The organism is Pseudomonas fluorescens group sp. PF-69 (genome assembly GCF_054481235.1).
Genome location: NZ_JBTMNC010000001.1, coordinates 5,267,408 through 5,325,078, shown reverse-complemented (window position 1 = coordinate 5,325,078; position 57,671 = coordinate 5,267,408). Strand labels below are relative to the sequence as shown.

48 protein-coding genes (2 of these 48 running past the window's edge) are annotated in these 57,671 nt (G+C 60.6%); 26 read left to right on the top strand and 22 right to left on the bottom strand.

The genetic code is table 11. From position 1 onward, the window contains the following. From ACX3YF_RS25010 to ACX3YF_RS24995, 4 genes are all read right to left on the bottom strand, one after another. A protein-coding gene (locus ACX3YF_RS25010) for an AraC family transcriptional regulator (RefSeq protein WP_448647843.1) crosses the window boundary here: on the bottom strand, window positions 1-75 show its 5' portion. 831 nt of this gene lie to the left of the window's left edge; only the first 75 of its 906 coding nucleotides appear in the window; it begins with the start codon at window positions 73-75; its stop codon lies off the left edge, out of view. A 79-nt stretch (window positions 76-154) separates the two neighbouring features. Beyond that, a complete protein-coding gene (locus ACX3YF_RS25005) occupies window positions 155-1,045 on the bottom strand; it encodes a phospholipase (RefSeq protein WP_458974492.1) in 891 nt (296 codons plus the stop codon). Window positions 1,046-1,171: 126 nt separating this feature from the next. After that, window positions 1,172-2,482: a glycosyltransferase gene (locus ACX3YF_RS25000; protein ID WP_458974491.1), complete on the bottom strand. Its 1,311-nt coding sequence runs from the start codon at window positions 2,480-2,482 to the stop codon at window positions 1,172-1,174. Between the two features lie 78 nt (window positions 2,483-2,560). Next, window positions 2,561-2,920: a response regulator gene (locus ACX3YF_RS24995; RefSeq protein ID WP_130209379.1), complete on the bottom strand. Its 360-nt coding sequence runs from the start codon at window positions 2,918-2,920 to the stop codon at window positions 2,561-2,563. A gap of 254 nt (window positions 2,921-3,174) precedes the next feature. Between ACX3YF_RS24995 and ACX3YF_RS24990 the strand changes: the two genes are divergently transcribed. The 5 genes from ACX3YF_RS24990 (at window position 3,175) to ACX3YF_RS24970 (ending at window position 9,716) form a co-directional block, all read left to right on the top strand. Further along, window positions 3,175-6,663: a response regulator gene (locus ACX3YF_RS24990; protein ID WP_458974490.1), complete on the top strand. Its 3,489-nt coding sequence runs from the start codon at window positions 3,175-3,177 to the stop codon at window positions 6,661-6,663. Then, entirely contained in the window at window positions 6,663-7,496 is an 834-nt protein-coding gene (locus tag ACX3YF_RS24985) for a CheR family methyltransferase (RefSeq protein ID WP_130209375.1), read from the top strand. The genes ACX3YF_RS24990 and ACX3YF_RS24985 overlap by 1 nt, the downstream gene beginning before the upstream one ends. Then, window positions 7,493-8,086 (top strand): chemotaxis protein CheB, encoded by a 594-nt coding sequence (locus tag ACX3YF_RS24980; protein WP_130209373.1) that lies wholly within the window; start codon window positions 7,493-7,495, stop codon window positions 8,084-8,086. Before ACX3YF_RS24985 ends, ACX3YF_RS24980 begins: the two co-directional genes overlap by 4 nt. Beyond that, on the top strand, window positions 8,080-9,261 hold the full coding sequence (locus tag ACX3YF_RS24975; protein WP_196586149.1) for a hybrid sensor histidine kinase/response regulator: 1,182 nt from the start codon (window positions 8,080-8,082) through the stop codon (window positions 9,259-9,261). Before ACX3YF_RS24980 ends, ACX3YF_RS24975 begins: the two co-directional genes overlap by 7 nt. A 77-nt stretch (window positions 9,262-9,338) precedes the next feature. Continuing rightward, complete coding sequence (locus tag ACX3YF_RS24970; protein ID WP_130209369.1) at window positions 9,339-9,716, top strand: response regulator; 378 nt, start codon at window positions 9,339-9,341, stop codon at window positions 9,714-9,716. Between the two features lie 46 nt (window positions 9,717-9,762). On the opposite strand, the gene ACX3YF_RS24965 is transcribed toward ACX3YF_RS24970, so the two are convergent. From ACX3YF_RS24965 to ACX3YF_RS24955, 3 genes are all read right to left on the bottom strand, one after another. Beyond that, on the bottom strand, window positions 9,763-11,433 hold the full coding sequence (locus ACX3YF_RS24965; RefSeq protein ID WP_458945334.1) for a response regulator: 1,671 nt from the start codon (window positions 11,431-11,433) through the stop codon (window positions 9,763-9,765). After that, on the bottom strand, window positions 11,430-12,932 hold the full coding sequence (locus ACX3YF_RS24960) for an ATPase domain-containing protein (RefSeq protein ID WP_448647849.1): 1,503 nt from the start codon (window positions 12,930-12,932) through the stop codon (window positions 11,430-11,432). Before ACX3YF_RS24960 ends, ACX3YF_RS24965 begins: the two co-directional genes overlap by 4 nt. Window positions 12,933-13,048: 116 nt before the next feature. Continuing rightward, window positions 13,049-14,104: a tetratricopeptide repeat protein gene (locus ACX3YF_RS24955; protein WP_448647850.1), complete on the bottom strand. Its 1,056-nt coding sequence runs from the start codon at window positions 14,102-14,104 to the stop codon at window positions 13,049-13,051. Between the two features lie 195 nt (window positions 14,105-14,299). Here ACX3YF_RS24955 and ACX3YF_RS24950 point away from each other — a divergent pair, with 195 nt between their 5' ends. The 3 genes from ACX3YF_RS24950 to ACX3YF_RS24940 are packed head-to-tail and all read left to right on the top strand — an operon-like array spanning window position 14,300 to window position 17,595. Then, on the top strand, window positions 14,300-16,435 hold the full coding sequence (locus tag ACX3YF_RS24950; RefSeq protein ID WP_458974489.1) for an FUSC family protein: 2,136 nt from the start codon (window positions 14,300-14,302) through the stop codon (window positions 16,433-16,435). Next, window positions 16,425-16,625 carry a DUF1656 domain-containing protein gene (locus tag ACX3YF_RS24945; RefSeq protein ID WP_047528674.1) on the top strand — a complete coding sequence of 67 codons (201 nt, stop codon included), beginning with the start codon at window positions 16,425-16,427 and terminating at the stop codon, window positions 16,623-16,625. The genes ACX3YF_RS24950 and ACX3YF_RS24945 overlap by 11 nt, the downstream gene beginning before the upstream one ends. A 4-nt stretch (window positions 16,626-16,629) precedes the next feature. Further along, window positions 16,630-17,595 (top strand): HlyD family efflux transporter periplasmic adaptor subunit, encoded by a 966-nt coding sequence (locus tag ACX3YF_RS24940; protein ID WP_458974488.1) that lies wholly within the window; start codon window positions 16,630-16,632, stop codon window positions 17,593-17,595. Window positions 17,596-17,864: 269 nt separating this feature from the next. Here ACX3YF_RS24940 and ACX3YF_RS24935 read toward each other — a convergent pair whose 3' ends face one another. The 4 genes from ACX3YF_RS24935 to ACX3YF_RS24920 all read right to left on the bottom strand — a co-directional run bounded on the left by ACX3YF_RS24935 (window position 17,865) and on the right by ACX3YF_RS24920 (window position 24,727). After that, the gene (locus ACX3YF_RS24935) at window positions 17,865-19,286 is read right to left on the bottom strand and encodes an efflux transporter outer membrane subunit (protein ID WP_458974487.1); all 1,422 of its coding nucleotides are present in this window, start codon (window positions 19,284-19,286) and stop codon (window positions 17,865-17,867) included. Continuing rightward, the gene (locus ACX3YF_RS24930; protein ID WP_130209356.1) at window positions 19,283-22,474 is read right to left on the bottom strand and encodes an efflux RND transporter permease subunit; all 3,192 of its coding nucleotides are present in this window, start codon (window positions 22,472-22,474) and stop codon (window positions 19,283-19,285) included. Before ACX3YF_RS24930 ends, ACX3YF_RS24935 begins: the two co-directional genes overlap by 4 nt. Window positions 22,475-22,489: 15 nt before the next feature. After that, the gene (mexE, locus tag ACX3YF_RS24925; protein ID WP_130209354.1) at window positions 22,490-23,743 is read right to left on the bottom strand and encodes a multidrug efflux RND transporter periplasmic adaptor subunit MexE; all 1,254 of its coding nucleotides are present in this window, start codon (window positions 23,741-23,743) and stop codon (window positions 22,490-22,492) included. A gap of 402 nt (window positions 23,744-24,145) precedes the next feature. Next, the gene (locus ACX3YF_RS24920) at window positions 24,146-24,727 is read right to left on the bottom strand and encodes a helix-turn-helix domain-containing protein (protein WP_448647853.1); all 582 of its coding nucleotides are present in this window, start codon (window positions 24,725-24,727) and stop codon (window positions 24,146-24,148) included. 155 nt (window positions 24,728-24,882) lie between these two features. Here ACX3YF_RS24920 and ACX3YF_RS24915 point away from each other — a divergent pair, with 155 nt between their 5' ends. Continuing rightward, window positions 24,883-25,776, top strand: a complete 894-nt coding sequence (locus ACX3YF_RS24915; protein WP_130209431.1) for a DMT family transporter — start codon at window positions 24,883-24,885, stop codon at window positions 25,774-25,776. A gap of 329 nt (window positions 25,777-26,105) precedes the next feature. On the opposite strand, the gene ACX3YF_RS24910 is transcribed toward ACX3YF_RS24915, so the two are convergent. Next, a complete protein-coding gene (locus ACX3YF_RS24910; protein WP_130209350.1) occupies window positions 26,106-26,597 on the bottom strand; it encodes an acyl-CoA thioesterase in 492 nt (163 codons plus the stop codon). Window positions 26,598-26,896: 299 nt separating this feature from the next. Between ACX3YF_RS24910 and ACX3YF_RS24905 the strand changes: the two genes are divergently transcribed. Beyond that, on the top strand, window positions 26,897-27,391 hold the full coding sequence (locus ACX3YF_RS24905) for a putative ATP-dependent zinc protease (protein ID WP_130209348.1): 495 nt from the start codon (window positions 26,897-26,899) through the stop codon (window positions 27,389-27,391). A gap of 51 nt (window positions 27,392-27,442) precedes the next feature. Here the strand turns inward: ACX3YF_RS24905 and ACX3YF_RS24900 are convergent, their stop codons facing one another. From ACX3YF_RS24900 to ACX3YF_RS24870, 7 genes are all read right to left on the bottom strand, one after another. Beyond that, window positions 27,443-28,204, bottom strand: coding sequence for an aspartyl/asparaginyl beta-hydroxylase domain-containing protein (locus ACX3YF_RS24900; RefSeq protein WP_130209346.1), 762 nt, complete (start codon window positions 28,202-28,204; stop codon window positions 27,443-27,445). Window positions 28,205-28,223: 19 nt separating this feature from the next. After that, a complete protein-coding gene (locus ACX3YF_RS24895; protein WP_130209344.1) occupies window positions 28,224-29,189 on the bottom strand; it encodes a hypothetical protein in 966 nt (321 codons plus the stop codon). Between the two features lie 9 nt (window positions 29,190-29,198). Continuing rightward, the gene (locus ACX3YF_RS24890) at window positions 29,199-30,176 is read right to left on the bottom strand and encodes a diacylglycerol/lipid kinase family protein (protein ID WP_130209342.1); all 978 of its coding nucleotides are present in this window, start codon (window positions 30,174-30,176) and stop codon (window positions 29,199-29,201) included. Window positions 30,177-30,184: 8 nt separating this feature from the next. Continuing rightward, on the bottom strand, window positions 30,185-31,264 hold the full coding sequence (gene lptG / locus ACX3YF_RS24885) for an LPS export ABC transporter permease LptG (protein ID WP_130209340.1): 1,080 nt from the start codon (window positions 31,262-31,264) through the stop codon (window positions 30,185-30,187). After that, window positions 31,261-32,334: an LPS export ABC transporter permease LptF gene (gene lptF, locus ACX3YF_RS24880; protein WP_130209338.1), complete on the bottom strand. Its 1,074-nt coding sequence runs from the start codon at window positions 32,332-32,334 to the stop codon at window positions 31,261-31,263. The genes lptG and lptF overlap by 4 nt, the downstream gene beginning before the upstream one ends. 67 nt (window positions 32,335-32,401) lie before the next feature. After that, the gene (locus ACX3YF_RS24875) at window positions 32,402-33,232 is read right to left on the bottom strand and encodes a nucleotidyltransferase family protein (protein WP_130209336.1); all 831 of its coding nucleotides are present in this window, start codon (window positions 33,230-33,232) and stop codon (window positions 32,402-32,404) included. Continuing rightward, window positions 33,216-34,340 (bottom strand): N-acetyltransferase, encoded by a 1,125-nt coding sequence (locus tag ACX3YF_RS24870; protein WP_130209334.1) that lies wholly within the window; start codon window positions 34,338-34,340, stop codon window positions 33,216-33,218. Before ACX3YF_RS24870 ends, ACX3YF_RS24875 begins: the two co-directional genes overlap by 17 nt. 363 nt (window positions 34,341-34,703) lie before the next feature. On the opposite strand from ACX3YF_RS24870, the gene ACX3YF_RS24865 reads away from it, so the two are divergent. The 8 genes from ACX3YF_RS24865 to cptA are packed head-to-tail and all read left to right on the top strand — an operon-like array spanning window position 34,704 to window position 43,786. After that, a complete protein-coding gene (locus ACX3YF_RS24865) occupies window positions 34,704-36,443 on the top strand; it encodes a fatty acyl-AMP ligase (protein ID WP_130209332.1) in 1,740 nt (579 codons plus the stop codon). Window positions 36,444-36,454: 11 nt separating this feature from the next. Beyond that, window positions 36,455-37,351 (top strand): NAD-dependent epimerase/dehydratase family protein, encoded by an 897-nt coding sequence (locus tag ACX3YF_RS24860; protein ID WP_262984257.1) that lies wholly within the window; start codon window positions 36,455-36,457, stop codon window positions 37,349-37,351. A 32-nt stretch (window positions 37,352-37,383) separates the two neighbouring features. Then, window positions 37,384-37,647, top strand: coding sequence for an acyl carrier protein (locus ACX3YF_RS24855; protein ID WP_130209328.1), 264 nt, complete (start codon window positions 37,384-37,386; stop codon window positions 37,645-37,647). Continuing rightward, window positions 37,634-38,833: a serine palmitoyltransferase gene (gene spt, locus ACX3YF_RS24850; RefSeq protein ID WP_448647858.1), complete on the top strand. Its 1,200-nt coding sequence runs from the start codon at window positions 37,634-37,636 to the stop codon at window positions 38,831-38,833. The genes ACX3YF_RS24855 and spt overlap by 14 nt, the downstream gene beginning before the upstream one ends. Then, window positions 38,830-40,569, top strand: a complete 1,740-nt coding sequence (locus ACX3YF_RS24845) for an ABC transporter ATP-binding protein (protein ID WP_458974486.1) — start codon at window positions 38,830-38,832, stop codon at window positions 40,567-40,569. The genes spt and ACX3YF_RS24845 overlap by 4 nt, the downstream gene beginning before the upstream one ends. Before the next feature lies 1 nt (window position 40,570). Beyond that, entirely contained in the window at window positions 40,571-41,305 is a 735-nt protein-coding gene (locus ACX3YF_RS24840) for a nucleoside/nucleotide kinase family protein (protein WP_223272709.1), read from the top strand. After that, entirely contained in the window at window positions 41,305-42,048 is a 744-nt protein-coding gene (locus ACX3YF_RS24835) for a nucleoside/nucleotide kinase family protein (RefSeq protein ID WP_458974485.1), read from the top strand. Before ACX3YF_RS24840 ends, ACX3YF_RS24835 begins: the two co-directional genes overlap by 1 nt. Then, on the top strand, window positions 42,041-43,786 hold the full coding sequence (cptA, locus tag ACX3YF_RS24830) for a phosphoethanolamine transferase CptA (protein WP_223272708.1): 1,746 nt from the start codon (window positions 42,041-42,043) through the stop codon (window positions 43,784-43,786). The genes ACX3YF_RS24835 and cptA overlap by 8 nt, the downstream gene beginning before the upstream one ends. 8 nt (window positions 43,787-43,794) lie before the next feature. Here cptA and ACX3YF_RS24825 read toward each other — a convergent pair whose 3' ends face one another. Beyond that, entirely contained in the window at window positions 43,795-44,724 is a 930-nt protein-coding gene (locus ACX3YF_RS24825) for a LysR family transcriptional regulator (RefSeq protein WP_130209320.1), read from the bottom strand. Window positions 44,725-45,039: 315 nt separating this feature from the next. Here ACX3YF_RS24825 and ACX3YF_RS24820 point away from each other — a divergent pair, with 315 nt between their 5' ends. The 3 genes from ACX3YF_RS24820 to ACX3YF_RS24810 all read left to right on the top strand — a co-directional run bounded on the left by ACX3YF_RS24820 (window position 45,040) and on the right by ACX3YF_RS24810 (window position 47,455). Next, window positions 45,040-45,723: a lactonase family protein gene (locus tag ACX3YF_RS24820; protein ID WP_458974870.1), complete on the top strand. Its 684-nt coding sequence runs from the start codon at window positions 45,040-45,042 to the stop codon at window positions 45,721-45,723. A gap of 135 nt (window positions 45,724-45,858) precedes the next feature. Then, window positions 45,859-46,176, top strand: a complete 318-nt coding sequence (locus ACX3YF_RS24815; RefSeq protein WP_130209316.1) for a helix-turn-helix domain-containing protein — start codon at window positions 45,859-45,861, stop codon at window positions 46,174-46,176. Continuing rightward, the gene (locus tag ACX3YF_RS24810) at window positions 46,169-47,455 is read left to right on the top strand and encodes a type II toxin-antitoxin system HipA family toxin (protein ID WP_458945322.1); all 1,287 of its coding nucleotides are present in this window, start codon (window positions 46,169-46,171) and stop codon (window positions 47,453-47,455) included. Before ACX3YF_RS24815 ends, ACX3YF_RS24810 begins: the two co-directional genes overlap by 8 nt. Window positions 47,456-47,594: 139 nt before the next feature. Here ACX3YF_RS24810 and ACX3YF_RS24805 read toward each other — a convergent pair whose 3' ends face one another. Beyond that, window positions 47,595-48,509, bottom strand: coding sequence for a LysR family transcriptional regulator (locus tag ACX3YF_RS24805; RefSeq protein WP_047528682.1), 915 nt, complete (start codon window positions 48,507-48,509; stop codon window positions 47,595-47,597). Window positions 48,510-48,778: 269 nt separating this feature from the next. Between ACX3YF_RS24805 and ACX3YF_RS24800 the strand changes: the two genes are divergently transcribed. From ACX3YF_RS24800 to pgm, 4 genes are all read left to right on the top strand, one after another. Beyond that, on the top strand, window positions 48,779-49,801 hold the full coding sequence (locus tag ACX3YF_RS24800; RefSeq protein WP_047528683.1) for a zinc-dependent alcohol dehydrogenase family protein: 1,023 nt from the start codon (window positions 48,779-48,781) through the stop codon (window positions 49,799-49,801). Window positions 49,802-50,370: 569 nt separating this feature from the next. Next, window positions 50,371-51,855 carry a hypothetical protein gene (locus tag ACX3YF_RS24795; protein WP_458952476.1) on the top strand — a complete coding sequence of 495 codons (1,485 nt, stop codon included), beginning with the start codon at window positions 50,371-50,373 and terminating at the stop codon, window positions 51,853-51,855. A 37-nt stretch (window positions 51,856-51,892) separates the two neighbouring features. After that, a complete protein-coding gene (locus ACX3YF_RS24790) occupies window positions 51,893-53,293 on the top strand; it encodes an aminotransferase-like domain-containing protein (RefSeq protein ID WP_130211485.1) in 1,401 nt (466 codons plus the stop codon). Window positions 53,294-53,404: 111 nt separating this feature from the next. Beyond that, complete coding sequence (gene pgm / locus ACX3YF_RS24785; RefSeq protein WP_288095480.1) at window positions 53,405-55,051, top strand: phosphoglucomutase (alpha-D-glucose-1,6-bisphosphate-dependent); 1,647 nt, start codon at window positions 53,405-53,407, stop codon at window positions 55,049-55,051. Between the two features lie 104 nt (window positions 55,052-55,155). On the opposite strand, the gene ACX3YF_RS24780 is transcribed toward pgm, so the two are convergent. Beyond that, window positions 55,156-55,851, bottom strand: coding sequence for a pirin family protein (locus tag ACX3YF_RS24780; protein ID WP_196586896.1), 696 nt, complete (start codon window positions 55,849-55,851; stop codon window positions 55,156-55,158). Between the two features lie 277 nt (window positions 55,852-56,128). Here ACX3YF_RS24780 and ACX3YF_RS24775 point away from each other — a divergent pair, with 277 nt between their 5' ends. Then, window positions 56,129-57,671 carry the 5' portion of a UvrD-helicase domain-containing protein gene (locus tag ACX3YF_RS24775; protein WP_458974484.1) on the top strand. The gene runs 932 nt beyond the window's last position, so only the first 1,543 of its 2,475 coding nucleotides appear in the window; its start codon is at window positions 56,129-56,131; the stop codon falls past the right edge of the window.

Sequence of the window (57,671 nt, the reverse complement as noted above, 5' to 3'; positions counted from 1 at the left end):
GTAGATGATGGACAACCCATTGTGGTCGTCCATCAGTTCGTAGGACGGGTCGGTCACTCTGGCGGTACGAGTCATGGCGGCACACTTTTCTTGTTATCGCGCTGTGATCATGCCCTGTGCACAGTGGGGAATGCCAGTTTCCGGCAGTACGACACTATCGAGAACCGGTCGGCTCATGCAAGGAATGGCCATAGACAGCCTTCATACTGCTGGCGCTCCAGCAATAACGGACGATGTCGGACTCTTCGAAGAAATCGGTGTTGATGATGCTGCAACGCGTGACCCAGCTTTGTGTGGTGCTGAACCAGTCGTTGATCTGGTGCTTTATGTCCTGAGGTCCGCCCAGCAACGAGTAGCAAGTCGCCGACAGCGCCCACAAAAAACCATCGTAGGGCGCATCTGCCAGCGTGGTGGCGATGTGGAGGTGCAGTTGCGTGGTCGAGGTAAAGGCCTGGCCATGCCACTTGTGCGTTATTCGCCACCAGAAGTATTGACCGTCCATGTCCGGGTGAGCGGGGGCCGCCATCACGATCCGGCGATAGGGGCTGGAGCGCTTGAGTTGCGCAACGGTGTTGTAACCGTCGACAGGGAGGATGGTCCGCGGTCCGAGTCGGCGCACCAAGTGCTCACTCAGTTTTTTGAAATCAAAGCTTTTGTCGCCGTCGGCCAGTTGGTGAAAGTCCAGCACGATGAACTCATCCGGATTCCGCTCAAGGAATGACAGCACCGCCTCGATCAGTTCATCCAGCACCCGACCTGAACGATAGCCGTTGTGGTGAAAGTAAAACCCCGGCTGATCGGCGTCGGTGTCATGGCCCAGGCGAATATCGAAAGCCCGCGCACCATTGGCAAGCTGGAAGGCAAAGGTATCGTTCTGGCAGTTTGTCCAGTGGCCTACAAGCGCTGAATCATTGGGGGCCTGTTTATCCATGCCCGCGTTATGGGCGCCGGGCCAGACAATGTCGGTCAGTTTAAGTTTGTCGATATCCAGGACATTGCTCATCCATGTTTGCCTGTCGAGCCATCCTGTTGTGTTATCCGTCATGATCATTCCTTTGGCTCAATAAGCCCGCTCCCTGGAAAAAAGTGGCTTCACGTTTATAGGAAGCCAGACATTAGTCCAGGGAAAAAAGGAAGGGTGTTATCTATGTATTGTGTTGTTACGCCCTGGTTATGTTAGAGACCCTTTTTCTGGCGCGCGATTCTTTGCCTCGATCCATTGCGCCATGTACTGAGTGCTCTTGTGATGATGGTGACGCAACATGCTGCCGGTAAAGTTGTCCCGGCGGATCTGCGCCAACTGCCGTTGGCAATGAACCAGTCTTTCAATCAGGGCGGGCCCGTGAATGGATTGCTGGTAACGGCTGGCTAGCAGAGCCTGCGCTTGAACCTGTGCACGCTGCCACAGAGCCTTGTCGGTATACAGCCGCACAGCGTTGTCGGCGAAGTCGCGAGCGGACCGGGTCACGGCGCCGGGCCACGCTTGCTCGCCGTGCATGGCTTCCGCCCCCATCGGGGTGGTGACATTGGGCGTGCCGCAGAGCATCGCATCGACGATTTTGCCTTTGATTCCCGCACCAAAACGCAGCGGCGCCAGGCACACTCGTGCCGCTGACATGACTTGCAACGCGTCTTCCGCCCAGTTCATCACGTGAAAGCCCTGGGCGGCATTGTGCAGCGCGCTCGCCTTGGGCGGCGTGTAAGCGCCATAGATGTGCAACTGCGCGCCAGGTAATTGCTCGCGGATCATTGGCCAGATGACGGTTTTCAGCCAGAGCACCGCATCCCAGTTGGGCGCATGCCGGAAGTTGCCAATGTGCAGGAAATGCGCGCGATCTTCGAACGGTGCCGGCGGTTGGTTAGGCAGATCAACCATCAGCGGACACCAGTGCAGCAGGCTTGGCGGAAGATTGAATTGCTCGACCAGCAACTCGATTTCCATCTCGGAAATCATCAGGTTCAAGTCACAACGATAAATCGCTGCGATTTCCCGTTTGGCCAGATCGGTATCGGCCATGAACTCGAACTCTTCACGCAATGCAGGCGCGAACAGATCACTGAAGTCGTTGCTGTCGTCACTGGCCTTCAAGCGCTCCTTGAGTCGTTGCTGGCGGGCATCACGCAGGCTTTGCAGATCGGACGTTTCAAGTACGCGCACGGCATCGGGGCAGTGTTTTTCCACGCGCCAGCCGAACTGTTCTTCCATCATGAAGCGATCGAACAACACCACATCCGGTGCCAGTTCGTGGATGAACGTGTCAAAACTGCTGTTGTTCAACTCGATCGGCACTTCGCGAATGCCCAGCGCCGTGAGGTCGGCCCGGTGCTCACCGCTGCCGGCCGGGCTGCTGAAAGTGATGTCCCAGCCTTGCTGCAGGAAAGTCTCGAGGATTTGCATCATGTGCCCACCGGCCGCGGAGGAGCGGGGCTCGGGCCAGACGTAACCAATGACCAGGACTTTGGTTGCGCGAGGTTGACTCATGTACGGGGTTTCCTTGAAGCGTGCAGGGGGCAGGCAAGAATAAGAGAGGGCGGTATTAGATCATGGCGGGTAGCAGGTTCATTCGAGAATGCTCTTGACCTTGTCCCGCAACTGATCAATGGAGAAGGGTTTGCCAATCACATGCATGCCTTCGGGCACTTCGATGCTTTCGGCATAGCCGCTGGCGAACAGCACCGGCAATTCGCGGCGCAGCATTCGCGCTTGAGCGGCCAACTCCCGGCCATCCATCTGCGGCAGGCCGACATCGGTCATCATCAAGTCGATGTGCTGCTCTGCATCCTTGAGAAACGCCAGCGCCTGATCGCAGCCGTCGGCCTCAAGCACCTTGAATTCCAGCTCCTCCAGCACATCGACAATGAGCATGCGCACGATGTCATCGTCTTCGACGACCAGGATGATGGAAATGTTGGCGGACATGGCGGACTTCTCGAAAAGTGATAGGGGGGGGCGGGCGATCGAATCTCCGGCCTCTTGCATGAGTAAATGGCGACTCCCGACAAGTTCCCGACGGGCTATAAAAAGAGTAGCGGCATGGAGAGAAAGGATAACCGCTCCTTTGGCGCCAAAGCAGCTGTATGCAGGATTTTGCGTAGATATGCATCAGAAAATTGGATCAATGCGCCGGTTTTGGGGCAGACTCCTTGGTTTCACACGTTCGACAAGGCTTGACTATGACCTCTGCGTCTTCGGTTGATGAGCAACGATTCCGTAAACTCCTGAGCCGCAACATCAGCCTGCCGCTGGGTGTCGGCGTCATCAGTGCAGTGTTTTTTGTTTCGTTGATCATGTACCTGCTGTCGACGATCCAGTGGGTCGAGCACACGGACCGGGTGATCAATAACGCCAATGAAGCGCTCAAGCTGACGGTCGATCTGGAAACCGGCATGCGCGGCTTCCTGCTCAGCAGTGACGAAAAATTTCTCGAACCCTATGAAACGGCGAAGCCGAGAATCGAGGTCGTCCTCAAAACCTTGCTCGAATTGACAGGCGACAACCCGGCCCAGACCGACCGTCTGCACCGGCTGCAGGCGTTGCAACAGGAATGGGCCGATTATGCGCAAACCATGATCGATCTGCAGCGATCCAGCGGCGATTATCGCAGCGCGGTGAGGGCTGGAAAAGGCAAACGCTTGACCGATGAGATCCGCAAGCAGTTCGAAGACGTGATCGACATGGAGCAGCAACTGCGCACCACCCGCAACGATGAGGTGCGGCGCACGACGGTCTGGAGCATCGGTCTCTACCTGTTGTTCATCGCTGGCATCAGTGGCTTGCTGGCTTACATCGGCCGTCGCGACCTGCTCAATCTGTCCAACAGTTACAGCGCCAACCTTGCCGCGCAGCAGGCCAGCGCCCATCGCCTGGAGCAGCAAGCCTGGTTACGCAATGGCCAGACCGAACTGGCCGAACAAGTGCTGGGGCAACTGAGCCTCAATCTGCTGGGGCGCAACATCCTGCAGTTCTGTGCGCAGTACCTGGGCAGCGCCGTGGCTGCGCTGTATGTCCGCGAAGAGCACGGCGGCCTCAGGCGCGTGGCGTCCTACGGCTTTTCCCGTGAGCAGGAAGCCATCGATCAGCAGATCTACAGTGACGAAGGCATTGTCGGCCAAGTGGCGCAACAGGCACGCCTGATCCGCCTGGACAACGTGCCGAGCGACTATTTCAAGGTCAGTTCCGGCCTCGGCCAGGGCTTGCCGCACAGTGTGCTGGTGGTGCCGACCAGCGACGACGATCGGGTCAATGGCGTCATCGAACTGGGTTTCCTGCGTCCACTGAACGACCGCGACGTCGAACTGCTTGAGCTGATAGCGGCCAACATCGGCACCTCCATCGAGGCCGCGCGTTATCGTCAGCGCCTGCAGGAAGTGCTGGCCGAAACCCAGCAACTCAACGAAGAGCTGCAGGTGCAGCAAGAAGAGCTCAAGACCGCCAACGAGGAGCTCGAAGAACAATCGCGAATCCTCAAGGAGTCCCAGGCGCACCTGGAAACCCAGCAGGTGGAGCTGGAGCAGACCAACGAACAACTCGCCGAACAGGCAACCATTTTGGCCGAGCAACGCGACGCCATGGACCTGAAGAACACCGAGCTCAATCAGGCCCAGCGTCAACTCGAAGAGCGCGCCGAAGAGCTGCAGCGTTCCAGCAAGTACAAGTCGGAATTTCTCGCCAACATGTCCCACGAACTGCGCACGCCGCTGAACAGTTCATTGATCCTGGCCAAGTTGCTGGCGGAGAACCCTCAGGAGAACCTCAGCGCCGAACAGGTCAAGTTCGCCGAATCGATCTATAGCGCCGGTAATGACTTGCTCAACCTGATCAACGACATTCTCGATATTTCCAAGGTCGAGGCCGGCAAACTCGAGATCCGCCCGGAAAACACCAGCGTCGCGCGTCTGGTGGATGGCTTGCGCGGGATGTTCGAGGCATTGGCGGCAGACAAGCAACTGGCGTTTCACATCACGCTGGAAGACAGCGCTCCCGCGTTGATCTTTACCGACCGCCAGCGGCTGGAGCAGGTCATCAAGAACCTGCTGTCCAACGCGGTGAAGTTCACCGAAAAGGGCAGCGTCAGCCTCAGCGTTGCCTCGGCGCCCAACCACGCCATTGCCTTTACTGTGCGCGACACAGGGATCGGCATTGCCGAGGATCAGCAGGAAAGCATTTTCGAAGCCTTTCGCCAGGCCGATGGCACCACCAATCGCCGTTACGGCGGCACCGGGCTGGGCTTGTCGATCTCCCGCGACCTGGCCGCTTTGCTGGGCGGTTCCATCAGCGTCAGTAGCACACCGGGAGAGGGCAGCGTGTTCACCCTGGTGTTGCCGCAACAATACGTCGAGCCGGGGGACGATCCTGTCGAACCGATGCGTCCAGTGGCGGTAGCGGCAGCCCCGCCCGTGGCGCCAGCCACCCCGGCTCCGCTGATCGTCGAAGACATTCCGCGCTTCGACGATGACCGCAACCGGGCGCCGTTCGCTACCCGCTGCATTCTGGTGGTGGAGGACGAGCCGAACTTTGCGCACATCCTCTACGATCTCGCCCATGAGCTGGGTTATCAGTGCCTGGTGGCCCACGGTGCCGATGAAGGCTACGATCTGGCCCGCGAGTTCAGCCCCGACGCGATCCTGCTGGACATGCGCCTGCCCGATCATTCCGGGTTGACCGTCCTGCAACGCCTCAAGGAGCACGCGAAAACCCGACACATACCGGTGCACGTGATTTCCGTCGAAGACCGGGTCGAGGCGGCGATGCACATGGGCGCCATCGGCTATGCGCTCAAGCCGACCACTCGCGAAGAGCTCAAGGACGTCTTTGCGCGCCTGGAAGCCAAGCTGACCCAGAAAGTCAAACGCGTGCTGCTGGTGGAAGACGATGACCTGCAGCGCGACAGCATTTCCCGCCTGATCGGCGACGATGACATCGAAATCACCGCCGTCGGCCTGGCCCAGGACGCACTGGAGCTGCTGCGCACCACGATCTTCGATTGCATGATCATCGACCTCAAACTGCCGGACATGCTCGGCAATGACCTGCTCAAGCACATGTCGACCGAGGACATCTGCTCGTTTCCGCCGGTGATCGTCTACACCGGGCGCAATCTGACCCGGGACGAAGAAACCGAACTGCGCAAGTATTCGCGCTCGATCATCATCAAGGGCGCGCGTTCGCCCGAGCGCTTGCTGGATGAGGTCACACTTTTTCTGCACAAAGTCGAATCCCGGCTGTCCCATGAACGACAGACAATGCTCAAGACCGCCCGCAGCCGCGACAAGGTGTTCGAGGGGCGCAAAGTGCTGCTGGTGGACGACGACGTACGCAACATCTTCGCCCTCACCAGCGCACTGGAGCAAAAGGGCGCAGTCGTGATCATCGGGCGTAATGGCCTTGAGGCGATTGATCGATTGAATGAAGTCGAGGACATCGATCTGGTGTTGATGGATGTGATGATGCCGGAGATGGATGGCTTCGAAGCCACCACCGAAATCCGCAAGGACCCGCGCTGGCGCAAACTGCCGATCATTGCGGTAACGGCCAAGGCCATGAAGGACGACCAGGAGCGCTGCCTGCAGGCGGGCGCCAACGATTACCTGGCCAAACCCATCGACCTGGATCGCCTGTTTTCGCTGATTCGGGTGTGGTTGCCGAAGATGGAACGTATCTAGTGGAGCGCCATTATTCAGTGGAGCGAAACAGTGAAATCGAGCTGCGCTTGTTGATCGAGGCGATCTACCTCAAGTACAGCTACGATTTTCGCGATTATTCCGGCGCTTCGATCAAGCGCCGGGTGACGCACGCGCTGAGCCAGTTCGAGTGCGGCACCATTTCGGCCCTGCAGGAGAAGGTCCTGCACGATCCGAAGGCATTCATGCAATTGCTGCAACTGCTGACGATTCCGGTCAGTGAAATGTTCCGCGATCCCTCGCACTTTCTGGCCATACGCAAGGAAGTGGTGCCGCTGCTCAAGACTTACCCGTCGATCAAGATCTGGATCGCCGGCTGCAGCACGGGCGAAGAGGTCTATTCGATGGCGATTTTGCTGCGCGAAGAAGGCCTGCTCGATCGCACCATCATCTATGCCACCGACATCAACCCGCGCTCCCTGGAAAAAGCCAAGCAAGGCATTTTTTCGATGGAGAATGTCCGGGCCTATACGTCTAACTACCAGCACGCGGGAGGCCAGCGCTCCTTCGCCGATTACTACACGGCTGCCTATGGCTACGCGATTTTCGACAAGTCGCTGTGCGAGAACGTGACGTTCGCCGATCACAGCCTGGCGACCGACAGTGTGTTTTCAGAGACTCAGTTAATTTCTTGTCGTAACGTATTGATTTATTTCAATAAAAAATTGCAGGATCGCGCGTTCGGTTTGTTTCACGAGTCACTGTGCCACCGTGGATTTCTGGTGCTGGGGAGCAAGGAAACCCCGGATTTTTCGGCTTATGGCAATCAGTTCGAGCCCTTGGCCAAACAGGAGCGGATCTACCGTAAATCATGAACGACACCATGGGCTTGCCTTCTATAGAAGCAATCGTGATCGGCGCGTCGGCAGGCGGGGTAGAAGCGCTGCTCAATATCCTCACCCCGCTGCGCGAAGGCTTTGGGTTGCCGATCGTTGTGGTGCTGCACCTGCCGGATGAGCGGCGCAGCCACCTGGCGGAGGTCTTTGCCCGACGGGTGGCCCTGCCGGTACTGGAGGCCAGCGACAAATGCCGCATCGAAGCCGGAACCCTGTATTTCGCCACGCCTGGTTATCACTTGTCCGTGGAGCAGGACCGCAGCTTTTCCTTGAGCCTTGAAGACCGCGTGCATTACTCGCGACCCGCCATCGACTACCTGTTCGAATCGGCGGCCGATGCCTATGGACCGAAACTGGCCGCCGTGCTGCTGACCGGCGCCAACCGCGACGGCGCCCACGGCCTGGCGCAGGTCAAGCGACGTGGCGGGCTGACGGTCGTGCAGGACCCGGACGAGGCGCAGGTCGCGACCATGCCCCTGGCGGCGCTGGATATTCACCAGCCTGACCACATTCTCACTATCCGCGGCATTGGCCGTTTGCTTGTCGAGCTGGAACAAATCGCATGCTAAGTAATATCCAGGCCAAACTGCTGATTGTCGACGATCTGCCGGAAAACCTGCTGGCGCTCGAAGCGCTGATCAAGCGCGAGGATCGCATCGTCTACAAGGCGCTTTGCGCCGACGAAGCGTTGTCGCTGTTGTTGCAGCACGAATTCGCCATGGCCATTCTCGATGTGCAGATGCCCGGCATGAATGGGTTTGAACTGGCCGAGTTGATGCGTGGCACGGAAAAGACCAAAAACATTCCGATCGTGTTCGTCAGTGCCGCCGGTCGCGAGCTGAATTACGCGTTCAAGGGCTATGAAAGCGGTGCCGTGGACTTCCTGCACAAACCGCTGGACATTCATGCGGTCAAGAGCAAGGTCAATGTGTTCGTCGAACTGTATCGTCAGAGCAAGGCGATGAAGCAGCAGGTCGAAGAGCTGGAGCAGAGTCGGCGCGAGCAGGAAGTGTTGCTCAAGCGCTTGCAGAGTACCCAGCTGGAGTTGGAGCAGGCCGTGCGGATGCGCGATGACTTCATGTCCATCGTCGCCCACGAAGTGCGCACGCCGCTCAATGGCCTGATCCTCGAGACCCAGTTGCGCAAGATGCACCTTGCCCGGGATAACGCTGCGGCGTTTACCCTCGACAAGATGCAGGCGATGGTCGATCGCGATGAGCGGCAGATCAAAAGCCTGATCCGCCTGATCGAAGACATGCTCGATGTGTCGCGTATTCGCACCGGCAAGCTGTCGATTCGACCGACACGCTTCGATCTGTCGGAACGGGTTCGCAACCTGTTGCAGAACTTCGCCGCACAGATCGAGGCCGCCGAGTCGTCGGTGACCCTGGTGGCCGAGCAACCGGTGGTCGGCAACTGGGATGAGTTTCGTATCGAGCAGGTCATTTCCAATCTGCTGACCAACGCCCTGCGTTACGGGGCCAAGAGCCCGATCACCGTGAAGGTGTACAGTGAGCGTGGTGAAGCACGGGTGGAAGTGCGTGACTTCGGGATCGGCATCAGTGAAGAGAACCAGCACAGGATTTTCCAGCAGTTCGAGCGCGTCACGGCCAAACACGCCGTCGCCGGGCTCGGGCTGGGATTGTTTATTTCCGAACAGATTGTGACTGCCCATGGCGGTACCATTACCGTCGAAAGCCGGATTGGCGAAGGCGCCCTGTTTCGCGTTTGTCTACCGCTGTAGGAAAACAGTCCGATAAACGCAACCTCTGATCGACCCCATGGTCGTATCAGCAGCTATTGACCGAACAAAGGCTTCCCATGAGTGAAGATGCACAAGACGTCGTATTGATCGTCGAAGATGACCCCTCGATTCTGATGGTGCTGACGGCCTATCTGTCGGGGGAGGGCTACCGGGTACTGCAGGCCGAAAACGGTGAGCAGGCTTTCGAAATCCTTGCCAGCAAGCCGCACCTGGACATGATGATCACCGACTTCCGCCTGCCGGGCGGAATCTCCGGCGTGCAGATCGCCGAGCCCGCGATCAAGCTGCGACCGGAGCTGAAGGTGATATTCATCAGCGGCTATCCGCAGGAAATCCGTGAAACCGACAGCCCGATCACGCGCACGGCGCCTATCCTCGCCAAGCCATTCGACCTGGATGTGCTGCAGGAAATAATGCAGGACATGCTGTCCTGAGGGCTGCAGGCGCTGCCTTGGGCAACGCCTGAGGAGGGTGGGTGCTTCAGACGCTGATCATCTCCCGCACCTTCGCCGTCAACAAGTCGAAGGTGAACGGCTTGGTGATCATCTGCATGCCAGGGTCGAGGAAACCCCCGCGCACCGCCGCGTGCTCGGCATAGCCGGTGATGAACAAGACCTTGAGCCCCGGCCGGTGCTGCCGGCCGATTTCCGCCAGTTGCCGGCCGTTCATGCCGGGCAGGCCGACATCGCTGATCATCAGGTCGATACGCTGCCCCGAATCGAGAACCGGCAACGCAGCGGCCGCATCGCCAGCCTCGACGAAGGCATAGCCCAGCTCGCTCAGCACGGTACTTACCAACACCCGGACCGCCGGGTCATCCTCGACGATCAGTACCGTTTCGCCATTCTGCGCGAAGAGCGGATGCTGGCGATCGACCGGATTGTCCCGGGGCAGGTCGCCACCGAAGCGCGGCAGGAACAGGCTCACCGTCGTGCCTTGGCCCACTTCGCTTTGAATGGCGACATGGCCCCGGGATTGTTTGCTGAAGCCATAGATCATCGACAACCCCAGGCCGGTGCCCTGACCGATAGGCTTGGTGGTGAAGAACGGATCGAAAGCGCGGCTGATGGTGCTTTGCGGCATGCCGCAGCCATTGTCGGTGACACTGAGCACCACGTAGTCACCCGGCTTGAGGTTGCTGTGGGCTTCGGTGAAGCGGGCGTCCAGCTGCTGGTTCGCGGTCCGCACCACCAGTTTGCCGCCGTCGGGCATGGCATCGCGGGCGTTGATGACCAGGTTGAGCAGGGCACTTTCCAGTTGATTGGGGTCAGCTTCGGCCACCCACAGGTGCTCGCTCAGCTGCATTTCCAGACAGATGCTTTCGTTGATGCTGCGTTGCAGCAATTCGCCCATGGAGATCACCAGGTTGTTCATCTCCACGGGCTTGGAGTCCAGTGACTGGCGACGGGAGAACGCCAACAGCCGGTGAGTCAGGCCCGCCGCGCGATTGGCCGAGGTCACGCCAAGGTCGATCAGGCTGTCCAGATCCTCGGTGCGGCCACGGGCCAGACGCCGGCGCAGCAACTCCAGGCTACCGATGATGCCGGTCAGCATGTTGTTGAAGTCGTGGGCGATACCGCCGGTGAGTTGGCCGACTGCCTCCATTTTCTGCGACTGGCGCAACACTTCTTCGTTGTGACGCAGCTGTGCGGTGCGTTCTTCGACTTGCTGCTCAAGGGTTTCGAGGGTGTTCTGCAGGCGCAGCTCGCTCTGGCTCAAGTCGATTAGCCGGTCCCGGGCCTCGTACTGTCGTCGACGTCCGCGCAGCGCAGTGGTCACCAGGCTGATCAAAGTCTCCGGATGAAAGGGCCGCTCAAGGAAGGTGACGTTGCCCAGTTGCGGGCCAAAACGTGAGGCGGGGTTTTGTTCCGGGCCGCCATGATGGGTCAACAATACGATCGGCAGGTCCGACCAGGCCGGCTGCTGCTCGATCAGGCCCAGCAACGGGTCCAGATCAATGCCCAACAAGGCCTCGGCGGATATCAGCAGCAACCCCGCACCTTGTTCCAGTTCCCGGCAGAGCTCGACCAGGCCTGCGCTGACAACCCCGTCGAAACCCGCTTCACGGAGCAGCATCAAGGCAATCTGGCCGTCACGCCCCAGCGGCGCGAGGATGATCGCGCGCTCGGAAGTGGCTTCGACCGCCGTCATGGGGTTTCTTCCCCGAGCAGCGGGTTGCTGGCGCCCAGATAAGTGGGAACGCCGCGCAAAACACCCTGGAAGGTTTCCAGCGGCTCACCGATGGTCATGCCCTGGCTGCTGATGCGGTACTCGCGAATGGTGGATTCATGGCTGCCGGTGCGTTTCTTGATCACCGAAATCGCCCGGCGCACCTTGCCCACGGCTTCGAAGTAGCGCAGCAGAATCACCGTGTCTGCCAGATACGTGATGTCCACCGGGGCCTGCATATCGCCGACCAGTCCATGCTGGGCGACGGTCATGAAGGTCGCGGCGCCCTGACGGTTGAGGTACAGCAGCAGCTCGTGCATGTGCAGGACCAGGGCGTTCTCTTCGGGCATGGCCGCCTGGTAGCCGTTGATGCTGTCGATGACCACGGTCTTGATGTTGCGCTCGTCGACGCAGCGACGAACCCGGTGGGAGAACTCGCCGGGGGACAGTTCAGCGGCATCCACCTGTTCGATCAGCAAATTGCCGCCGTGTTGCAATCCCTGCAAATCGATACCGATGTTTTTCATGCGCTCGAACAGCAGGCCCAGTTCCTCGTCGAAAATGAACAAGGCGGCTTTTTCACCCCTGGCCACGGCGGCGGCCGCGAAGATCATGGAAATGAGGGATTTGCCGGTACCGGCCGGACCGAGAATCAAGGTGCTGGAGCCGGTTTCAATACCGCCGCCGAGCAGGGCGTCCATTTGCGCGATGCCGCTGGTCAATTGCTGGCGCAGGTAGCGCCCGCGGTGTTCGGCGGCCACCAGGCGTGGAAACACATGCACGCCATCGCCCATGATGGTGAAGTCGTGAAAGCCGCCACGGTATTTCTGGCCCCGGTACTTCACCACCCGGATACGCCGCCGTTCGGCGCCGTAGTTGGGGGTCAGTTCCTCCAGGCGGATCACGCCGTGGGCCACGCTGTGCACGGTTTTGTCGAGGGACTCGGTGGTCAGGTCGTCGAGCAGCAACACGGTGGCGTCGTAACGCACGAAGTAGTGCTTGATCGCGAGGATCTGCCGGCGGTAGCGCAATGAGCTTTGTGCCAGCAGACGGATCTCGGACAGGCTGTCGAGCACCACGCGGGTTGGCTTGAAGCGTTCGACCACTTCGAAGATCTGCTTGGTGGCCTCGCCCAATTCCAGGTCAGAGGAGTACAGCAGCGACTGCTGGTGCTCGGCATTGAGCAGGCTTTCCGGCGGCGTCAGTTCGAAAATATGCACGTTTTCGCCCAGTTCCCAACCGTGGGACCGGGCGCCCTGGCGCAGTTCGCGCTCGGTTTCGGACAGGGTGATGTACAACGAGCGTTCGCCGGCCCGGGCGCCAGCCAACAGAAAGTGCAGGGCAACGGTGGTCTTGCCGGTGCCCGGTTCGCCCTCCAGTAGAAACACGTGGCCGCGAGAGAGTCCGCCATCGAGGATGTCATCCAGCCCTTCGATACCGGTGGCGGCTTTTACACTGATCAACTCGTTGGATATAGACAAAAAATGCCCTCTCTTGACTAGGGGAACGAGGCAGTGGGCGCTGAGTGCCACAAGGGTCTGCCTGTTCACTTGACCTTTGGTCGAGACGAGCGTTCAACAAAATTTACGGCGGGATATCAGAGACCTTGCTGCAGGGCCGGGTCGTCCGGATTCATTTGTTCGAGTTGTGCCAGCAGGATCTGCACGTTCTGCAGTTGTCCGCTTTCCTTCCAATAGTTGATCAACAGCACTCGCGCCCTGCGATCGTTCGGGTGGCGCTGGACGATCTCCTGCAACTGCTTCTGCGCCGCTTCCAGCTCCTGTTCACCGTGCAGGGTGGTGGCCAGGTCATAGCGATAGTCCTTGTTGTCCGGCTCAAGCTCCACGGCTTTGGACAGGCCCAACAGCGCGAACTCACTCTGGCCATGATTGAGCAGCCACAGCCCCAGGGCATGCTGCAAATAGGCGGAGTCGGGCTGTGCTTTCAATTGCCTGGCCAATAACTGCCGGGCGGCATCGCTTTGTCCCAGCTTATCCAGCACCTCAATCTGCATGACCAGCGCCGGCAGGTTGTCGGGGGCCAGGCGCAGGGTGTTTTCAAGCGCCTGCTGGGCCTCCTTGAATTCGGCGTTGTGCAAATGCAGTCGAGCCAGCTGATAGTGATTCTCGGCGCTCTCCGGCGCGCTTTTGAGTACCTGCTCCCAGGCATCGATGGCTTGTTCCAGTGGCCCGAAATACAAGCCGAGGTCGTCCGGTGACAAGCCCAGCAAGGCGTTGACGGCGGCCAACCGCACATTCTGGTCTTTGTCATCGAGCAACGGCCCGAGCAATAAGCTGCGCTGGCCGTTGGGCACCAGCCCGCTGATGCTCTTGATCGCCGCGATACGCACCTCGGGCGACTCATGTTGCAAGTCGGCGTCCGCCAGTTTCAGGGCCACCGAACTCGGGTAGTTGGGCAGTTCGGCGTGCAGCCAGATGCGCCGTTTGGGCGATAGATCGGGGCGGCCCAATTGCTGGTACAGCACCCGCGCGGCGCCGGGCTGGCCGGCGCGGGCCTGGGCCAGCGCCTCACTGTAGCCGCGCTTGATCGCATCGGGCACCACTGGCGTCGTGCTGCGCAGGTACACCCAGGCGAGGCCGATGACAAGCAAGGCGCAGAGACTGATAAGCAGATAACGGCGGGACTGGGGCATGCGAATCCGGAAGCTGGCAAGCTTTTGCAAAGTCAGCAGCTTCGGTCAGGCGGAGCGCTGAGTCAAACCCTGACTCATCTGAATGCCCACTGAGGGGGAGGGGATCGACGGCTTTACCTCCATGTTGCGTCGACGCGCTGTCGAGACCCGGAAGCTGTGACTACGCTTGCTGGATAAGCGCCAACGAGCACACCCATGCAAGCACTGTTGCAGTACTTCAAGGCGATTGTCCACCCCGGGCCCGGGGTGTTGCTGTTTGCCTTGAGAACCATTGCGGCCGGGCTGTTGACGCTTTACCTGGCCTTCCTGTTCGACCTCGACCAGCCCAAGTGGTCGATCATGGCCGTGGTCATCATCAGTCAGCCACTGGGCGGCATGGTGCTGGCCCGCAGTTTCGGCCAGGTCATCGGCACCACCATGGGCGCGGTCGTGGCGGTGGCCACCATGGCGATCTTTCCCCAGGCGCCCCTGCCTTTCATTACCACCCTGGCCTTGTGGCTCGCGCTGTGTACGGCCGGTGGCACCTTGTTGCGCTACACCAGTTCCCAGGCGTTCGTCCTCAGTGGCTACACCGCCGTGGTCATTGCTCTACTGGCGATTCCCGACCCGGAGGGCACATTCCTGCTGGCAGTCACCCGAGTCACCGAGACTTTGTTAGCCGTCGCCTGTGTGTGCGTGGTCAGCCTGCTCACCGCGCGCCCCGAAGCCGTAGCCCGGGACTATTTCGCCAAAATCGATCAGATCACCAAACTGCTGGCGACCCATGCCAGTGCCGTCCTGCGCACCGAGGAAAGCGAGGCGGACTTTCAACGCCGGCAAATGCAACTGCTGGGTCAGATCAGCGCCCTGGAGGGCGTACGTCGGCATTTGTACTTCGATGCACCTCGCTTGCGCAGCGCCAACGGTCTGGTGCAACTGCTGGGCAATCAGCTGGTGCTGCTGACCGCGAGGCTCACCGCCCTGCGTCACCAGCGGCTACTGCTGACGGAGCGCTGGGAAGGGGCGTTGCCCGAGGAAATACAGCGTCTGCGCGCCGAAGAGCTGGCCTTTCTCGATGAACTGGCGCAACAGGGCCGTTCGCTGTCGAGCGAAAAGCGCCACCCTTTCACCTCGTTGCGCCAACGCTTCGACGAGCTGGCCTACAGGGCCGAGCAATTGACCGAGGCCATGCCGGCCACCTTGCGCTCGCTGGCCTGGTCGCTGCGCTGGGAACAGGCGCGCCTGCTGCAACAACTCGAGCAGATACTGGAACTGAGCGACGCCATCCAGAGCGGGCGGCCCGCCAGCAGTGTCTTTCGCGGCCAGGAAAACCCGCTGCACCTGGATTTCACCCTGGCGACCATGAACGCCATCCGCGCATTCTCCGCGATATTGGTGGCTGGCCTGATCTGGATCGAAACCGGCTGGGACGGGGCGCGGGGCGGCATGGTGCTGCTGGGGATTCTTTGTTCGCTGATGTCGACGTTTCCACGGCCGCTGCTGGTGGTTCAAAGCTATGCCAGAGGGTTTGGCCTGGCGTTGCTGGCGTCGGCACTGCTGCAGTTCATGTTTGTCCCGATGATCAGTAACTTCGAAATGCTCGCGTTGTTGCTGGCACCCTTGCTTTATGCCGTCGCCGTGGGGCTGTCCAGTCCGCCCACCACCGGCACCGGTATGGGGCTGGGGCTGACGACATTTCTGCTGCTGGGCCCGTTGAATGTGGGGCTTGGACAAAATACCGCCATCCAGTGGTTCGAGTTTGCTGGCGCCTACACGTGCGCGACGGTGCTGGGGTTGAGTGTCTACGCGCTGATCTTTCCGTTCCGGCCGGTATTGCGGATGCGCCGGTTGTTCAAGGAGAACTGCGAGCAGGTGTACGCCTTGCTCAAAGTCCCGGCCACCGATGAAAACCAGTTTGCCTTCGAGAGCCGCATGGTCGATCGCCTGACCATGATGCTGGGTTTGCTGCCGGCGACCCAGGACCAGGGATCGCGGGATGTGTTTGAAGTCAGTCTCGGTTGCATGGCCCTGGGTATCGCCTTGAACCAGCTGCGGCAACAGGGGCAGGGCAACGCGTTGTTGACGCCCGCTGTGCAAAGCCAGGTGTTCGCCACGGTCCGTGAAACCGGGCGGCTGGTCGCTGGCCGCCCCGGCATTCAGGCGGATCACGTGATCAACAGCCTGCATGCCTTGGGCGATGAACTGGACACCCTGCATTCCAGTGTTCATGAACATCTGTGGTCGGTGTTTCGCATGCGCGTGGCGCTGTTGATCGTGGTGTCATTCCTGGAGCGCCATCGCCATCACTTTGAACCGCTCGCCCCACAAGGAGTACCTGCGCTTGCCCATTGATCTGGAAATAGGCGGTGTCTACCTCCCGCCCATCGCCCAGGCGCTGCTGCTGGGCCTGCCGATTTTCCTGGCGCTGGACTGGGTGCTGCGGCGCCTGGGCGTGCTGCGCTTCGTCTGGCATGAAGCGTTGTTCGAGGGCGCGTTGTACGCCTGCGTGTGTGCGACCCTGATTTTGCTGATGGGAGCCTGATGCCTTGAAGAAGATCCTTTCACACCTGACGACACTGGCCGTGGTCGTGTTGGCGTTCGTCCTCGGCTGGTTTGCCTGGGAGCATTACACCCGCGCGCCCTGGACCCGGGACGCCCGGGTGCGTGCCGACGTGGTGACCCTGTCCGCCGATGTTTCGGGGCGCATCGTCAGGCTCGGCGTGCAGGACAACCAGCATGTGGATAAGGGCCAGTTGTTGCTGGAGATCGATCCGGCGCGCTATGCCCTGGCGGTTGAACATGCCAGACGCTCCGTGGAGGTGGCGAAAGCGTCGCTGGGGCAGTCTGAAGCGACCATCGTCTCCAGCCAGGCGCTGTTACGCCAGCGCCAGAGCGAAGAGCGGCGCCGTCGAACCCTCAAGGAGCGCTCCGCGATTTCCGGCGAGGAATGGGAAAAGTCCAACACCGAAGTCTCGGTAGCACAGGCTGATTTGTTGCGTAACCAGGCCAACCTGGGGCTGGCGCAGGCCAACGTGCTACTGGCGATTGCGGCATTGACCCAGGCCGAACTGGATCTGCAGCGCACCCGCGTGGAATCGCCAGTCAGTGGCTACGTCACCAACCTGCTGACCCGCCAGGGAGACTATGCAACGGTGGGTGGTCCGTTGTTGGCGCTGGTGGACAGCGACAGCTTTTATGTCAGCGGCTACTTCGAAGAAACCAAGTTGCCGCGAATCGGCGAGGGCGACCGGGTCGACATTGAATTGATGAGCGGTGAAAAATTCGGCGGCACCGTACAAAGCATTGCCTTCGCCATCGCCGACCGGGAAAACCTGCCCGGTGGCCGGCTACTGGCCAACATCAACCCCAGCTACACCTGGGTCAAGCTGGCGCAGAGGGTGCCAGTGCGGATCAGGATTGACGAGGGTTACGCCGGTAAAGACAAACTGCGAGCGGGAACCACGGCCACCGTCACCGTCGAGGAAAACCACAAATCTGAAGATGAGCGCTAACTTCGCGGACACATTCGGACCCTGTGGGAGCGAGCTTGCTCGCGACAGCGGTCGGTCACCGTTGATGTTGGATTTGCTGACGTCATCGCTGCGATGCGGCGACCCGACAAGCGCGCTCCCACATGGGTCGCGTGGCAGGCGCTTGCAGGGGGCTGCCATCCGTGTTTCCCGGGATTGCCTGAAAAGCAAAAAAAAGCCCCGCGACCGAATGAGACGCAGGGCAAAGGAATTGGTTGGTTGCGGCCAACCAAAGGAGCGCTTGAAAAAGGTTACTTGCTGGCGACCATTTCCGGCTGCCAGCCACCGCCGAGTGCCTTGTAGATCGCGACGATGCCGCGATACAGATCGACTTCGGCCTGGGCCTGGGTGTCTTCCGCCGCCAGACGCTCACGCTGGGCATCGAGCAACACCAGGAAATCGGCGGTGCCTTCGCGGTAGCGGATCTCGGCGAGGTCGGCAGCCGAGCGGCTCGATTCGCTCTGGCGAATCAGCGAAATCAACCGTTGTTGGCGTTTGCCGTAATCGCTGAAGGCGTTCTCCGATTCCTCCAGAGCCAGCAAGACTTGTTGCTCGTAGCTCGCCAGGGCGCCTTCAGCGTCGGCGTCGGCACCGCGCAAGCGGGCCTTGACGCTGCCCAGGTCGAACGCCGCCCAGGTGATGCTCGGGCCAAGCGCCCAGGCGTTGGCCGCCGAGGAGCCGATCTGCGAACCACGCCCGGCCGTGAAGCCAAGGAAGCCGCTGAGGCTGACTCGCGGGAACAAATCAGCCTTGGCCACGCCGATGCGCGCCGTGGCCGAGGCGAGTTTGCGTTCGGCGCTGAGAATGTCCGGGCGACGTTGCAGCAGTTCCCCCGGATCACCAATGGGCAATGCCTTGGCAATGGCCGGCAAATCCTTGGGGCTCAGGTCGACGCTCAACTTGTCCGGGCGTTGACCGAGCAGGGTGGCGATGCGGTTTTTCTGCCGAACCTGTTCGGCCTGCAATTGCGGCACGCTGGCCTCGACCGCCGCAAGACGCGCATCGGCGCGCTCCACGTCGAGCTGATCGCCGACGCCGGCATCACGCAGGCTGATGGTGATCTTGCGCGACTCCTGCTGGTTCTCCAGGTTGGCCAGGGCGATTTTCTCCCGCAGTTGGGCTCCGCGCAGCTGGCCGTAGGAATCCACCAGTTCGGCAATCATGGTGACTTGCAGTTGATACAGATCGGCCTCGACCGCTTGTTGCTCGGCGTTGGCCGATTCCAGGTTGCGCTGGATGCGGCCAAACAGGTCGATCTCCCAGGCCATGTCCAGGCCCAGGTCATAGCGTTCGCTGTTGACCCGGTCGGTGGTCTGGCCGGGAATCTGCCCCTTGGCCAGGTCACTGCTGATCCGGCTGGTGATGGTCGGCATGGCGTCATTGCTGACGTCATCGCGTATCGCCCGCGCCGCTTTCCAGCGGGCGAAGGCGACGCGCAAGTCGCGGTTGCCCTTCAGGGACTCGGTCACCAACTGGTTGAGGGTCGGGTCCTCGAACTGCTGCCACCAGATGCCTTCGAAACGGGAGCGGTCAAAGTTCTTCTGACCGGCCGCGCCATCGGTGGCGGTGGTGATATGGGCCGCCTCGGTGGCCGGGGTCTTGTAGTCCGGGCCCACGGCACAGGCGCTCAGCGCCAGTACCAGGAGACTCGGCAGGAAGGCTTTCAAACTCATGAATGCGACTCCAGCGGCTTTTGCAGTTTCAGCGCCTTGGCGGCTTTTCGTGCCTCACCGCGCTCGACAAAGTTGCGAATCAGTACGTAGAACACCGGCGTCAGCAACAGACCGAAGAAGGTCACCCCGAGCATCCCGGAGAACACCGCCACACCCATGGCATGACGCATTTCGGCACCGGCACCGCTGGAGAACACCAGTGGCACCACACCCATGATGAACGCGAAGGAGGTCATCAGGATCGGCCGCAGACGCAGGCGGCAGGCTTCCAGTACCGCGGCCAGCGGGTTGAGACCTTCCAGCTGTTTATCCTTGGCAAACTCGACGATCAGAATCGCGTTCTTGCACGCCAGGCCCACCAGTACGATCAAGCCGATCTGGGTAAAGATGTTGTTGTCGCCACCGGACACAATCACCCCGGTGATGGCCGACAGCAGGGTCATCGGCACGATCAGGATCACCGCCAGTGGCAGGCTCCAGCTTTCGTATTGCGCCGCGAGCACCAGGAACGCCAGCAGAACGCAGAGCGGGAACACGAACAGCGCGGTGTTGCCGGACAGAATCTGCTGGTAGGTCAGGTCGGTCCATTCGTAGGTCATGCCGTTCGGAAGTTCTTCCTTGAGCAGTTTCTCGATGGCTTTTTCGGCCTGGCCGGAGCTGTAGCCGGGGGCTGCCGCACCGTTGATTTCAGCGGTGATGAAGCCGTTGTAGTGCATCACGCGGTCCGGGCCCGAGGTGTCGCTGACCTTGATGAAGGTCGCCAGCGGGATCATCTCGCCCTTGTTGTTGCGTACTTTCAGCTGGCCGATCTGGTCCGGTTCAAGACGGAACTGCTGCTCGGCCTGAACGTTGACCTGATAGGTGCGACCAAAGCGGTTGAAGTCGTTGGCATACAGCGAACCCAGGTAGATCTGCAGGGTGTCGAAGATGTCGCTGACGGCCACGCCGTGGGTCTTGGCTTTTTCCCGGTCGATGGCGGCATCGACCTGCGGCACGTTCACGGTGTAGCTGGTGAACAGATTGGCCAGTTCCGGCACGCTGTGGCTCTTGGCAATGATGTTCATGGTTTGCTTGTACAGCTCGTCGTAGCCCAGGTTGCCCCGGTCTTCGATTTGCAGGCGGAAACCACCGATCGTGCCCAGGCCCTGTACCGGCGGCGGCGGGAAGATCGCAATGTAGGCACCCTGGATGTCGGCGAACTTGGCGTTCAGCGCGGCCGCAATGGCACCCGCCGATTCGCTTGGGTCCTTGCGCTCGTCAAACGGCTTGAGCGGGGTGAACACGATGCCGGCGTTGGGGCTGTTGGTGAAGCCGTTGATCGACAGGCCAGGGAAGGCCACCGAGTTGGCGACGCCGGGTTGCTTGAGGGCAATCTCGGACATCTGCTGGATCACTGCATCGGTGCGATCCAGGCTGGCGGCGTCCGGCAACTGGGCAAACGCCACCAGGTATTGCTTGTCCTGCGCCGGGACGAAACCGGTCGGGGTGCTGGAGAAACCGAAGAACGTCAGGACCATCAGGCCCGCGTACAGCAGCAGGGCGATGCCGCTGCTGCGGATCACGCGGCCAACGGTGCCGACATAACCATGGCTGGCCTTTTCAAAGAAACGGTTGAAGGGACGGAACAGCCAGCCGCCGAACACCTTGTCCAGGAGTTTGGAGAAGCGGTCTTTCGGCGCGTCATGGCCCTTGAGCAGCACCGCTGCCAGTGCCGGCGAGAGGGTCAGGGAGTTGAACGCCGAGATCACCGTGGAAATCGCAATGGTCAGGGCGAACTGCTTGTAGAACTGGCCAGTCAACCCGGAAATGAAGGCCGCCGGGATAAACACCGCACACAGCACCAGTGCCGTGGCAATGATCGGGCCGGTCACTTCGCGCATGGCGCGTTTGGTCGCTTCGACCGGATTGAGTCCCAGTTCGATATTGCGTTCGACGTTCTCCACCACCACGATCGCGTCGTCCACCACGATACCGATCGCCAGTACCAGGCCGAACAATGACAAGGCGTTGAGCGAGAAACCGAACAGGTGCATCACGGCAAACGTACCGATCAGCGATACCGGCACCGCCACCAACGGAATGATCGAGGCGCGCCAGGTTTGCAGGAACAGGATCACCACCAGCACCACGAGAATCAGCGCTTCGAAGAGGGTGTGGACCACCGCCTCGATGGAGCCGCGCACGAAGATCGTCGGGTCATAGACGATGCTGAAGTCCATGCCTTCCGGGAAGCTTTTCTTCAGCTCCGCCATCTTGTCGCGCACTTCGTTGGAGATCTCGATGGCGTTGGAGCCCGGACGCTGGAAGATCGGGATCGCTACCGCCGGCTGGTTGTTGAGTTGCGAACGCAGGGCGTACTGGCTGGAGCCCAGTTCGACACGAGCAATGTCTTTCAGACGGGTGATTTCACCGTTGTCGCCGGAGCGAATGATGATGTTCTCGAACTCTTCTTCGGACACCAGGCGACCCTGGGTGTTGACCGACAGCTGGAACGCGGTGGCGTTCGGTGCAGGCGGCGCACCCAGTGCACCGGCGGCGACCTGGCGGTTCTGTTCGCGGATCGCGGTGACCACGTCGGTGGCGGTCAGGTTGCGCGAGGCGGTCTTGTTCGGATCGAGCCAGACCCGCAGCGAGTAATCGCCCATGCCGAACAATTGCACATCACCGACACCGCCCAGGCGCGCCAGCTCATCCTTGATGTTGAGCAAGGCGTAGTTGGACAGGTACAGCATGTCGTAGCGTTTGTCCGGCGAGGTCAAGTGCACGACCATGGTCAGGTCGGGCGACGCCTTGTCCACGGTGATACCGATGCGCGTCACTTCTTCGGGCAGTTTGGGCTCGGTCCGGGTTACGCGGTTCTGCACCTGCACCTGCGCATTGTCCAGGTCGGTACCCAGGGCGAAGGTGATGGTCAGGGTGATCTTGCCGTCGGCGGTCGACTGCGAGGACATGTACAGCATGTTCTCGACGCCGGTGATGGCTTGCTCCAGCGGAGCGGCCACGGTCTCACCGATGACTTTGGGGTTGGCCCCGGGGAAGTTGGCGCGGACCACAACGGTCGGCGGCACCACTTCCGGGTATTCGCTGATCGGCAGCTGGAACAGCGAGATCGCGCCGGCGATCAGGATCAGCAGCGACAGCACTGCGGCGAAGATCGGCCGTGAAATGAAGAACTGGGAAAAATTCATCGGAGTCGTTATTCCTTAACCGCGTGGAGTCGCAGCAGCCAGTTTCACAGCCGTACCCGGCGCGACCTTGGCAGGCGCGACCTGGGGCAGATTGCTGGCTTCCAGCGCTTGACGTTGTTGTGCCAGGGCCGCGAGGGTTTGCTCGCTGGCCATCGGGATCACTTCAGGGGCGACTGGCGAACCAGGTCGTACCCGCTGCAGGCCCTTGACGATGATGGTGTCGTCCTTGTTCAAGCCGTTGCGCACGATGCGCAAGCCTTCGATTTTCGGACCCAGCTCGACCGCGCGGTAGGCGGTTTTGTTGTCGGCGTCCATCACCAGCACGAACTTCTTGCCCAGGTCGGTGCCGACCGCTTCATCGTTGATCAGCATGGCGTTGTAGGTGCCGCTGCCGACCAGTTTCAGGCGCGCATAGAGGCCCGGGGTGTAGCTGCCGTCGCTGTTGTCGAACACGGCGCGACCACGGATGGTGCCGGTTTTCGGGTTGACCTGGTTGTCGACGAAGTTCATCTGGCCCAGGTGCGGGTTGCCGTCTTCGTTGGACAGGCCCATGTAGACCGGGGTGGCTGCGCCGCGTTTACCCTGGCGGGCGAGCTGGGTGTACTTGAGGAACACACGCTCGTCAGCGTCGAAGTAGGCGTAGACCTTGTCGGTGGAAACCACGCTGGTCAGCGGGGTGGTATCGGCGGTCACCAGGTTGCCGGCCGTGATTTCCGCGCGGCTGACGCGACCGCTGATGGGCGCGGTGACGCGGGTGAAACTCAGGTTCAGTTTGGCCAGGTCCAGTTGCGCCTGAAGTGCGCCGACGGCGGCGCGGGCTTCTTGAGCGGCGCTGGTACGCGAATCGGCCAGTTCAGCGGAGATGGCATTGCTGGTGCGCAGGCGTTCACCGCGCTGGGCTTCGTTTTCGCTGCGGGTGGCGTTGGCGCGAGCCTGGGCGACCAGCGCTTCGAGGCGGCGGACCTCAGCCTGGAACGGACGCGGGTCGATCTGGAACAGCAGGTCGCCTTTCTTGACCAGGGCGCCCTCGGTAAAGGCCACGTCATCGATCTGGCCGGAGACCCGTGGACGAATTTCTACGGTTTCCGGGGCTTCAAGGCGCCCGGTGAATTCGTCCCACTCGTTAACCGGTTGCTCCAGCACCTTGGCCACGCTGACCTTGGCCGCCGGCATCGTGGCTGCAGTTTGCGGAGCCTTGCCGCAGGCGCTCATCACCACTACGGCCAACACGGCCAACGGGAAGCGCAAATGTTTGAGTGACTGTTCCATGGATGCATCCGCCAATGTATTGAGATTGGCGAATGATGCGCGGCGGGGTTGAAGCGGACGAATCGAACGGGGCGAAGATAACTATCATTCGGAATGATGGGAGAGGCCCAGCGAGCCCTCTAGCCTGCGCCTTATACCCAGACAGGATCAACCCGGTTGATGGCATTTGTGTGTTGCCGCCTACGCAATGGTCTGGCTGGCAACCGGGCCGCGACCCTCGCCGGCTCGCAGCGATGGCGCCGGATGCCTTCACAAGGCACTCAAGCCAGACTGTCCGGATCCGCGAAAAACATTTTGACTGGGCTCTAGAACAACATTTTCAGGCAGAAAAATTTCAAATATGCCCCCCATGTTGCCCCCAGGTCGCTCGTGATACATGAGCGAACGAAAATGGCACCCACCTCAGGAATGCTCTATCACCATCACCGCAGTGGTGTCCGCCTCGAGTGCTTCGAACACGTGAGGCACATTCGCGAGGTAGCTGATGTAGTCGCCAGCGTTCAGCAAGACAGGTCCGGTCGCCGGGCCAATATGGGCACTGCCGCTGCACAGCACCACATGCTCTACGGTGCCCGGTGGGTGGGGCTGAGACAGCCGAACTTCGCCGGGTTGCACGTTGAGCCGGTAGATATCCCGTTGTACTCCCGTCGGGCAATCGGCAAGCAGTGTCGCTGCATAATGGGCAGTCTCGGCATAGGCCGTCATACCCTCGTTGGCGCGAATCACCCGCAGGGCCTGCCGGGGTTGTTCGAAGAACCGGGTGACTTGCAAGCCCATTGCGGTCGCCAGCGACCACAAGGTTTCGATGCTGGGGTTACCGATTCCTGACTCCAATTGAGACAAGGTCGACTTCGCCACCCCGGCGCGCTTTGCCAGCTCGGTCAAGGAAAGCCCGGCGGCCAGGCGCTCGCGTTTGATTGAGAGGGCCAGGAGATCGATTCGGCTCGGGTTATTGTTCGGTAGCGTGTTCGTTATATCGGTCATTTGTTTTTCTAATCATCCTGAAATGGGTTGACGCTCTCGGGTGTGATGTTCAGTATATCGGCCAATAGTTCATTATAAAGTTCGTTTTGCCGAACCAATTCCTATTTATGGTGGCTTAGGTTACGGCAATGCCAGCAGCAAGGAAGCAGTGAGTGATGAAGTCGCAAACCCGTGGGACGCTCGAAATGATTTCTGCCATGGTGATCTCCGGCACGGTGGGCTGGTTCGTCATCATGTCAGGGCAGAGCCCGGAGGCCGTGGTGTTCTGGCGTTGCTTGTTCGGCGCCATGGCCATGCTGGTCGCGTGTCTGGTGCTCGGGGTGCTGCGCCGCTCTCGGATCAACGCCCGGCAGTTCATTCTGGTGTGCCTGGGCGGGGCGGCGCTGATTCTTAACTGGGTGCTGCTGTTCAGTGCCTACAAACATTCCTCTATCGCCATTGCCACGGTGGTCTACCACGTTCAGCCATTCATGCTGGTCGGCTTGGGGGTGCTGTTTTTCGCTGAACGCCTCAGCGCCGCCAAGGTTGGTTGGCTGCTGTTGGCCTTCGCCGGGCTGATGCTGATCGTGTCCGTCAAGGGCAGTGGGCAGGCCACTGGCGCCGACTATGTGCTCGGCGTCTGCCTGGCCCTGGCTTCGGCCTTTTTCTACGCCGTGGCGGCGGCAATCACCAAGCGCCTCAAAGACATACCCGCGCACCTGATCGTGCTGATCCAGATGGTGGCAGGTGTGCTGGTCCTGGCCCCGTTCGTGGACTTCAGCAGGGTCGATACGGTCGAGGGCGCCTGGACTTGCCTGATCATTATCGGCGTGGTCCATACCGGGCTCATGTCGACCCTGCTGTACAGCGCCATCCAGAAAATCCCCACGGCGCTGGTCGGGACACTGTCGTTCATCTATCCGATCGTCGCCATCCTGGTCGACTGGGTTGCCTTCGCCCACCCGCTCGGCATCCTGCAAGTGATTGGCGCGAGCGCCATCCTGCTGGCGGCTGCGGGCATGAACTTCGGTTGGTCGTTGGGCCGCGCCTCGCGTCAGGAAGTGACGTAGGGCCTGGTGCGCCATCGCGTGCGGCTCTATTGAGCGATTAAACGCTGCTGCCGCTCTGTCCGACTTCGACGGTGCGGCAATCGCCAGGAAGGATAATGCTCTGAGCCTGCGGCATCCGCCACCTGCGCGCGGGCGTATCGAAGGCTTTTTCCGTGGGCTGATTCTTGGCCCGCGGTTAGACGATGGAGCGCTGCGCAGGAGAAAACGGCAACTGTTCGTCATCAGCTTCCAGCATGTACTGGAGGATCTCGAGGCTGATCCGACTCAGGAGCGATATTTACATCGTTGATCCTTGGTGTTCCGGGCGGGGCTGCAGGTGAGCGAAGGGCCTAACGGGACGTGCCCAGTTCGCGTATCTCGTCGTAGCGAGCCTGCAGTTCCTGGCGCTGTTGCTTGCGTAACTGGCCCTGAGCGTAGCGACGGCGCTCGGTGAGCGTGTCGGGCAGCAAGGGGCGCACGGGGCTGGGGCGCCCAGCGCCGTCGACGGCGACCATGGTGAAGTAGCAACTGTTGGTGTGGCGCACGGTACGCTCATGGATATTCTCGGTCATGACCTTCACGCCGATCTCGAGCGAAGTGCGTCCGGTGTAGTTGACCGACGCCAGGAAGGTGACCAGTTCGCCGACGTGGATCGGCTCCTTGAAAATCACTTGGTCAACCGAAAGGGTGACCACGTAACGGCCTGCATAACGCTTGGCGCAGGCGAACGCCACTTCGTCGAGCATTTTCAACAACGCGCCGCCATGCACGTTGCCGGAGAAGTTGGCTTTGTCGGGGGTCATGAGCACGCTCATGCTCAGTTGGTAGCTGCCGGGTTCCATAGTTTCCTCATCACGGTAGGCATTGTCAGGGGTCCTTGTCGCCATGTAGGTCTGGCGCTTGAGACTTTGTCTGGGTCGCAGACGTTAACAGTCAACCGATGGAAGTAGCTATGTAACGAAGTGAAAGAGTGTATCTCGGATAAGTTAATAATTTGCCGCAGTGCGTATGTGCTCTATCGCTAAGTATAATTTAATATTGTAAATCCAGACTTAATGATAAAGTGCGCTGAACAGGGGGCGCCAGTTATTGGGCTTTATTGTTGCAAGACCTGAAATTATTATTTGCGCCGGGTGAGATAATGCGTCGCTATACCACAGTTTTAAGCAGCTTTATGTTGGCATTGATTATTCCACAACTGACCCAGGCCGCCGTTTTCGGTTGGCAGGAAAAGGCGCTGATTCAACCTGAGCAAGGGAGTGTGGAAGTCGAACTTGATCCCACTTCGCCGAAGTCTTCCATTGAAGTTCATGACCTCATCATATTCCAGAAAGATGGCGAGAATTGGGTGCGTTTCGGTGTACCGGTGATGCATGCATTGACGGGCACGACCGATTTGACGCTGGAGAGGAAAGTACTGCGCACCGAAAAATCCAAAGGCGCCTTTGGCAGCAGTCAGCATCAGTTGGTGCGGATGTCACTGTGCCTGGGTGACAAGGTATACGCCGAGGACCTTACGCTGAAAACCCACGGCAAAGGTGGTTCGCCGGTCAAACTGGGGCGTGACGTGCTTGCACACCTGGGCGTGGTGGATGCGTCGCGATTCGACACCCTCAAGCCTGATTGCAAGCCGTGATACCGCGTCAATCAGGCGCCGGGAGAGCCCCGGAGCCTGATTGGCGCTGATTTACTGGTTGAGAATCCCGCGATCCCAGTTCTGCTGATTCCTGCGCGCGTCCTGTATGAACGGTGACCACTGGATCAACTTGAGCACCACCCGGTTCAGCAACCGGCCCGGTAATGTCAAGGGGCGCTGCACATCCAGGAACAGCACTACGCGCCGCTCGTCAGTGTCGTTCCAGACCTGATGCTTGTAAGTGTCGTCGAATACCAGGCAACTGTCCTGCTGCCAATGGCGGACCTCATCACCCACCTCTATACGACACTGTTCGGCCTGTTGCGGGATGATCAGCCCCAGATGCACCCGCAGCAATCCGTTGTAAGGCCCGCGGTGGGGTGGAATGTGCTTGCCGGGGCTGAGAATCGAGAAAAACGCGGTGTACATGCCCGGGATGGCCTCGATGGCCCGTGTCGTTTCTGGACACTGCGCGCAATTGCCGTCGATCTTGTAGCCATAGCCGTAGAGGAAAAACGTCTTCCAGCGGTCGTCCTGGGTCAGTCTGGACTGGTCCTTGGATATCTGCTGAAAACTGGGAATGGCATCGCTGTTGCGCAGCACGGCATCGAGCTCGGTGCGAATCACCGCCGACCGGGATTCCAGGTCCCGGGCCCAGGCGAAGATGGCGGGATCGAAGAACGGCGTGTTACCCACCGTAGAGCTGCGCCGTATCAGGTTTTCAAGGCGTTTGATGATCCACAGGCCGATGGCGACGCTGGGACGATGTTTGCGTTTTTTCTTGGGGGTCAAAGCCGTCTTCCTGGCGGTCATGGAAAATATCCTGTTGGTTTCATGTACGAGGTCGTTGTTTCAACAGCTTCCACAGCAGCGGCCAGCAGAACACCAGCGGATAGCGGCGCAACCGCTCCGGTTGTCTGATCGGCTCGCCCCAATGGCGCTCAAGTTTCCAGATGGCGTAATCCACTCCACCCTTGACGGTAAACAGCGATTTGATCAGGCGCACCACGTTCAATGCCCGGCCTTGCACGCGCCGGATCCGCCAGTGCCGCGCCTGGCGTCGCTGCTGTTGAGCGGTGCTGTGGTTGATATACAGCTCATCGGTCATCGACCCGGTAAAGCCGGCGCCATCGACCTGGGCAGCCGCGACCAGGAGGGCGGCGAGGTAGTCTTGATTCTGCTGGGTGATCAGTGCCGGGCGATCGCTGCTTTCGGGCCGCAGTTCGGTGCCGTAGGTAAAGCTCAAGGCGCGGGTCCAGAACGTGTCGCTGTTGAAGAAGGGGGCTTGCAGGGGGACCGTTTCGCTGATCATGCGCAAGGCCGCGCGGCACACCGCTCGCTCCACGCGCAGCTGGATGGAGGACGTGCGGCTGAACACCAGGCGGCTAGGCTGGGCAAAACGCGCCCACAGGTAGCTTTGAAACCAGCTATGGGTGCCTTGTTCGAAATCGCTCACTGAGAGAATGGCGCACTTGGCGCGCAGGGTTTTGCCGGCGGTATCAGTGGTCGTGAACAGAAACACCGTGGGCGGCAGCAGGGCGTTGGCCCATTGACTGAGCCGGGAGGCGTGGATGTCCTGGTAGTGATCCACCAGGACGTACAGGTCGATCAACCCCTCATCGGTGGTGCGCGTGCGCAGGCAAGAACCGTAGAACAGGATCGCCGAGATGCCTGCGCCGAACCGCGCCATCAGCGCCTCGGTCAGTGCGTGCAGGTCCTGGCTCACCGGACGCGCCAGTTCACGGGTCACCAGCTCGAACAGGGGGCGTGTCGCCGGGTCGCGTTCAATCTCGATCATGGAGCGTCCTTACAAGGTGATGAAGCGCACGGGCAGGCTGGTCTTGATTTCAAGTGTTCCGGTCACCGGGAATATTTCGCCGTCCAGCAGGTATTCGCGCAGGTGGTCAATGCTGGCGTTTTGGGCGTTGTGGCTCAGGTAGCCGGGGTCCCGGCGCATGGCAGCGCTGGGTCGCCCGCGCAGTACGGCGGGCAAGGCCCGGCACAGGCGGGCAGGGGCCTGGGCAATGGCGGTCAGGCGCATGGGCTGGTGCTCGGTGCCCCAAAATGGCGTGCTGCCCAACAGCAATTTGTCCAGGGTGGTGGCCAATACCAGCAGCCATGGCGCCTCGCGCGTCGCGCCGTTCACCGTGATAGGGGCGTTGACGGTCGGCAGCAGATGGCTGGCCGTGCGGGAAAACAACGCCAGCAGCATGCGCACGAAGGCCGTCAATGGCCCAGCCAGCCCCTTGAGACCGGTGGGGCGAACCCGCTCATGAAAATAGCGAACGCCGGTGACGATTGAACCGGCGCCAAAGAACAGGCCGCATTGTGCTCGCCGGTTGTGTGAGTCCGACACTTGCAGCACGGCCGTGGGCCTCTCGAGCGCGGTGTGGTCGTCACGGGTCAGCCAGCGCGTCAGTGCCTTGATTGCCTTGAGTGGGCTGCCACGCAACCCGATGGCATTGGCACTCATGTTGGTGGTGCCCGCGGGGACGATGAACACCTTGGGAACTGTCGCCCCAGGGGTTTGCAGCAGGCTGGTCAGCGCCGCCTGCAGCGTGCCATCCCCGCCCACTACCACCAGCAAGTCGTTTTCCATCAGCGCCCAGCTGGCGATGGCGGTCTCGATCTCGGCAGGGGTGCGCACCTGCGCGAAGTGGGCGCGAGGCAATCTATAGATCAGACGGCACAAGCGTACCAGCTGGCGACGAACGCGCCCGCTGAGGGGGTTGATCAAAACGCCGATGCGCCGCGGCTGAGCAATTGAAGGTGAGTTGATGTTCATGACGTTGCCTAGGCGTTTCGGTCGAAGCGATAGACCAGCATCAATGCCGCACCCAGAATGAACAGCGGTGGCAACAAGGTGGTCAGCAGCGGATTCAGGGCAAACAGCAGCCCCAGGTTGACGATGATCTGATTACCCACATAGGTCAGCAGACCGACGACAGCGCCCACCGCCAGGCGGCTGCCCATCCCGGGCGCGCGCTGTTGCACGAAGGTGAAGGGCACCGCCAGCAGGATCATCGCCAGCGTCAGGATCGGCCGGCCGAACTTCTGCCACAGGGCGATGCTGTACTGATCGACCGGTTGATCGGTGGCCTTGAGGAAGTGGATGTAGCGGCTCAGTTGTTTGATGGAAAAACTGTCGCTGGGCAGGGTCAGTTCCTTGAGATGAATACTGGAAAAGATTGACGCCCATTGCAGGCTATCCAGCTCGCGGACCGTTTCTTCGCCGTTGCTCCATTGCTTGAGGTTGACCTGGTTGAGCGTCCAGTTACCGTCGCGGGATACGCTGGCGTTGTCGGCGTGAATGTAACTGGCCAGGGTGTTGTCCGGGTTGTAGCGGAATATCTCGATGCCCATGGGCAGGTTGTGCGCTGCCACGCTGTCGATCCTGGCGACTTCGTTGCCGCGCCTGGCCCAAAGCGTGCCCTTGGCATTGACTGCCTCATCGGAGCTGGTGATGGCGGCGTTGCGCATCTGCAGGCCCCGCTGCTGCAGCGGGGAGGCCACCCATTCATCCAGTGCTGCCAGACTGGCGGTCAGCAACACGCCTGCGGCGACCGCCGCCAAGGCAATGCGCACGATGGACACGCCGGCCGCGCGCAGGGCCGTGAGCTCCTGGCCTACTGCCAGATGGCCCAGGCCGACGATGCCGCCCAGCAGGGCGATGAAGGGCCCCAGGTCGATCAGGCGACGGGGTAGGGTCATCAGCACCACCGCCACCGCCTGGGTCCAGCGGTAGCCGCCAGCGCTGACATTGTCGAGTTCGTTGATCAGATCAAAAGTCGTGAACAGCGGAATCAGCAGCGCAGCGGCAGCAGCGAAACCCACGAACACGTTCCTGACCAGGTAGCGCCCCCAGATGCTCATCGCGAAACCCTCGGCAGCAGCCGCAGGTCACGGGCAATCAAGGCCCCCAGGCCAACCAGCATCAGCAGGGGGACCAGCCACAGGCCCGGGGTCAGGGGCAGGACGGTATTGGCTACCAGCGTGCGGCACAGGTTGCCGCCATAGAAGATCACCGTGAACAGAATCGTGATCGGCATCAAGGTCGAGAACCGGCCTTTGCGCGGTGCGGTCCGGCTCAGCGGCACGGCCAGCAGGGCCATGAGAATGGCATTCAGGCCGCGGCTTTCACGCCATTGCAGTTCGGCCTTTTCCTGGGGCAGGGATGACATGGCCAGCACCGCGCTGGGGGTGGATTTGCGTTTTGACTCATCGGTCGGTTCCATCGGCTTGAGGTGCAGCAGCAACTGTTTGAAATTCAGTGTGCTGTCGTTGCTGCCGCGATGCTCCAGCATATAACTGGTGCCCTGTTGCAGGGTCAGCGCCGGCGTCGTGGGGTCGGGATCAGTGATGGCCGCCACGGTGGCGCGCAGCACGCGGCTTTTGCCTTCGGCCGGGTCGTAGATCAGCGCGTCGGTGAGTTGGTTGGTGTCCGCGTCGATGCGCTGGGCCAGGATCATCCGGCCGTTGTCGTCGTTGAGGTTGAAGCGTTGTGCCTGCAGGTGGCTGACGTCGAGGTCGGATCGCGATTGCTGTACCAGCCGATAGGTTTGCGTATAGGCCCAGGGGCGGCCGTAGAACGACAACGCGGCCACCGCCAGGGCCAGGGGCATGGCGATGATCAGAATGGCCCGGTAGATACGCAACGGGCTGGCACCGGAAGCCATGATGGCGGTGATTTCCGAATCGCTGTATAGCCGGCCCAGTGCGATAGCCACCGAGGCATACAGCCCGACGGGCAGCAGCATCTCCAGCGCGATCAGCACTTTGTAGAAAACGATGTCGAAGACCATCCCCAGCGCCAGGGTGCCGTTGGCGGCCTCGGTCAGGTAGCGTTCAGCCGAGTAACTGGCGAAAACAAAGGTCAGGAAGCCGACCATCGTCGTCATCGGACGGCGTACTTCGGCAATGATGTAGCGCTCGATCGTAAGCATGTACCGCAAGCCTTCAACGCGGCATCAGCCGTGCGTAGTAAAAAGGGGAATGGAACGGGTGAGTTGGTCAGGCCGCAGGGCGCCCGTGGTCCTTGGCCATCTCGCGCAGGGTGCGCTCCACCAGGGCGAAGTCGTTGGCTGAATCCACATCCACCGCCGCTTCCGGGAAGGGCATGACCACGGCGCCCACGCGCGCGCCCAGCACCCGGGAAAGCTGCTTCAGCGCATGGTTGAGGGACAGTTCGCCCAGCAGGTAGCGCACGGTAGCCAGTGGGCCCAGCGCCCGGGCCACCACCTGTCGGGGACGCTTGCGCGCTTCTTCCATGCCACGCCAGTACTGCGCCACCTTGGCGCCCTGTGGGGTGAGGAAGGCGAACAGGTTGCTGCCGCAATACGGGCCACCCTTGAGTCGGATGGCCGTTCTGGCCGTGCCAGGGAATCGTTGCAGCACTGTCTCCAGGGGGGTCACCGCAACCGCCACGTCACAATCCAGGGTGGCTGCCTGGGTGAGGAAGTAGTCGACCATGTCACCGCGCAGCAGGGCATGGTCGGCGGTCGTCACCAACAGTGGCCAGTGTTGTCGCATGGCCAGGCCATGGACGACGCTTGCCGCCGGGGATGCCTGGGGTTGCAGAAAACTCACCTGCTCGCCGAGGATCAGCGACCGCACATGGGCGTCCCGCTCCAGCAGTGCCAGCGAAGGCCCGATCAACGTTACCCGGCCAACCTGGGCGCTGTCGTGCAAGGCGCCCAGCACACGGTGCAGCATTGGCACGCCCGCGATTGGCGTCAGCGCCTTGCAGCCTGCCGAGCCCAGCGCAGCCACCGGGTCATGGCCATGGCGATCCGCGCCAAGCACCAGCGCGTCGAAACGCGGCCGCTCAGATTGCTTTTTCATACAGACGGTACCGTTTGTAGGGGGCGGCACCGATGCGATCCAGAATAGCCCGCATACCGGTGTTGGTTTCCAGGATCCAGGACATTTCCAGTGCTTCGATGTCACGTTTCTCGAACGGCGCCTTCAAGGCTTCGATCAGCAGCAGTGCGATGACCGGCCCCATTCGGCTGAACTGGTACTGCTGTCGCACGCCCATCAGCGGTACCCGCGCGGTGCGTACGCCACTGACTTTCAGACGCCACAATAGTTTGGCCCAGCCCAATGGCAGCAGGCGCCCATCCAGGTCGGCGATGGCTTCGTTGATGTTGGGCAGGGCAACGATGAAGGCACAGGGCTCACCGTCGACCTCGGCGATGTAGATCATGTCTTCGGGCACCAGGAATTTCAGTTGCGCGCCCATCTCATCGAACTCACGTTCGGTGAACGGTACAAACCCCCAGTTTTTCTGCCAGGCATCGTTGAACACGGTGCGTAGTACCTGCATTTCCTGCGCGAAACGCTTGCGATCAAGCTGCCGGATCTTGATTCTGTTGCGCATGGAGCCCATCAGTGATGTCAGCGCTGGGGTGAAGGACAGGTCCGTGCGGCGCATCCAGTAAGCCAGCAGGTCCATGCCCTTGGCGTAGCCTTGCTGTTCCAGGCGTGCGGCGTAGTAGGGCTTGCCATGTTCCATCAGCGCCGACGGCGGTGTATCGAACCCGTCGACCAGCAGGCCGCTTTCCTGATTGATGTTCAAGCCAAACGGGCCGGTGATCCGGTGGGCGCCCTGTTTGCGCAACCAGGTTTCCGCCGTCTGAGTCAGCAGGCTGAACACGGCCTCGTCATCGATGGCGTCGAGCATGCCGAAATGGCCAGTGTCCATGCCGTGCAGATCACGATGCAGCGAATCCACCTGAGCGGTAATACGGCCCACCACTTCATTGCCGCGTCGCGCAATCCAGGCCTGCCAGTGAATGTGGTCCGATGCCGGGTTCTTCGCCGACAGATGTTCGATACGTTCCACATGCAGGGGTTGGACCCAGTGGGGATCGTCTGCGTACAAGTGGGAGGGCAGGGAGATGAAGGCTTTCAAACCAGCCTTGTCGCTGACCTGTTCTATGGAAATCATGACTGACCTAAATCCAACTAACTTCGAGGGGCATTAATTCAATTAACGCAACGCACGGCTGATCACCGCAAATGCGGCGTAAATGAAACCGTTATTAACTAAATTTGTACATAAAATCTTCATCGCTGTTTCAGATGGCGGGTATCTGATAAATGAATAGTTGTTCAGAAAACAACTCCTGTTAATCTTCGCGCCGAATTTCGATTCAATCAGAACTTGAACACTGCGCAGGCAACAATCGCTTGCTGGCTGCGGCGCAGATGCGCTGTTTCCTATCTTATTGTCGCCTGATAAATGCATCGGCCAAATGAAACGTTGCGGGTGGATTTGCCGTCATGCGGTCAGGCCGAAGGTTCACATCTAATGGCTGTGCTGTATATGTCAGAAACAAGCTCAAATCATTCCATACCCATGCGTCACGCGGACTTTGAAAGTCTGGTAGAGGCGTTGGACTATGCTGCCACCGGTCAGACCGGCATGAACTTTTATGACCGACGCAGTCAGTTGGTCAGTTCGTTCGAGTACCGCATGCTGAAACGGCGCGCCCTGATGGGCGCACGTCGCCTGCTCGGCCTGGGGCTGGTGCGGGGCGACCGGGTGGCGCTGATCGCCGACACCAATGTGACGTTCGTCGAAGTGTTCTTCGCCTGCCAATACGCGGGGCTGATCCCCGTGCCGTTGCCCATTCCCATGGGGGTTGGCCAGCATTCATCCTACGTGGACAAGCTGCGTGGGTTGCTGAGCAGTTGCAGCCCGGCCGCGGTGTGCGGTGGCGAGGAATGGCTCCCCCTGGTGCGGGAGGCCGCCGCCGATCTGCCGCCAATGCCTTTGCTCAGTGGCGCCGACATCGACGCGCTGCCAGAGGCCGAGGTCGAACTGCAGGCGCCTGGCGCGGACGATGTCGCGTACCTTCAGTACACCTCGGGGAGCACCCGCTTTCCTCGTGGCGTGGTGATTACCCAGCGCGCGGTCATGGCCAACTTGCAGGTTATCAGTCGTGATGGCATCAAGCTGCGCAAAGGCGACCGCTGCGTTTCATGGCTGCCTTTCTATCACGACATGGGCCTGGTGGGGTTCGTCCTCACACCCGTCGCCACTCAATTGTCGGTCGACTACCTGCGCACCCAGGACTTCGCCATGCGCCCCTTGCAATGGTTGAAGCTGATCAGCCGCAATCGTGGCACCGTGTCCGTGGCGCCACCGTTCGGTTACAACCTGTGCCTGCGGCGTTGCAGCGACAAAGACCTGGCCGAGCTTGACCTGAGAAGTTGGCGGGTCGCTGGCGTGGGCGCCGAGCCGGTACCGTTCGAGGCCCTGACGCAATTTGCCGAACGTTTTGCGGCAACGGGTTTCGCGACAGGGACGTTCATGCCGTGCTTCGGTCTGGCGGAAAGCACCCTGGCGGTCAGCTTTGCCGACGCCACCAAAGGCCTGCGGGCCGATGTGATCGATCGCGATGTACTGGAGCACGACGGCAAGGCCGTACCGCCCACGCCACACACACGTGCCGTCAGCACGTTCGTGAACTGCGGGGCGGCCCTGCCCGGGCACCGGCTGGAAATTCGCAACGCCCAGGGTGAGGTGCTCGGCGAGCGCGAGGTAGGGCAGATCTTCATTGCCGGCCCCAGCCTGATGAGTGGCTATTTCCGCGACCCTGACTCGCAACTGCAGGCCTCCCAATGGCTGGACACCGGCGACCTGGGTTACTTGTTCGAGGGCGATCTGCATGTCACCGGCCGCAAGAAAGACCTCATCATCATTCGCGGGCGCAACATCTGGCCCCAGGATATCGAGCATGTGGCCGAGGGCGAGCCTGACGTGCGTCCGGGCGATGCGATCGCCTTCGTGACGGCGCGCGGTGATGAGCCAGTGGTGGTGATGCAGATCCAGTGCCGGGTGGCCTCGCCCGCATCGCGCGAGCACATGGTCCGCTCGCTGTCGGGGCGCATCCAGAGTGAATTCGGCGTCAGCGTCGACATTCAACTGGTGCCGCCGCAAAGCATCCCGCGTACCTCATCCGGCAAACCGGCACGTGCTGAGGCCAAACGTCGCTACCTGAGCATGCTCGACGACCTCGCGTTGCCTGCCGTGGCCATCGCCTGATGAGTCAGACCGTGGCAATCACAGGGGCCACCGGCTTTATCGGCCGGCGCATTCTGCACGCCCTGTTGGCGCGCGGTATCGCCGTGCGTGCGTTGACCCGCCGATCGGTGGCGAACCTGGACGCCGTGACGTGGGTGCGCGGGTCGCTGGAAGATGAAGCATCGCTGGCCAGGCTGGTCAGCGGCGCCAGTGCTGTCATCCATTGCGCTGGCCAGGTGCGTGGTCGCAGCCGCGTAGTGTTTCAGCGCTGTAACGTCGAGGGCACCCAGCGCCTGGTGCAGGCAGCCAAGGCTGCCGGTTGCGAGCGTTTCCTGTTGTTTTCTTCGCTGGCTGCCAGGTACCCGCACCTGTCGTGGTACGCCGAGTCCAAGTTCGACGCCGAAGTCGCCGCCCTCGAGGCGGCCGCCGACATGCCCCTCAGCGTTTTCCGGCCCACGGCCGTCTATGGGCCAGGCGACAGCGAATTGCAGCCGGTGCTGTCGGCACTGCTGCGTGGCTGGCTGCCCCGGCTTGGCCATGCCGATGCACGGCTGTCTTTTCTGCATGTGGAAGACCTGGTCCAGGCGACCCTGCGCTGGCTCGACGCGGAGGCCATTCATGCCGTGCGCTACGAAATCAATGACGGTGCCAAGGATGGTTACGGTTGGAAGCAACTGGCCGCCATGGGGGCGCTGATACGCGGAGGGCCGGTACGCCTGATCGGTGTTCCCACAGCCTTACTCTTGCAGCTGTCACGCCTGAACCTGGCCTGGCATCGCCTGGCCGGCGGCGAGCCCATGCTGACGCCGAGCAAGGTCAACGAGCTTATCCATCCCGACTGGTCATCCAGCAACCGCCATATCTCGAAGGACCTGGGCTGGTACCCGGCCATCGAGCTTGAACACGCGTTGCGTGAACGGTTGTTTTGATCCCACTTTCATACAGATATCAGACTCTTTTTATGTTGAATCGCGAAGTCGTCACCGACTACATCCTGGAATGCCTGAGCGGCTTGACCGCCGACAAGCAACGGCCGGTAGGCCTGCACAGCAACCTGATCGACGACCTGGGCCTTGAGTCCATCAAGATCATGGACTTGCTGATGATGCTGGAGGACCAGTTCGACCTGTCCATCCCAATCAATATCCTGATCGATGTCAGCACGCCCGCCGACCTCACCGATGCACTGATGATTTACCTGGAGGAGCATCATGGGGTTGTATGACGGTTTCTCCCGCCTGGCACAGGAGCGCGAAGCGTTCCAGGACGACGGCCTCAACCCTTTTGGCACCTGCATCGATGAGGTCCATTGCGCCACTCAGGGGCGCATCGGCAATCGTCGCGTCATTCTGGCCGGTACCAACAACTACCTGGGCCTGACGTTTGACCCCAAGGCCATTGCCGCCGCCCAGGCTGCCCTGGTCGAGCAGGGCACTGGCACCACCGGTTCGCGCATGGCCAACGGCAGTTACGGCGGGCACGTGGCACTGGAGCAGGAGTTGGCGGCGTTCTTCGAGCGGCCGTCCGCCATTGTCTTCTCCACCGGTTACGTCGCTAACCTGGGCATCATCAGCGCCCTGGCGACCCCCAAGGCCGTGGTGCTGCTCGATGCCGATTGCCACGCCAGTATCTACGATGCGTGCACCCTGGGCGGGGCGCAGATCATCCGCTTTCGTCACAACGACGCCGCGGACCTTGAGCGACGCATGGTGCGCCTCGGCGAACAGGCCAAGGATGCGCTGATCATCGTCGAAGGCATCTACAGCATGCTCGGTGACGTGGCTCCGCTAAAGGAAATCGTCGAGATCAAGCGCCGCCTGGGCGGCTACCTGCTGCTGGACGAGGCGCACTCCTTCGGTGTGATGGGTGCGACTGGCCGTGGCCTGGCCCAGGCGCTGGACGTGGAGCAGGACGTCGACATCATCCTCGGGACGTTCAGCAAGAGCCTGGCGGCCATCGGCGGTTTCGCGGTGGGCAATGACCGCGCCATGGAAGTGCTGCGCTATGCCAGTCGCCCTTATATTTTCACCGCCTCGCCGTCGCCATCGGCCATTGCCTCCGTGCGTTCGGCGTTGCAGACCATTGCACAAGCCCCTCAGTTGCGCGAAAAGCTCTGGCAAAACGCCCATCGCCTGTATGACGGCCTGGCAGCATTGGGTTACCAGGTGGGCCCGCATGCCAGTCCGGTGGTGCCGGTGATGATCGGCACCAAGGAGCAGGGCGTGCGCTTCTGGCGAGCGTTGATCGAGCACGGGGTGTACGTGAACCTGGTGCTGCCGCCGGCCGCGCCGGCGGGCATCACGCTGGTGCGGTGCAGTGTCAGCGCAGCCCATTCGGAACAGGAAATCGACGCCATGGTGGGGGCATTCGCCGCCCTGCGCGACAGCGATATCCTGGAGTCGGTGGCATGAGAATCATCCTGGCGTTCGGTAAATCCTACCCCCTTCGCACCCTCTTGATGCTGCTCAGCCTGGTGGTCGCCGGCGTGGTGGAGGGCGTGAGCCTGACCACCATGCTGCCCCTGGTGTCGGTCATGCTGGGTGACAGCGGCCACTCGAGCATGGTCGCCGGCCATGTTGCCAGCGTGCTGCACAGCGTGGGGCTGGAGCCCTCCATCACCGTACTGCTGATTATCATCGTGGTCGGCATGTCCTTGACCAGCCTGTTGATTCTGCTGGCCAACCGTCAGGTGGGCTACACCGTGGCACACGTCGCCACGGACCTGCGTGTCGACCTGATCAATGCCACGCTGGGCAGCCGTTGGGAGCATTACCTGCGTCAGCCGGGCGGGGCCCTGGCCAACGCCGTGGCCACCGAGGCGTTCCGTGCCTCGACGGCCTACGAGCACGCCGCCAACATGGTGGCCCTGACGATTCAGGCCATTGCCTACGCCATCATTGCCTTAGTGGTGTCCTGGCAGGCCGCCCTGGTGTGCATTGCCCTGGGCCTGGCCATTTTACTGGCCTTGCGGGGCCTGGTGAAAACCTCGCGCAAGGCCGGCAAAAGCCAGACCGGGCTGATGCGCGAACTGCTGATCAACCTGAGCGACACCCTGGGTTCGGTCAAACCGCTGAAGGCCATGGCCCGCGAGGACATCGCCGATTCGCTGCTGCGCAGCCAGGCGACTGAGCTCAACATCGCCATGGAAAAGGAAGTCACCAGCCGCGAGACCCTGCGCGCCCTGCAGGAGCCGCTGCTGGCGCTGCTGGCCGCAGGCGGTCTGTACGCCGGCCTGGTGATCTGGAAGCTGCCGATGTCCTCGGTGATGGTGCTGATCTTCATGGTCGTGCGCGTGCTTGGGCTGATGCACAAGGCCCAGCAGCGCTACCACCGCATGGTCGGGCAGGAGAGTGCGTTCTGGGCCCTGCGCGAGGCGGTGGACGAAGCCGAGGCCCAGCGTGAACCCGCCGGCGGTAGCCTCCAGCCAACGTTGGCCCGGAACATTGCGTTCGATCAGGTTTCGTTTACCTACGGCGGTCGACGCATCCTCGACGAGGCCAGCGTGAGTTTCGAGGTGGGGACCATGACAACCCTGATCGGCCCGTCGGGCACCGGCAAAACCACGGTGCTTGACCTGCTGTGCGCTTTGCTGGTGGCTCAGGATGGCCGCATCAGCGTGGATGGCCAGTCGCTGGCCGATCTGCAACGGCGCAGCTGGCGCCGGATGATTGGCTACGTGACCCAGGAAACCCTGCTGCTGCACGACAGTGTGCTGGCCAACGTCACCCTGGGTGAACCGTCACTGACCGAAGCCGATGCCGAGCATGCGTTGCGTCAGGCTGGCGCCTGGGAATTCGTGCAGGGCCTGGATCAAGGTCTGTACACGCGGGTAGGGGAGCGAGGCGGCCAACTGTCCGGTGGTCAGCGCCAGCGGATCATTATCGCCCGCGCGCTGGCGCACCGGCCCAGCCTGCTGATTCTGGACGAGGCCACCAGTGCACTGGACGCCGAATCCGAAGCCGACATCTGCGCCACGCTCAAGGCGTTGACGCCGAGCATCACCATTATTGCCGTATCGCACCGGCCGCGCCTGATCGAGGTGGCGGACAAGGTTGTCGAGCTGGTCGAGGGTAAATTCAAGGTCGTGACAGGTGGGCATGCGCCGCTGCCGCGTCCCGCTCTGATCCATGGCACGGGAGGCCGCTGAAATGTCGATGAACCATGAGAACGAACTGGCGCCAGTGATCGCCTTTGTCGGCTGCGACGGTGCGGGCAAGACCACCGTTTCCGACGCTATCCTGGCGTGGATGCGCGAGTCCGGACAGGTTGAAAGCTGCCATCTGGGCATTCAGTCCAAGGCCTTGGGCGAGAAACTGGTGGGCTTGCCGCTGGTGGGAGGCGCACTCAAGCGTCTGATTGCCAAAAACTCGCCGAAAACAATGTCGCAAGGCAACGCGTCGCGAACCTCGATCGAGGCGCCGAGTACCCTGGCGGCGGCCGCGATTTTTCTGCTGTCCGTGCGGCGTTGGCGGCGCTATCAGAAGATGATGTCGCTGCGACGCCAGGGTGTTGCGGTGATCGCCGATCGCTTTCCGCAAATTGCCGTGGCCAAAATGAAGATCGATGGCCCGGGCCTCGTTGGCGTACCGCATCGCAATGCGCTGGTGCGCTGCCTGGCACGTTGCGAACGCTTGCTGTACTGCTACATGGTGAGCTATCGCCCTGACGTGGTGATTCGGCTCAATGTCGATCTGGAAACGGCCTACAAGCGCAAACCGGACCACCGCTACGCATCGTTGGCCACCAAGATCGCGTTGGTACCGCAGCTGGAATACCAGGGCAGTCCGATCATTGATCTGGACAGTACCCAGCCGCTGGACACCGTCATCGACCAGGCCAAGCATGCCATCAGTGCATGCCTGTCCCGCCAGCGAGCCGTGTAATGGCTAGCCGTAGCGCCTTCCGGCGCCTGGCGCCCTTGGTCGCCATCATCGGCCCGGACGGTGCCGGCAAGACCACCGCGGCGCACTACCTGTGCTCGGTCATTGCCAATAGCCAATATGCCTATCTGGGGCTGGGCTCCGGGGCGCTGGGGCTGAAGATTCGCCAGCTGCCGTGGATAGGCGCGATGCTGGAGCGGCATCTGTCCGCCAAGGCCAGTCGGGCTCGAACGCCCGGCGAGCGTATTTCCGGGCCTGTCACGGCTGCGGTCATCTACCTGTTCGGCAGGCTGCGCTGGCGCCGTTTCCTGCACATGCTGCAGGTGCGCGAGAGCGGGCGGTTGGTGATCTGTGATCGCTACCCCCAGGTGCAGATCGCCGGGCTCAACGATGGTCCGGGGTTGTCGGCAGCCCACGCCACGGGCTGGTTCACCGCGTTGCTGGCCCGGCGTGAGCGCGACCTCTACATCGAGATGGCCCAGATACCGCCCACGCTGGTCATCCGGCTCAATGTGGACGCCCGCACGGCCTGGGAGCGCAAGCCCGACCATGACCTGGCCCTGATCGAACGCAAGGTGGCCGCCACCGCGGCCTTGAAGTTTCCCGGGGCGCGAGTGGTCGAGGTGGATGCGCGCTTGCCGCAGGCCCAGGTGCACGCCATTTGCCGTCAGATCATCGAAATACTGGTCAGTGAGACCCCGGGCTTTTCCTCATTACTTGAACCGCAGGTTACACGCGTTGAATAAGCCTATGCCCCATCAGGGCGCCCAGCCCCTTGCGAATGCCTCTGGCACGCCGCTCCTGCGCCGTTCCAGTGCCAGCTCACTGGCCGTCATGTACCTGTTTTTCTGGTATTTTTCCGGTCCCCTGCAATGGTTGATCTACCATGCCGGTGTCGCCGGCCTTGACGGCTTCTGGCAAGCCAGCGCGGCAAGCCTGCTGTGGCTGATCCCGCCGTTGCTGTTTCCGCGCTGGACACGGCCCATCGTCGGGTTGACAGGGCTGGTGTTGTGGATGTGCTCGCTGACCGCGCTGGCTTACTTCCTGATCTATGGCCAGGAGTTTTCGCAAAGCGCGATCTTCATCATGTTCGAGTCCAACATGAGTGAGTCCAGTGAGTATATTTCCCAGTATTTCTCCTGGTCCAAATTGGCCGCGCTGGTTGCCTACACCGTCATCGCGCTGGGGTTATGGCTCAGGGTTCGCCCCGTTGCGTTCTCGGGGCGTGCCAAGGTGGTGTTGTGCCTGCTGATTGCCTTTGCATCGGTGGGCTACTCAGCCCTTCATGAGTACCGCAAGCGTGGCGACCTGGAGATGCGCATCGGTAAGTTTCAGCAGAATATGCAGTCGGCATCGCCTTGGCAGATGGTCATTGGCTACACGCAGTACCGTCAGCAATTGGCCGATATGGCAAATATGTTCGAGGGCTGGAAAGCCATTGCGCCCTTGCAGCATCTGGTGGATGCCCATGCCGGGCAGCCAGCGACAATGGTGTTGGTTATCGGCGAGTCGACTGACCGCCAGCGCATGAGTCTGTACGGCTACACTCGCCAGACCACGCCACAACTGGATGCCTTGCGGTCCGAGCTCGACGTGTTTGATCAGGTAGTGGCGCCGCGACCGTATACCATCGAAGTGCTGCAGCAGGTGTTGACCTTTGCCGACCAGGAACATCCGGACCTGTACCTGACGACGCCTTCGTTGATCAGCGTGATGAAGCAGGCCGGTTACAAAACGTTCTGGATCACCAATCAGCAGACCATGACCCAGCGCAATACGATGCTCACCACCTTCTCCAAGCAGGCGGACGAGCAGGTCTATCTGAATAACAACCGGGATCAGAACTCCACCAGCCAATACGACGAAGACGTGCTGGAACCGTTTAGCCAGGTCCTCAAGGACAAGGCACCGCGCAAGCTGATTGTCGTGCACTTGCTGGGCACCCACATGAACTACCGCTACCGGTTCCCCAAGAGCTTCGCGCGCTTCCAGGACAGCGCCGAGGTACCGCGCTATATCACGGACAAGACGCTGCGCAAATACAACGACTATGACAATGCCGTGTTCTACAACGATCATGTGGTCAGCTCGTTGATTGGTCGCTTCAAGCGCACCAACCCCCATGGCTTCCTGGTGTATTTGTCAGATCATGGTGAGTCGGTGTACGACCCGGTGGCGCCGCATATGTTGGGGCGTAATGAGGAGGCGCCGACGTGGCCCATGTACACCGTACCTTTCCTGGTATGGCGCTCGCCGAGCTGGAAGGAGGACAGCCCGCTCGATCTGCACGATGCGCTGCACCGTGAGTGGACCACATCGCACTTCATCCACACTTGGGCGGATCTGGCCGGGCTGCGCTTCGACACGTTCGAACCGTGGAAAAGTATCGTCAACCCGGCCTATCGCCGAGGCCGGCTGCTGATTGGTGATCCCCACCAGCCGGCCAAGCTGCGTGACTTCAACACGCTGGGCAACGCGCCTTGAATGGCCGGTTAAGCCGCAGCGGCCGCTAGGTTGCCCAGGTTGCCCATGTGCTGCTCCAGCCGGGTGCGCAACCAGCGCTCGGCCGGGTCGTTGTCAGTCAGGCTCAGCCAGACCATGGACAACTCCAGCGGCGGCACCTCGAACGGGCAGGGGTCGTCGCGCAAGTTGCCCCACCCCAGTAACGCCTTCGCCGCGTAGTCGGGGCAGCTCGCCAGCAGATCGGTACCGTTGAGGGCCGCCGGCAGCGAGCTGAACTGCGGGATCGACAGTACCACCTTGCGGTCGCGGCCGATTTTAGCCAGGCATTCGTCGACGATACCGTGGATATTGGCCGTGTAAGAGACTTGAACATGGGGGCGGGTACAGAACTCGTCCAGGGTCAGAGGCGTGTCAGTGTTATTGGCGCGCAGGATGCGTGGTTCGATGCGTCTGAGCAATTTGCGCTTGGCGTTGGCGGGCAGTTCGCGGGTCTCGGTAATGCCGACGGTGATGTCGCCAGACGCCAACAGGTCGGGAATGCGCCAATAGTCGGCATGCTGGATGATCACGACCACGTTGGGGGCTTCATCGCGCAGCGCCGCCAGAAAGGGCGGCAGCAGGGCGAATTCGACGTCGTCGGAAAGGCCAATCTTGAAAGTCAGGCGGCTTTCCAGCGGATCGAACTGGTGTGCGAGGCTGAGCGCCGTGGCCATGGCGTCAAGGGCGGGCGATAGATGCCGGATGATTTCTTCGGCGCGGCGAGTCGGTTCCATGCGGTGACCGACTCGAACAAACAGGGGGTCATTGAACAGCGTTCGCAGCCGGCCCAGGGCTGTGCTGACGGTTGGCTGGCCCAAATACATTTTTTCGGCGACGCGGGTGACGTTTTGTTCCTGCATGAGCGCTTCGAAAATGACCATCAGGTTGATGTCGGATTTTCGCAGTTCATTTCGATTCATGGGCGCCTTTCAACTGCCTTGCAAGTCAGCGCATGGCAGTGCCTGGGAAGTTGAGCGAAGGAGTCTCTGATGGTTGAGCTAGACGCACTCAGGCCATAGAAAAGTATTTCGAGTTGTTACGGGGCGCGAAACTTAGCATGTGCTTTTCAGCGGCACCATGGCGCTTTCTGGAATGCCTAGTTACCGTTTTTGTAACAATAGTGAGCGATCGTTATCAGGGACAAAGACGCACGGTGTTTTTCGCTTGGCGCAATCAAAGCAGTCGGCAGACGCCGTAGAGTGCCCGTGCTTGACAGGGGGTATCGATGATTGAAAGTGTTTGCCGGCGGTGCTGGTGCCCTTTCGCTGGAGGCCAATGCGGCGCCTGATGTCGACTTGCTGTCAGGGACTTATACCGGCGCGGGCAGCAAAGGCATTCACCGCTACGCCTTCGACAGTGAAACGGGCCAGATCACCAAGACACGCCAGCAGGTTGTCAATAGCGAAAATACTGATGGCGAGGAACCGACGTTTGCCGGCTTGGCCAGGGATGAACATTATTTGTTCATCGCCAACTACGCGGTGCAAGCAGTGCCCGGTGGCAGCCTGGCGGTAGTGAGTGTCGGCAAGGACGGTGTGCTCAGCCTGGTCGTGGAGCAGCAAACCCATCCCGCGTCCAGGGTCAAGCCCCAGCGCCAGGCCAGCAGCCACATGCATTCGTTGGTTTCCAGCCCGGACGGTCGGTTCGTCCATGTGCGGGACCTGGACAACGATAACGGCTTCAAGCTCAACGGTTCGGGCACCACCGGTACGCGGGTGCCCGTGGAGCTGGTGTGGGCGCCCCAGGTCAACAAGCTGCCAGGCGAATACCGCCTCGGCGACAGTTCGAAGTCGGAATTTTGCCCCCCATTTTGCCCCCAACGTTCACTGGGCTCGGGCGGGAAGGCAAGCCTTCACCCCGAACACGATTCTGAACGGCCCCCAATCGTTCTCCCTGTCCTTTGGCTTGATGGTAGATAAATCCATTAAGTTGTGGCTAAAGCTGGAAATCAAGCGATAAGTCACAGATTTAGGGGATTAAGTTGCTTGATAGGACTGGACGTTAATTCTATAATTTTGGGGACTAACTGGCGCAGAATGGGCTGGGTACACACTATGTTGGATTTAAGCTTCAGCAAGCCGAGCGAGGTCGTCAAGCGCCTCTGCGATCGCTTGCGCACAGAGCGCTTGGCGCAGGACATGACACAAGCCGACTTGGCCGGGCGTGCCGGCATCGGCACAAATACAGTGTCCAACCTTGAAGCCGGGCGCAATGTCGGATTCGAGAACGTCGTTCGGGTGGCGATGGCTCTTGGCCGAACCAAGGAGCTTGAAGGCCTGTTCCTGCCAAAGCTGGACAGCATCGAGGATATTCGGCGCTACGAAAACAGCGCCAATCGTCTCCGTACAAAGAGGAAGTCCGGCAATGCTTGAGCAGGTGAACGTCTTCTACGAGGGCTGGGGTGAGCGATGGCAATGGGGCACGCTGGTCTCCACGACTGCCCTGACCGGTCGGCCGCTGATCGTGTTCGAGTACAGCAATGAAGCCAGGCAAAGGGGCTTGGAACTGTCCTCCTACACGCTGCCGTTGGAGGGGACTCAGTTGCGCCGAGACTTTCCAGATCACCAACTGCACTTGCCAGGGCCTGTTTACGACTCGTTGCCGGATGGGTGGGGCATGTTGCTGATGGACCGTATGTTCAGGCGCCGCGGGCTCACTACGGCGCGCATCGGCTCACTGGAACGGCTGGCTTACATCGGTAGCAATGCAATGGGGGCCATGACGTTTGAGCCCGTGGCACCCGAAGGGCAGGCATCTGAAGTCCACATCCCGCTGGAGCAGCTTGCCGCCGAAGTGCGGGAAGTGCTCCATGGAGACGGTGGCGAGTTCCTGCAGACGTTGCTGCTGGTGGGCGGCTCGCCTCAAGGTGCAAGGCCCAAGGCCCTCGTCTATCGCGATCCCGATACTGGCCAGTTTACCACTGCCGTCACGGCGGGCTTTGATGCATGGTTGATTAAGTTCCCGGCCAAAGAAGAACACGCCGAGGTGTGCGCTATCGAAATGGTCTACGCCGAATGCCTGCGCATGTGTGGTATCGAGACCCCCGAGACGCAGTACTTCAGTCTGCCTGATGGGTTGGCAGCGTTCGCCAGTAAGCGATTTGACCGTCGGGATGGGCTGCGTGTACCCATGCAAAGCCTCGCGGCCTTTACGGGGGCAAACTACCGGTCTCCGGGGGTGTTGGACTACGTCAACTTCTTGCGAGCAACACAGATGTGTACCAACGACGTGCGAGAGATGGCGGTGGCCTTCGAACGTGCCGTCTTCAATGTGGCGTTCAACAACAGAGACGATCATCCCAAGAACTTTGCCTACATCATGTCGCAAGACGGTCAGTGGAGACTGTCGCCGGCTTACGACGTGACCTTCTGCGAGGGGCCAAGTGGATATCACCAGATGGATGTGATGGGCGAAGCCCTGTCGATTTCCCGCACACAAATGCTTCGGCTTGCCGAGGAAGCCGAGGTGCCCCCGGACGTTGCCGGCAGAATGATTGACGGCATTTGTGATGTGGCGAGCCGGTTTGCAAGCATCGCCGAGAACCTATACCCACAGGTCATTACTCGAGACACCTTGCGCACGATCCAAGACCGCATCGATCAGAACGTAGCTCGGTTACACCGCGGTCATGCGGGCAGCGGTCGCCGTTGAAGATCGGGAGGCGCGGGCGACGCTCATAATCGATGCTGTCGTGTGCTTCGAGCACGTAGGGTCCTGTGCTGTCGAAGACGTGGGTGTTTGGTCTATCAAATGGCAGAAATGATCAGATCAACAGCCTGCCCGACGACGCCTAGAGACTGTCCGGATCCCCGAAAAACATCTGAATCCGCGACCGCAACCAGCGCTCGCCCGGATCGTTGTCCTGTGACCCGCGCCAGGCCATGTGCAATTCGAAGCTGCGCACCGGCAGCGGCGGATCTTCGGCCCGCACACCGCCTGCGGCGGTCAGCGCGTCGGCGGTATAGTCCGGCACGGTCGCCACAATGTCGGTGCCGGAGAGGAGGGTGCTCAAGCCGTTGAACTGCGGTACGGCAAGTACCACGTGACGTTTGCGCCCAAGCTTTTCCAGTTCTTCATCAATGAAGCCGCTGAGATCGCCCGCGAACGACACCAGCGCATGGGGCCGCGCACAGTAATCATCCAGGCTCAAAGGCCCCGGCACGGTGTCGGCCCGCAACAGCTTGGGCTGGCTGCGGCGCAGTACTTTGCGCTTGGCGTTCGCCGGCAAATCGGTGGTGTAGCTGACACCGATGGAAATTTCACCGGATGCCAACAGTCCTGGCATCAGGATGTAGTTGACCCGCCGCACCACCAGGACGATCCCCGGGGATTCGGCGCGCAGCCGCTTGAGCAACATGGGCAGCAAGGCAAATTCAACGTCGTCCGACAACCCGATGCGAAACACCGCAGTACTGGTGGCCGGATCGAACTCGGCCGCACGGCTGACCGCGGTGGAAATCGAATCCAGCGCCGGTGAGAGCAGGGCGAAGATCTCCACGGCCCGGGCGGACGGCTCCATGCTGCGGCCGGTGCGCACAAACAGCGGATCATCAAACAGCCCGCGCAGGCGTGAAAGCGCCGCACTGATGGCCGGTTGGCCGAGGAACAGTTTCTCGGCAGCGCGAGTCACACTGCGCTCGTGCATCAATGTTTCGAATACGATTAACAGGTTCAGGTCGACACGACGCAGGTCATTACGATTCATCTGGAGTCCTGGCAGAGTCAGCAAACTTGACGTGTGCAGCCATATGAGAACAATGGCCAGCGAGAATATTACGGGGAAAGGCTGGTACTCTGCACCGAGTAATTCAGTTTTCCTACAAGGACGGCTTCGGTTTCCTACGACATTTGAGAATGTTGGCGCTGCGGCGGAATCAATGACAGGCATGTCGACTATTAATAGCCACTGATAGTCTTGGGCTAAAAGCCCAGCTAGAGTTCAGGGCATTAGAGGTTTAATTGGCGAGGTTTGCGATGTCCCGCACGATCCGTTTTCACAAGTTTGGTCCAGCCGAGGTGCTCAAATGCGAAGAGCATGCGGCGTCTCTGCCTGCACCGGGTGAAGTGCAGGTGCGCGTCGAAGCCATTGGGATCAGTTGGTACGACACTCTGTGGCGCCAGAACCTGGCGCCGTCCCACGCCCGTCTGCCGTCCGGCCTTGGCCAGGAAATGGCGGGTATCGTCACCGCTGTCGGTGAAGGTGTCGATGACCTGGCAGTCGGTGACAAGGTCGCCAGTTTTCCGGCCGAAAGCCCCAACGACTATCCGGTCTACGGCGAGCTGATCGTGCTGCCGCGCACATCACTGACCCGCTATCCCGATGTACTCAGCCCGATTGAAGCGAGCGTGCACTACACACCGCTGCTGATCGCCTATTTCGCTTATGTCGATCTGGCGCGGGTCAAACCCGGGCAATTTGCGCTGGTCACCGACGCCAGTCACTGCGCCGGTCCATCGTTTGTGCAACTGGGCAAAGCCCTGGGCGTACGGGTGATCGCGGCGACCAAAACTGCGGATGAACGTGAATACCTGCTGTCGCTGGGTGCCGAGAAAGTGATCGTCACCGAGGAAGAAGATCTGCTGATGCGGATCAACAAAATCACCGACAACCGTGGTGTGGATGTGGTGTTCGATGGCCTGGGTGGACCGCAGATGTCGCTGCTTGGCGATGTACTGGCGCCTCGGGGCAGCCTGGTCCTGTATGGCCTGCAAGGGGGCAACCAGACGCCATTCCCGGCCTGCGCAGCGTTCCAGAAGAACATTCAGTTCTTTGTGCACTGCATCGGCAACTTCACCGGCAAGCCGGAACTGGGCATCATCCAGGATCAGGTGGCATTGCACCGTGCCTTGCGCGACATCAACCAGCTGACCGCTGATCGCGTAGTATTGCCACTCAAGACTCGGGTCTTCCCGTTTTCCGAGTTTGTCGAAGCACACCGCTACATGGACGAATGCCCATGCCGCGAGCGGGTTGCGCTACAGGTCGAACCGGCCTGACTCCCCCCCCCAAAAAGTCCGTGCCAGCACGGACTTTTTACTGTCGGCACCTTGTGCCATGAGACACCCCATCGGCCTGCCGACGGGCCGGTTCAGCAACTGAACTGGTTTTTGCTCTCGATCTGTAGCTTCTAATCAGCATCTAAGCCCTGATAATTGAATGATTACTTTCATCTCAAGGAATGAGTCATGGTCAGGTATCAGATCGATACTTTTCGCTATGCAGCACTAATACATATCCAAAAAAGAGTGGGGTGTTACGCCGTTATCGAACAATCACCGGCAACTTCTTTCTTTATTTTTTGTATTACGCGTCTGTGGGGCTCTGTCGGAAACTTCCTAGGGCGTCGAGCGCAAACGCAAGAAACCTTGCCAGCCGGGCGTTTCCTCAGCGCAGACGGTATTCAACACGCTGGTAACGTCCAGCCCGTTCAAATCTTGGCCAGAAAACTTAAGTGTTAACATTTGGCAATCATGTTCCGTAACTAAATCATCTCCAGACAATTCCTTGCGTTGTGCGTGCAGTTATTGCGCGCGATATCGAATTTATGAGCATCAGGTAAATAAAAATGACCAGCATCCATGATCAAGCGATGAACTATGTCTATCAACAAGTGTTGCAACGCTTGCTGGGTTTTTTTTCCCGTGCCGAACGAACTGCGTTGCAGTTGTTGATCCAGCGCCTGGTAGTGGCGGCTGGCGGTATGGATCAAATAGCGGACTTCAAGGTGCTGGCGATCCAGTCCGGTTCCCGTGACAGTTGTTACACCCTGGCGATGCTGCGCGCCGCGCAATTGACGATCGCCACCCGGTCCCCGGCGACATTCCAGCTGCGAGTGGCGACCTTGCGCTTGAACAGCACCAGCACGACGGCGCTGGAAAACATTCATCGTGCGTGCAGCGCGTTGTTCGTCTTTGACGATCCACGGGTCGAAGTGCTGATGGTCGATAACAGGGAAGTCCTGCCGTTCGATCACGTGGCACCGACGTCCAGGGCCGGGCGCGAGTCCCACCGAATGAACCAGTTGATGATTGGCCATCGTCGTGTATGGGATCAGCCGCTTGATCTATGGGATGACGGCTATCTGGCCACCGGCGAGTTCTATGGGCAAATAGCCCGCTGGAACCATGGCGTCGATGCTTTGGTCAGCGGCGACACGCTTCGCCAACAGAAGCAATTTATCGAAGGGTTGAGACGTGCCATCGCGAAAGCCGGGCTCGAGCCATTGAACCATGTCCAGCCGGGTTACGACGGCCTGTTCGCTTTGCTGGACGAATTGGGGGGCGACTGCTTCCGCGCGTTATATGGCGAGCATGGCCAGGCACCCTGGCGTCCGGCCGATCAGTTTGAAACCTGTCGGCGTACCGCGTTCATCAATATTCACGACATCCTGGTCGATAATCTGGAAGACCGTTGGCCATTGTTGACCGAGTTTCTCGGCTTCCAGGCGGACGAGTTGTCGACTCAGCTCAGCGACAACGAGTACGTGAGTCTTGATGTCCTGGCACACGTTCGAGGCCTGCAAGCCTGCTTCATGCAGGGGCAAACCTATGAGGAGGGCGTCGCCCGATACCTGCAGCGCACCTTGGTGATGATGCGCCGCAAACAACTGCCGGAGCGCCTGTGCGAGCAGGCGGTGGAAGCCTTCGGCAACCCCGCGACACTGGCTGAGCAACGCGTACGTACGACGGCCGAGATCCAGCGCAATCTTGGGTTGAGCGAGGCACAACTGGTGTGTCTGCTGTTTGCGCCTTTCGTCGACAATGGCGCAAACCTTGAGCGCTTCCTGCGTCAGTGCCACCCCGGCATGCTCGTGGCCATGCCCGACCTGCACCGGGCCATGCAGGGGCAACCGGTCGCCGAGCAGGTCATGCAATGGATGGTTGATGTCAGCGGCTTGCCGGTCAGTCTGATCGGCAAGCTGTACCACATGAAATCGGTCTCCGCCCATGAGGGCTGGGCGGGCGAACCGGCAGGTGCCGACACGCCGTCGAACATTGAGGGCAGCGAAAACGCCGCCCCCGTGACGAGTGAATGGTCGGCGGGTCGGTGAAAGTGAGCTTCAGACGCCTCGTTATCGGCCATCTCCCATGAAAGGGCCGCGGGAAACGGATTTTGCGTATCAGGCGGTGTACCGCTATCTGACCAGCCTGATCAGCGAGCATGCCACTGATGCGCGCGTTCGCCTGCCATCGTTGCGCCAACTGGCCCAGCGCCTGAACGTATCGATCTCGACCATTCAGTACGCCTACTCGCTGCTGGAGAAGGAAGGGCGCGTCTACTCGTTGGCCAAGTCCGGTTATTACGCAATGCCGGTGCCGTCCATCAGCACGCTCTACAGTGGCGACGACCTGCTGGAAATGGTCTACAGCAATGCGCGACGCCCTGGCACGCTGAACCTGAGCGCCGACGAGCCCGCATCGCTACAGTCACTGGACAGCCCGTTGTTGCTGTTGGAAAGAGAGCTGCTGCGCCAATATCCACGCCAGCCGCAACCGTCTTCACAACCCTGTGGCGAACTGGAATTGCGCACCGCCCTGGCTGCGCGCTACACCTCTTCGCCGGTGCGGTGCTGGCACGCCGATGATGTTTACATCGGCGCCGATCTTCGGGGCGTGCTGGAAATCCTGATCACCGTGTTGTGCCTCAGGGACGCCACGGTTGTGGTCGAGTCGCCGTGCGACTGGGCGCTGTTGCGCTTGCTTCAGGAGGCGTGCGTGCGGGTGATCGAATGGCCGGTCCTGGCTGACGGCGAGCTGGATATCCAGCGTCTGAAGGACCTGCTCGAAACCGAATCGGTGCGGTTGGTCATGGTGTCCTCCGGCCTGAACATGCCCCGAGGCAGCCGGGCCCCGGATCACAACCGACAAGCCATCGCGCAACTGCTGGAGCGGTATGACTGCCAGGTCCTGGAAAACGATTGCTACGGTGAACTGGGTTTCGAACCGGAGGGTCTGCGTTTTCGCGACCTGCTGCCTGTCGAGCGATTGATCGTGTTTTCCACCTTCGAAAAAATCATCGGCCCCGAAGCGCCCTACGGTTATCTGCTTTCGCGCCATCTGAGAGACGAGTTGCAGCGGCATTTTCTGTTACGCGCCTTCCGTCTTTCGCCGATCCGCCAGAAAGCCATTGCCCGTCTGTACGGCAATGGACGCGTGGATCAGCATCTGCAGGTACTGCGGCGGCGGCTGAAGGACAGCAAGACGCAGATGACCCAACTGCTGCAGGAGCGGATGGGCGATGCGTTGCAGTTCGTCGAGCCGCACGGTGGTGCAACCATTTGGGTGAACTCGTCGCGCCGGGTCGATGTGCGCCGGGTTTTTCAACGCCTGCTCAAGCACCAGGTAGTGATTGCGCCAGGAGAGCTGTTCAGTCTTCAGGGGCTGCACGCACAACATCTGCGTTTGAGCCACACCTTTGGTGGCGAACAGGACCTGGCGGATGCGCTGGGCTTGCTGGGGGACGCTTTGCGCCTGGAAGCAATCGAGTGAGCAGGGCGGTAAAACATCAGCCACACTGATGGATCGATCCCATCGCACTATGGTCAAACTGCCAGTAAACTGCGCTCCTATCCCTGAACCACTCTATTCCAGAGGTTTTGCATGACACTCAGTCCTTTTGCGGGTAAACCGGCACCGGCAGAACTGTTGGTCGATATCCCGCGACTGGTAACGGCTTATTACACGGGCCAGCCTGACGCCTCGATCTCCACCCAGCGCGTCGCCTTCGGCACGTCCGGGCACCGGGGCAGCTCGTTCGACCTGAGTTTCAACGAATGGCACGTCCTGGCGATCAGCCAGGCGATCTGCCTGTATCGCGAAGCCCAGGGCATCGATGGCCCGCTGTTTGTCGGCATCGATACCCACGCGCTCTCCACCCCGGCCGGTGCCAGCGCCCTTGAAGTGCTCGCCGCCAATGGCGTGACGGTAATGATCGCCGAAGGCGATGAATACACACCGACCCCGGCGATTTCCCACGCGATTCTCTGCTACAACCGCGGACGCACTTCGGGGCTCGCGGACGGTATCGTCATCACGCCGTCCCACAACCCACCGCAAAGCGGTGGTTACAAATACAACCCGACCAATGGCGGCCCGGCCGATACCCACATCACCAAGTGGATCGAAGCCAAGGCCAACGAGCTGCTGGCCAACAAGCTGGCCGGCGTCAAGCGCATCAGTTACGAACAGGCACTGAAGGCCAGCACCACCCATCGCCATGACTACCTCAATACCTATGTCGCCGATCTGATCAACGTGATCGACTTCGATGCCATTCGCGACGCCAAGCTGCGTCTGGGTGTCGATCCACTGGGTGGAGCAGGGGTGCGCTACTGGTCGGCGATTGCCGAACACTACCGTCTGGACCTGGAGGTGGTGAACAAACAGGTCGATTCGACCTTCCGCTTCATGACCGTCGACTGGGACGGCCAGATTCGCATGGACCCATCGTCCAGCTACGCGATGCAGGGCCTGATCGGCCTGAAGGAACGCTTCGACGTGGCCTTCGCGTGCGATCCGGATCACGACCGCCATGGCATCGTCACGCCGTCCGGCGGCCTGCTGGCGCCGAACAATTACCTCGCGGTCTCGATCGACTACCTGTTCCAGAACCGCCCGCTATGGCGTGCCGATGCCGCCGTGGGTAAAACCGTGGTCAGCAGTGGCTTGATCGATCGCGTGGCCAAGCGCCTGGGCCGTCGCCTGTACGAAGTGCCGGTCGGCTTCAAATGGTTTGCCGATGGCCTGTTCGACGGATCCCTGGGCTTTGGCGGCGAAGAAAGCGCCGGTGCCTCGTTCCTGCGCAAGGACGGTAGCGTCTGGTGCACCGACAAGGATGGCCTGATCCCGGCCCTGTTGGCCGCAGAAATGACCGCTCGCACTGGTCGCGATCCAAGCCAGGCCTACCGTGCCTTGACCGATGAACTGGGCGAACCGTTCTCGGTGCGGGTCGATGCCAAGGCCAACCCGGAACAGAAAGCCCTGTTGAGCAAGCTGTCGCCGGCGCAGGTGACTTCCACCGAACTGGCGGGCGAGGCGATCCAGAGCATCCTCAGCCACGCTCCGGGGAACGACCAGGCCATCGGCGGCCTGAAAGTCATGACCGAGAACGGCTGGTTCGCGGCGCGTCCGTCGGGCACGGAAGACATCTACAAGATCTACGCGGAAAGCTTTGTCAGCGACGAACACCTCAAGCAATTGGTGGCCGAAGCTCAAACGTTGGTGGACGGCGCCATCTCCGCGAAGTGATTGAGGGACCTGTGGTGAGGGGGCAAGCCCCCTCGCCACACCGAGATAGACAAAAAAGGGGCAGCCATCACGGTTGCCCCTTTTTTTGCCCGGCGTTTACCGGGTTAGGCCAGATCCACCAACACGATTTCGCTGTCCTCGATGGCCGTCACCCGCAATACGGATTCTTGCGCGACCGCAACACCGTCTCGAGCTTGTGCACGCAAGCCATTGATCTCAATGATCCCAGTGGCTGGCACCAGGTAGGCGCGACGGCCGTTCTCCAGGTGATATTCAGCGGTTTCGCCGGCCTTGAGGTTGGCCGCCACCAGCCGTGCATCGGCACGGATGCGCAAGCTTTGATCGTCGCCAGCCTTGCCGCTGGCCAGGGTCACGAAACCTTCACGCTGGCCTTTAGGGAACGGTTTGGCGCCCCAGGACGGCGCCAGGCCGGATTCGTTGGGAATGATCCAGATCTGGAAGATCTTGGTCGGCGTCGCCTCCAGGTTGTACTCGCTGTGGGCAATCCCGGTGCCGGCGCTCATGACCTGTACGTCACCGGCTTCAGTGCGGCCCTTGTTGCCAAGGTTGTCCTGGTGGGTAATGGCCCCTTCACGGACATAGGTGATGATTTCCATGTCGCGATGCGGGTGTTGCGGGAAACCGGTGCCTGGGGCGATTACGTCGTCGTTCCAGACCCGCAGGTTGCCCCAGTTCATGCGTTTGGGGTCATGGTACTCGGCGAACGAAAAATGGTGATGGGCATCCAACCAGCCGTGGTGAGCGCCACCGAGCGAGTTGAAAGGTCTGAGTTCAAGCATGATCGTCTCCTGAAAGGTTCGTCATGGGGCGGCAGGCCTGGGCCATGAAGCGAGACCGGTGGTTGATGACGGGCATCATCCTTCAGGTAATAATCGATAAAAAGCGTAAAAAATGCCGCATAACAATCGAAATGGCTGATGGTTCGCCACTCAAAACATTCTCATCCCACCTTCAGTTCATCGCATAAGCTAATGAGTCATAAGCAATTCACTAGAACTCGACGGCAAATGCAGACACCATAGCCCTCAACAGCCTCACACCCTGGAGTCCGTCCGCGTGCCGCAACACACCCCCGATCTTCCGCCTGAACTTCGTCCTCTGGCCGAGATGCCGCTGCTCAAGCGCCTGGCCGCCCGATTCTTTGGTCACGGCTTGACGCGGTTGCGCGCGCAACACCGAGCATCCTGGCTGCACGGTCAGGCTGACGGCTTCCGCAGCGGGCACATGGCGGGAGTGGATTACGGCTACAAGGAAGGCAAGCTCGAAGGGTTGGAAGAGGGGCGACAGGTCCTGCTGATTCGCGATTCGCGTTCGACCGAGCATCGGCCCCCCACTGTCGACGATCACCTGTTCGACGATTGGCGTTTGCCGCTGAACGCCGAGGTGAAGAAGCGCATGAAGGCCGATGTCGCGCGACTGCTTGCGCCTCATGCCCAGCCCAGCGCGGCCCAGTGGAAGATGATCTTCAGCGACACACCAACCACTTCGGTGATCGCCGGCGCTGGCGCGGGCAAGTCGACGACCCTGGTGCTGCGGATCGTGCTGCTGAGCCATTATCTGGGCTTCGAGCTGAGTTCGATGACCGTGGTGACCTTCACCCGAGAATCACGCAAGGACTTCATCAACAAGTTGATCGAGCTGTTCGCGCTCTGGGGGCATACCCTCAGTCTCAAGGACGCTCGCGACCTGGTGCGCACTTTCCACTCGCGGATCCTGCCGATGGTCCGCAGCTTGCCCGGCTTCGAACGCCTGCAAGCCTTTGAGAACCTCAGTCATCGTGCACAGAACGGTGAGGAGGACGCTGACAGCAATCCATTTGACCTGCGCATCAATGATGCCCAGCGCCAGCAACTGAACACCTGTTTTCACGCCTTGCATACGCGCGATGAGCGTTTTCGCGAATTGATCAAGCCCCTGTCGCGCCACGCCCTGCAGCTCAAGGAGCTGGAGCGTGATCACCCTGATGTGCAAAAACGCATGGCGGTGACCGAACTGGCCGCCAAGCGTGACGAAGAACTGTGCGACACGGTGGAAGACTTGTGGTTCAGGGCGCGCGCCTGGCCGATCAAAGGCATTGAGCCGAATCGCCAGACCTTCGATATCAACGGCTCGACATTCCATTGCCATGGCTACATTCCGTCCCTGGATGCGTGGGTGATGTTGGGCTTCGATCCTGGGGAAAACCCCCAGGTCAGCCGTCCGAACGCCAAATTGACGGTTCGCGCGGAATGGGCAGTAAAGCGCACCCTGTTTCAAGCTTTCTGTCGTAAGCCATTGATTTGGCTGGATAGTTACGAATCATCCAGGCGTGTGCTGGCCTCGTTGGCCGGCGACGCCAGTGCCGGGCCGGGCTTTGATTACAAGGTCAAGGGTGAGCTCGCTTCCGCGCCGTTGCTGGACGCTTTTGTCGCCGCAGCCGGGTTTATCGAGAACCTCGGCCTGGATGTGCCGAACGCAGTCAGCCAGATGAGCTTTGCCAAGGACGACCCGGACCGGTTTTTCTTCGAGGCATTGAGCCTGTACTGGCGTGCGCTGGAAGACCATTTGCTCGACCAGAAACCGCCGATCATGACCTACAACCGAATGTTTGCCTTGTTCA

What these genes read in the sequence shown, in the direction of transcription:
- ACX3YF_RS25005 (WP_458974492.1), bottom strand. Translation starts at nt 1,045, where the DNA reads ATGACGGATAACACAACAGGATGGCTCGACAGGCAAACATGGATGAGC.
- ACX3YF_RS25000 (WP_458974491.1), bottom strand. Translation starts at nt 2,482, where the DNA reads ATGAGTCAACCTCGCGCAACCAAAGTCCTGGTCATTGGTTACGTCTGG.
- ACX3YF_RS24995 (WP_130209379.1), bottom strand. Translation starts at nt 2,920, where the DNA reads ATGTCCGCCAACATTTCCATCATCCTGGTCGTCGAAGACGATGACATC.
- ACX3YF_RS24990 (WP_458974490.1), top strand. Translation starts at nt 3,175, where the DNA reads ATGACCTCTGCGTCTTCGGTTGATGAGCAACGATTCCGTAAACTCCTG.
- ACX3YF_RS24980 (WP_130209373.1), top strand. Translation starts at nt 7,493, where the DNA reads ATGAACGACACCATGGGCTTGCCTTCTATAGAAGCAATCGTGATCGGC.
- ACX3YF_RS24975 (WP_196586149.1), top strand. Translation starts at nt 8,080, where the DNA reads ATGCTAAGTAATATCCAGGCCAAACTGCTGATTGTCGACGATCTGCCG.
- ACX3YF_RS24970 (WP_130209369.1), top strand. Translation starts at nt 9,339, where the DNA reads ATGAGTGAAGATGCACAAGACGTCGTATTGATCGTCGAAGATGACCCC.
- ACX3YF_RS24965 (WP_458945334.1), bottom strand. Translation starts at nt 11,433, where the DNA reads ATGACGGCGGTCGAAGCCACTTCCGAGCGCGCGATCATCCTCGCGCCG.
- ACX3YF_RS24955 (WP_448647850.1), bottom strand. Translation starts at nt 14,104, where the DNA reads ATGCCCCAGTCCCGCCGTTATCTGCTTATCAGTCTCTGCGCCTTGCTT.
- ACX3YF_RS24950 (WP_458974489.1), top strand. Translation starts at nt 14,300, where the DNA reads ATGCAAGCACTGTTGCAGTACTTCAAGGCGATTGTCCACCCCGGGCCC.
- ACX3YF_RS24935 (WP_458974487.1), bottom strand. Translation starts at nt 19,286, where the DNA reads ATGAGTTTGAAAGCCTTCCTGCCGAGTCTCCTGGTACTGGCGCTGAGC.
- ACX3YF_RS24930 (WP_130209356.1), bottom strand. Translation starts at nt 22,474, where the DNA reads ATGAATTTTTCCCAGTTCTTCATTTCACGGCCGATCTTCGCCGCAGTG.
- mexE (WP_130209354.1), bottom strand. Translation starts at nt 23,743, where the DNA reads ATGGAACAGTCACTCAAACATTTGCGCTTCCCGTTGGCCGTGTTGGCC.
- ACX3YF_RS24920 (WP_448647853.1), bottom strand. Translation starts at nt 24,727, where the DNA reads ATGACCGATATAACGAACACGCTACCGAACAATAACCCGAGCCGAATC.
- ACX3YF_RS24915 (WP_130209431.1), top strand. Translation starts at nt 24,883, where the DNA reads ATGAAGTCGCAAACCCGTGGGACGCTCGAAATGATTTCTGCCATGGTG.
- ACX3YF_RS24910 (WP_130209350.1), bottom strand. Translation starts at nt 26,597, where the DNA reads ATGGAACCCGGCAGCTACCAACTGAGCATGAGCGTGCTCATGACCCCC.
- ACX3YF_RS24905 (WP_130209348.1), top strand. Translation starts at nt 26,897, where the DNA reads ATGCGTCGCTATACCACAGTTTTAAGCAGCTTTATGTTGGCATTGATT.
- ACX3YF_RS24900 (WP_130209346.1), bottom strand. Translation starts at nt 28,204, where the DNA reads ATGACCGCCAGGAAGACGGCTTTGACCCCCAAGAAAAAACGCAAACAT.
- ACX3YF_RS24895 (WP_130209344.1), bottom strand. Translation starts at nt 29,189, where the DNA reads ATGATCGAGATTGAACGCGACCCGGCGACACGCCCCCTGTTCGAGCTG.
- ACX3YF_RS24890 (WP_130209342.1), bottom strand. Translation starts at nt 30,176, where the DNA reads ATGAACATCAACTCACCTTCAATTGCTCAGCCGCGGCGCATCGGCGTT.
- lptG (WP_130209340.1), bottom strand. Translation starts at nt 31,264, where the DNA reads ATGAGCATCTGGGGGCGCTACCTGGTCAGGAACGTGTTCGTGGGTTTC.
- lptF (WP_130209338.1), bottom strand. Translation starts at nt 32,334, where the DNA reads ATGCTTACGATCGAGCGCTACATCATTGCCGAAGTACGCCGTCCGATG.
- ACX3YF_RS24875 (WP_130209336.1), bottom strand. Translation starts at nt 33,232, where the DNA reads ATGAAAAAGCAATCTGAGCGGCCGCGTTTCGACGCGCTGGTGCTTGGC.
- ACX3YF_RS24870 (WP_130209334.1), bottom strand. Translation starts at nt 34,340, where the DNA reads ATGATTTCCATAGAACAGGTCAGCGACAAGGCTGGTTTGAAAGCCTTC.
- ACX3YF_RS24865 (WP_130209332.1), top strand. Translation starts at nt 34,704, where the DNA reads ATGGCTGTGCTGTATATGTCAGAAACAAGCTCAAATCATTCCATACCC.
- ACX3YF_RS24855 (WP_130209328.1), top strand. Translation starts at nt 37,384, where the DNA reads ATGTTGAATCGCGAAGTCGTCACCGACTACATCCTGGAATGCCTGAGC.
- spt (WP_448647858.1), top strand. Translation starts at nt 37,634, where the DNA reads ATGGGGTTGTATGACGGTTTCTCCCGCCTGGCACAGGAGCGCGAAGCG.
- ACX3YF_RS24845 (WP_458974486.1), top strand. Translation starts at nt 38,830, where the DNA reads ATGAGAATCATCCTGGCGTTCGGTAAATCCTACCCCCTTCGCACCCTC.
- ACX3YF_RS24840 (WP_223272709.1), top strand. Translation starts at nt 40,571, where the DNA reads ATGTCGATGAACCATGAGAACGAACTGGCGCCAGTGATCGCCTTTGTC.
- ACX3YF_RS24835 (WP_458974485.1), top strand. Translation starts at nt 41,305, where the DNA reads ATGGCTAGCCGTAGCGCCTTCCGGCGCCTGGCGCCCTTGGTCGCCATC.
- ACX3YF_RS24825 (WP_130209320.1), bottom strand. Translation starts at nt 44,724, where the DNA reads ATGAATCGAAATGAACTGCGAAAATCCGACATCAACCTGATGGTCATT.
- ACX3YF_RS24815 (WP_130209316.1), top strand. Translation starts at nt 45,859, where the DNA reads ATGTTGGATTTAAGCTTCAGCAAGCCGAGCGAGGTCGTCAAGCGCCTC.
- ACX3YF_RS24810 (WP_458945322.1), top strand. Translation starts at nt 46,169, where the DNA reads ATGCTTGAGCAGGTGAACGTCTTCTACGAGGGCTGGGGTGAGCGATGG.
- ACX3YF_RS24805 (WP_047528682.1), bottom strand. Translation starts at nt 48,509, where the DNA reads ATGAATCGTAATGACCTGCGTCGTGTCGACCTGAACCTGTTAATCGTA.
- ACX3YF_RS24800 (WP_047528683.1), top strand. Translation starts at nt 48,779, where the DNA reads ATGTCCCGCACGATCCGTTTTCACAAGTTTGGTCCAGCCGAGGTGCTC.
- ACX3YF_RS24795 (WP_458952476.1), top strand. Translation starts at nt 50,371, where the DNA reads ATGACCAGCATCCATGATCAAGCGATGAACTATGTCTATCAACAAGTG.
- ACX3YF_RS24790 (WP_130211485.1), top strand. Translation starts at nt 51,893, where the DNA reads ATGAAAGGGCCGCGGGAAACGGATTTTGCGTATCAGGCGGTGTACCGC.
- pgm (WP_288095480.1), top strand. Translation starts at nt 53,405, where the DNA reads ATGACACTCAGTCCTTTTGCGGGTAAACCGGCACCGGCAGAACTGTTG.
- ACX3YF_RS24780 (WP_196586896.1), bottom strand. Translation starts at nt 55,851, where the DNA reads ATGCTTGAACTCAGACCTTTCAACTCGCTCGGTGGCGCTCACCACGGC.